The following is a 57,671-nucleotide window of genomic DNA, read 5'->3' as shown; positions in this document are numbered from 1 at the left end:
GGTACGCAGCATTTTACGATGGGTGCCGCACTTGGTTCATAGATGCTCAAACTGGAAAAGGTTTCAATCTTTATGATGAACACGATGACCCTCAACGCATGCCTACAGTAGATACTAACAGATTCAAAAAAGGAAAAGATAACGAATATAGTAGATTCGGATCAACACTTACGTTTATTAGTTTCTCTAATGAGCAACTCGTTGAGTTTCTAAATAAAAACCCTAGGTTGGCTCAGCTATACTCACCACAAGTTCAACCAATTAAACCAGGTGTAAATAGTACTAGGCCTCTGTCATTTGAAGAATACGTTGATAGACAAAATAGACAAAACCCTAGAAATGCAGACTATAGCTATAGGTATCAATATGGGAAGCCAAAAGATGATTTTGCTATTTTTAATAAGCCAATAAGCGCAACATTTAAAAGTGACCGTGCCCCTATTATGAGAAAAAGTAAAAAAGGTACCCCTATCATGAGAAAAAGTAAAGATGATTACTTCGACTATTAATACCTATAACAAAATAATCATTAAAACAAGCTTACTAATCTTTACTGCATCGCGTAAATTTTGTAGAAGAATGTAGACATATTATCTTATTTAATACACTTAAAGTTATTAATTTGATACTTTAAGACCTTATTCTTTTGCTTTAACTTTGATATTATTTTAGTAAAGTTCTTTTTATTAAATTATATAAATGTCATACCAAGCACTAGCACGCAAATATAGACCCAAATCTTTTTCAGAAGTAGCTGGACAACAGCATGCTCTTAATAGCTTAATACATGCTCTTGAAACTCAAAAAGTGCACCACGCTTACCTATTTACAGGCACCAGAGGAGTCGGTAAAACTACCCTTGGTAGGCTACTTGCCAAATGCCTAAATTGCAAAACAGGTGTAACAGCTGAGCCATGTAATGATTGTGAAAACTGCTTAGCAATAAATAATAACAGCTTTATCGATTTAATCGAAATTGATGCTGCCTCACGCACTGGAGTAGAGGAAACAAAAGAGATTTTAGATAATATTCAATATATGCCTTCACAAGGTAGATACAAAGTATATTTAATCGATGAGATCCATATGTTGTCTAAACAAAGTTTTAACGCTCTATTAAAAACTCTCGAAGAGCCCCCTGAGTACGTAAAATTCATCTTAGCAACAACTGATTACCATAAAATACCAGTAACCATACTTTCTAGATGCATACAATTACATCTTAAACACATATCTCAGCTAGATATCAAATCCCAGCTTAAAGAGGTTTTATCTAAAGAAAATATCTGCTCAGATGAGCAATCTTTAGACTACATAGCATACTATGCTAAAGGCAGCCTTAGAGATGCTTTAAGTCTACTTGATCAAGCAATTAGCTTTTGTAATGGCAAGATAGAGCAACTCAAAGTAAAGCAAATGCTTGGTATTGTCGATAATGAAGAAATATATAATATAATAAACGCTATCATAGACGACAGTCCAAATGCCATATTACCTACTATCAAAAACCTTTCTCTTTCTGAGAATAATGCTGAAGCTATACTAGATAAAATAGCTGAAATCTGGTTTAGCTGTTGTGTATATAGTCTAACTAAAAGCCTTGATGCAACCAATAATATTAGTGTAGATATAATTAACAAAGTACTTAATAAAATATCTACTGAGCAAGCTCATTTTTTATATCAACTAACAATTTCTGCAAAAAAAGATATTTCTCTAGCGCCTAGCTTTGAAACTGGTATAACCATGGCTATACTTAGACTAATAGCGTTCCAAAAAAAAAACTTAAATAATTCTAGATCTGACTATTCAGAAACAACTATAAATACTACTAAAAAAAACTTCTCTGAATTAAAGCAACAACTTTCAAATCCTGACTTAAAAAGTAGTGACCAAAAACCTATTAATAAAGAATATACTAAAGACTCTCTTGATAAGCTATGGTTTGAATTATTAAATAAAATGTACCTTAAAGGTTTTACAAAAACACTGGCTTTCAACAGCAACTTACTAAAAATTAATGGGGATTCTTATGATATCCAACTTAATGAAGATGCTAAAAAAATCTTAGAACTTGATCCTCAAAGTATAGCGAAACTACAAGCAAATATTAGTAAGCACTTGAACAACTCCAGCTTTGAACTAAATATTAAAAATCTACCTGATAGTAATATTGTAACAAGTCAGAAATCACCAGCTGAGATAAAAAAAGATAATGCTATAGAAAAAATTCATAGTAACCAAAATGTAAAACTTATAAAAGAAAAGTTACAAATCAATATAAAAGATGAAAATATAATTTTGACCGATTAAGGGGCTGTTGCAAGCTGGAATTAGATGGTAACAAGGCAAAAATATTCGAAAAAGCGCAGTTTACATGTAATAAATGAGCATTTTGAGAATATTTTTAACACAGTTAGAAACATATAATTTTAGTTTGCAACACTCCCATTAAATATATTCCCATGCATCTTTATCAGCAAAGATAGCATGTAAAAGTTTATTATTAAGAGTATGTCCAGACTTATAGCAATTAAAATGCCCTAGTATATAGCCTCCAACATAAAAATCACCAATTGCATCCAATAGCTTATGTCTTACAAATTCATCTGCATATCGTAACCCACCTTCATTCAAAACTCCTTCATTTGTAATACCAACGGCATTATCTAAAGAAGCACCCTTTGCAAGATTATTTTGATGCAAATAAGCAAGTTGCTCATAAAAACCAAAAGTTCTAGCTTTTGAAATCATCTTAATATATTCATCAAGGTTATATTCAAAAACTATATGATCACTAGTAGCTGCAATTACAGGGTGGTCCCATTTAATCTTAAACTCATACTTAAGACTATCGCTTGGTAATACCTCTGCGAATTTATCCTCATCCTCGACTCTTACTGGCTTTAAAATTTTGATACCTTTTCTAGCTGCATTTTGCTCAAGTATGCCGACTTGTTTTAATAAATTAACAAAATCATGAGAACTACCGTCCATAACTGGTAATTCTGGAGCATTGACTTCTATCAAAACGTTATCTATTTCAAACATCGCAAAAGCAGACATCAAATGCTCAATTGTAGAGATAGATAAACTTTGATCACCATCTTTAGTTAAAAGAGTACACATAATAGCCTCTTTAATATTTGATGGGGCAACCTTAATATCTATTACTGGTTGTAAGTCAGCTCTACGAAAAACTATACCTGTATCAACAGCTGCAGGTTTAACTATCATAGAAACGTTAACTCCAGAATGCAAGCCTATTCCTGTTACAGAAAACTCATTTGCTAAGGTTTTTTGTTTCATAAGCATCTTCTCTCTTTATAGCCTTATTTAACTAATCTTGTGGCTACTTTCTTCTTAAGAAACTAGGTATATCTGATTTATTAGCATCATCAGATCCAGAACCAGGAGTGATACTAGTAGCAACTTCTGCTTCCCTTCTTAGGAAAGAAGCAGCTGGTGCTGCTCTTTCAGAAGAAATTTCTCTTTGAGAGTGGTGAGCACCTTTTTCTAGACCAAAACCTTTCTTCATAGATACTTTTTCTATACCAGTAACAACAACTGTCACTTTCATAGAATCAGTTATATCAGGATCAATAACTGTACCTGCTATAACAATAGCATCATCAGAAATGAAAGATCTAATAACCTCTCCAACTTCCTCAAACTCCCCTATAGACATATCCATACCGGCTGTAATATTCACTATTACACCTTTAGCACCATCTAGATTAATATCTTCTAAAAGAGGGCTTGAAATCGCAGCTTCTGCTGCCTCTCTTGCTCTATTTTCACCAGATGCCTCACCCATACCCATCATAGCTAGACCCATATTAGTCATAACAGCCCTAACATCAGCAAAGTCAACGTTTATCAAACCTGGTCTAGTTATTAACTCAGAAACTCCTTTAACAGCATTTCCTAAAACATCATTAGCCGCATTAAAAGCATCTATTAAACTAGCTTCTTTTCCTAAAACACTAAGTAGCTTTTCATTTGGGACTGTGATTATTGAATCCACATGTTTAGTTAATTCTTCAATTCCTAACTCAGCTGCTTTCATTCTTCTAGGTCCTTCAAATGGGAAAGGCTTAGTAACTACAGCAACTGTAAGTACACCCATATCTTTTGCAACCTCTGCAACAACTGGGGCGCCACCCGTACCAGTACCACCTCCCATACCAGCAGTAATAAAAACCATATCAGCACCTTCTAATAGTTGCTCTATCTTAGCTCTATCTTCTGTAGCTGCTCTCTTACCGATTTCTGGATTTGCACCAGCTCCCAGCCCCTTAGTCAAATTTGTACCTATTTGTAGTACATTTTGAACTTTTGACTTTGACAAAGCTTGACCATCAGTATTTAAAGCAAAAAATTCAACATCTGTAACCTCATCACACATATGCTGAACAGCGTTACCGCCACCACCGCCAACGCCGATTACTTTAATTACAGCATTTGAAATCATTGAATCATTAAAGTCAAACATATTTACACTCCTTCATTTATATATTTACCTATATCACTATCTTAAAAATTATTAGAAAACCACCCTTTTACTGAAGAAACAATTTTTTTCTTAGGCTTATTTTCTTTTGTTGTTTCTTCTTCTACTTTTGACTCAACTAATTTACAGTGGTCATGCTCACTAGCATATTTAAGCAAGCCTACGACTGTAGCATATGACGGGTTATGGACAACCTCATTTGCTCCAGAAACCTCTATAGGCCCCCCAACTCTTGCTGCAGGTAACTTAAACATATCTAAAGCAAGCCTAGCCAATCCCTTTAGTTTAGCGCCACCACCTGTGAAAACTATCCCTGATGGCATAAGTTCAAGCAAACCATTAACTTCTAATTCATCATACAAAGATCTAAATATTTCTTCTACCCGGGCTTCTATAACTAATGATAAATCTTGTAAAGATATTCTTTTTTTAGCATTTCCCAAAGAGTTTGGAATATCTATCTTCTCATCTGGATTTTTTAAATACTTACTTGCTGCATATCCGTATTGTAACTTTAAGCTCTCTGCTGCTTCTATTGGAAGTTTAAATACTTTAGATATATCAGATGAAATGTTGTTTCCACCAGCTGGGACAGTCGATGTGTAGCAAATACCGTTGTCTGAAAAAACTGAAAAACTTGTTGTATCAGCGCCGATGTTTACTAAACAAACACCCATTTCTTTTTCACTATCTGTAAGAATAGCCTCACTTGAAGCCAGCTGCTCTACAACTATATTGTTTATCTTATAGCCACAGTTTGAAATACATTTTCTAACATTTTGTAATAAACGAGATGAGATAACTACTATATGTACATTTGATTCTAACCTTACAGCAAACATGCCTATTGGTTCTGTGACCCCTGACTGGCCGTCTACTACATAATCCCTTTGCAAAACATGAAGCATTTCTGTATCTGCTGACATAGGTACAGCTTTAGCAGTCTTAATTGCCATGGCCAAATCTTCAATAGCAACCTCTCCATTTTCTACTGCTGCCAAACCATAAGAGTTAAAACCCTTGATACTAGGCGCACTCAGACCTAAGGTGATATCTTTAGTATCAACTCCAGCTATGCTTTTTGCTTCATCTAAAGCTTCGCTAAGAGTTTCCATAGCCATTTCAAGGTTTATTACTGAGCCTTGTTTTATACCCTTTGATTTTTTTTGGCTGACCCCTAGTATTTTAATGGTATCGTTTTCAACCATCTGACCTATAGCTACTGTGATCTTGTGAGAACCTAAATCAACTGCACAAAAATTACTACTTCCGAAGCCCATTATACTTACCTTAGTTATTAAAATAGATTTGTATTTCTAGTTTTTTAATGCGTACCTAGACTACATTATAAGCTTATTTATTATAGAAAACCAACAAAATGGGAATTTTATTTTTATTTATACTTTATGGCAAAACCATTAGCATATCGCATATCAAAATATTCTACAGATTCATAATCTTTAACTCTTTTGTAGTTCCTAAAATACTCCTTTAGACGAAGATTAAGGTTCCTTGATCCAAGGATTACAACCTGATCATTTAAAAGTTGTAATTTAAACTGGTTACCTTGGTAAAAAATTTCAATAATCTCTGAAGAATTTGCTTTTGCAATATCATTTAACTTTTGATAAGTTTCGTAAATATAGTGTCTATTGTTTTCATCATTACTTTGTATATACGGAAGCTCTTGATCATAATTAAATATGGCAGGTTTGATGATATTCATATTATCAAGCAAAATCTTATTGTTACCCCAATAGGCTACAGGCTTTCTATTATATAAGTATATAACTAACGTTGAAGGCCACACCTTTTTGACCAAAATATAATCTACACCCTGCATTCTGTACAAGTGTTTTTCTATATCTTCAATATTAAGATCAAACCATTGCTTGTTATTCAAATTTGTTATCTTGTTTATTAATTCCTGCCTAGAAACGTATACCAAACCGTCATTAGAAACGACATCTACCTTTGAAATACTTCTGTCTGTTTGTAGCATCAAATAAACTACTATCCCAAATAACGTAACAAGTATTAACAAAGGTATTATCAATCGTCTAAAAGCTTTCATCACCGTGCTTGTTCTATAATTATTTTTACAAAATTATCAAAATCGATACCTTCTGCTGCTGCAGATTTTGGAGATAAACTATGCTCTGTCATACCTGGAGAGGAGTTAATTTCCATTAGGTAAAACTTATCTTGGTCATATATAAGGTCAACCCTGGCATGCCCCTTACATTCCAAAATATCATAAGCTTTTTTTGCTAGCTGCCTTGCCTCAAGCTCTTTTTGTTTACACAGCCCACTAGGGCTATGATAAATTGATTTACCACTATATTTTGACTCATAATCATAAAAATCATTTAATGGCTCAATCCACACAGACGAATAAACTTCATTATTAACAATAGCTACTGTGATCTCCTTGCCAGTTACCCACTGCTCAACCATCACATCGCCATATTTAGAAGCTTCACTATAAGCTGCTTTTAGCTCTGAAACTGAATTAACCTTAAATGTAGCGATACTTGAACCACCACTACATGGCTTAACAGCAACTGGAAAGCTAATTTCATCTTCGTTAATCAACCTAGCTGTAAGAATCTTAGCCATAGGAGTAGGCATTTTGTGATGCATCCATATTTCTTTAGAAAGCATCTTATCCATAGTTATTACACTAGACTTCATATCAGAAGAAGTATGTTTTATCTTCAACATTTCCAATACTGCTGATACTTTACCATTTTCTCCATCTTCACCATGTAACGCAATAAAGCACTTATCAGGGTTTAACTCAAGTAATCCTTTTACAAGTTCTTTTGAGCTAGCATCCAATCCCACAGCATCATAGCCCTGTTTTTGCAAAGATTCTAGTACAGCTTTACCAGACTTTAATGAAACTTCCCTTTCAGGCGAATCTCCACCGTACAAAACCACTATTTTTTCTTTTTTCATCTTTTTCCCAAAAAAAATTCTTTTAGAAGGCTGCCACACTTATCTGCCATCACGCCTTCTGTTACTTTTAGATTATGGTTTAAGTTCTTGTTAAGGTGGTACTTTTCATGAGAAAAAGCACCGACCCGTTTATCTTTACATGCATATATTACTTCTGTCACTCTAGCTTGGACTAAAGCGCCCAAACACATTATACATGGCTCCAGGGTTACATACAATTTTGTATTGACTAATCGATGGTTTGTTAACAAGTTAGCTGCCATTTGAATAGTTAATATTTCTGCATGGGCAGTCGGGTTAATATCTACTATAGTTCTATTATAACTCTTAGCAAGAATTTGCCCCTCTTTGACTAAAATAGCTCCTATAGGAACCTCTCCCAAATTGTATGCTATTAAAGCTTGCTCATAAGCTTGTTGCATAAAAAAATTATGCTCTTGTAACTGTTTTGACACCTGAAAATACTTTTTAACTTGAAGTATTAGATTCTCTTATATAATATTATACATTAACAAAATTGTTTGCTACGTGTTTTTTGTATTTCCAGTGGGACACAAGCAAACTATGTTTAACTAACCACACTGGAATGGAAATAATAAAATGTCAGAAAATTTCAAAGAACTATTTGAACAATCTCTGAAACAAACAGAGATGAGAGTCGGTAAAATCATAGAAGCAACGGTTGTAAGCATTGATAAAGAATATGCTATGATTGATGCTGGTCTTAAGTCAGAGTCATTTATACCTGTTTCTTCACTAAAAAATAGCAGTGGTGAAATAGAAGTTGCTCCAGGAGACAAGATAAATGTTGTACTTGAAGCACTAGATAATAGCTGTGGCGAAACTAGATTATCACGTGACAAAGCTAAGAAAATCGAGCTTTGGGACAGAATTGAAAAAGCTTTTGAAAACAATGAAACAGTTCTTGGTAGAATAACTAATCACGTACGCGGTGGTTACACTATGGACGTTGAAGGCCTAAGAGCTTTCTTACCAGGATCATTGGTAGATACAAGACCTATCAAAGATGTTGCTCACTTAGAAGATAAAGATATTGAACTAAAAGTAGTCAAGATTGACACAAAGAGAAACAATATTGTTGTTTCTAGAAAAGCTGTTATTGAAGAGAGCAACTCTGGTGATAGAGATGCTATGCTAGAGAAAATCTCTGAAGGTAGCGTTCTTAAAGGTATCGTTAAAAACATTACTGACTTTGGTGCATTTATCGATCTTGGTGGCGTTGATGGATTACTACACATCACAGATATCTCTTGGAGCAGAATTAGTCACCCAACAGACGTACTATCTATTGGTCAAGAGATAGATGTTAAAGTAATTAAGTTTGACAAAGAAAAACAAAGAATATCTTTAGGTATTAAACAGCTTGGTGAAGATCCTTGGTTAAATATTGCAAAAGAGCTACCTGTAGGTGCTAAACTAGCAGGAAGCGTTACTAATATTACAGATTACGGCTGTTTTGTTAAGCTTAAAGAAGGAATCGAAGGTTTAGTACATACTTCTGAAATGGATTGGACAAACAAAAATATTAACCCACATAAAGCTGTATCTATTGGTCAAGAAGTTGAGGTTATAGTACTCGAGTTAGATGCCGATAATCATAGAATCTCTCTAGGTATCAAACAGTGCAAACCAAATCCTTGGAGCGAATTTGAGAAAAATTACAAACCTGGCGATAAGGTTATAGGTAAGATCAGATCTATAACAGAATTTGGTGTATTTATTGGTCTAGATGGTGGTATTGATGGACTTGTGCATATCTCTGATGTTGCATGGGATAATCCAGCAAAAGCTATTAAAGAACTTAAAAAAGGTGACGAAGTTGAAGCTGTATTAGTTTCTGTAAACACTGACCTTGAAAGAATAGCTCTTAGCATGAAGCAACTTTCCGAAGATCCATTCAAAAACTTTGTTAACTTACACCCTAAAGGTACTTTAGTTAAAGGTAAAGTTACCAAAGTACAAGAAAACGGTGCTGTAGTAATGCTTGATGAAGATAATAACATAGATGGTTTCATCAGAATTGCTGAAGTCTCTGTAGATCATACTAAAGATGTACGTGATGAGTTAAGCGAAGGTCAAGAAGTTGAAGCTAGGATTATCAACATCGACGCTAAGAAAAGAAGTATTGCTCTTTCCATCAAAGCCGTTGAGGAAGAGGCTTCTTCTACCAATAAGACTAACTACAAAGTTGAACAAATGACTCCAACAACCTTAGGTGATCTAATAAAAGAGCAATTAAACAAAAAATAATAGCCTCTTACATCATCTATCTATTGTTTAAATAAGGCCTACAAGCTAAATTATAGTTTGTAGGTTTTTTTATTTACAATACAAGTATAAAATATCATCTAGTGCAAATAATGTAATATGAAATATGCTAACTAAAGATATAGATAAGATTATAGCCTGCTTAATAGCTCAAGAAATAGTTAGTATTCCTACAGATACTGTATATGGCCTAAGCTGTATTATAGAGCCTAAAGTTGTTAACAAACTAATTAAGCTAAAACAACGTAGCTCTAGTAAGGGCTTTATTATAATTTCCCATAGTTTTGAACATCTCTTACAATATATAGATAAAGATTCACTATCAGAAGAACAATTTAAAAAAATATCTACTATCCAAGAAACTCCTACCACATGGCTTGTTCCAGCAAAACAAAGTATAAGTTGGCTTACTGGAGGAAAACCGACAATTGCTATTCGCTTAGTAAGAATAAAAACAATTAAAGACATCTGTAGTAAGCTTAAGCGAGCTATTATTTCAACTAGTGCAAACATATCCGGTGAGCATCCTATTGATGATGTCAATTTAATTGATAAAACCTTTGAAGGTATAACCGTACTTATAGCACCAAATAAAAGCTTTACAGCTCCATCTAAAATAATAGATATTATAAATAACGAACAAATTAGATAGCCTAGAGTGATAAAAATTTGATAAATAATATAAAATATAATAGCATTAGATTTGCACCTTCGATTTATAAATATAAAGACATAGGAAAAAAATGGAAAAGATTAGCCAAAAAGATATACAAAATAAGCTATGGAGTAATGAGGATGAAAGTAATTTCTCCAATGAACAATATAATGCGCTACTAATTGAACAATACCGCATCTATGTTGAATTAACTGATAGGACAAGCTATAGAAGAATTGTAATAAATCTTTTTTTCCTAGTTATAAACTTACTTTTAGTAGGCATCGTAGCACTAGCCATTAGTAATAACATAAATATTGATAATCCTCCTTCACCTGTTTTAGTCGTTATTCCATATTTTGCTGGACTAGTTTTTTGCTACGCTTGGTGGAAAATTATTAGATTCTTCAGGCATCATATTCAAATTAAAAGTAGTATCGTACCCTCCTTGGAACGACGTCTGCCATCAAGAGTGTGGCTTACTGAAGAGCACATAGCAGAAGAAAAAGGTTCATTTAAACCTATTAGAGTCCTTGAAATATACATGCCTTTCATTTTTATGGGGATATATTCAGCTTTATTTTTATTTGTTGAGCTTTCTTGGATACCTAAAGTTCTATAAAAAATTATTTAAACCTCTAATTAGATTATGGGAATATTGGAAGTTATCTACTAACTTCTTGTTGCCTAGTGATATATTTATCATTCTGAAACCATAGACTATTTAACCAGTCTTGAAAAGCTTGTTTGTCCTCATTATTGTTAAAATAGTCTCCTATAGGTATTTCTGACAGAGGTATAAAATCTACTTTTACTTTTATTCTTTCAGTTTTACGGATCATGAAATCCCAGAGAGTCTGATTAGGATTATCATATACAATGGTAGTGTTTAGGACCCCTTTAACCCTATCTGACAAACTCTTAAGGATTACAGCCATTCCGCCTGCTTTAGGGTTTAGAAGGTGTGTATAATTACTATTGATTGCTTTCTCAATGGTAAACCTTGTACCCTCCACAAAATTTACTATGGTTGTTGGCCTGTGAGATAATTTTTTACAATACTCTTTTGTTTTAGCAATATCTTGACCCTTTTTCTCTGGATGCTTTTCAAGATATTGTTTTGAATATCTTCTCATAGCAGGAAACTCTAAAGCCCAGCATACAAGACCTATTACAGGGACAAAAAACATTTGAAATTTCATAAAAAATTTTGGAAAAGCTATTTTTTTATGAAAAGCTAACATTAAAACAAAAGTGTCTAACCAACTTCTATGATTACTAATTATCAGATAAGAATCTTTGCTATTTAACCCCTTACTTTGTTCTAGCTCAATCTTCGTTGGAGAAAAAAGTTTTGTAACAATGATAGCAAAACTTACCCAAAAACTTGCTAAAGACTGTATTATAGTTGTACAGTAGTATTTTACCTTTTTGATTGGTGTTACCAGCTTAAGTAAAGAAAAGAAAATCAAAGGCAAAAAGACTATACCTGTACTGATTAATAAACAAAAAATTGAAAATAAGGCATAGTAACTATATTTTATAGCTTTAAACATTATGTAATATAAAAACTTATTTGACTATTACCATATTATCATTTATTTAGTTTTTTTTTAACCAAGCTGTGAAAATATACTTAGTACATGGTAAAAAATTGCAAACTAAAACCCAATTTGTAGCGAAAACATCTATTAGATGATGAGAGTCTTTGAATGGTAATATTCAAATTGGTTGTAATTGACTATAACCTACTATAAAAACTATCATAAGATGTTAATTATAGAATGTGGCTATCAAAATTTATGGTTTTAATATATATACAAATGTTATAAATTTATACAGTACATTAACAAACTGTAGAACAATAAAGATGTATAAAAAAATATTAATCGCATTATGCTTGTCTATATTAAACTGTAATTTATTTGCAGTAAACCTTCCCTTTTATGTAGGCACCTATAATGCTTCTTGGGGAGTACCGAATAATGATGGAATATTTTATGGGGAACTCTCTACTGAGAGTAAAACTGTATCTGAACTAACACTAGCTGCTGAGGCAGCAAATCCATCTTATATCCTAATTGATGGTAATATGGTATTTGCAGTAAATGAAATAGAGCCAGGAAAAGTTACCTCATTTGAAAAAGATGGTAAAATACTTAAAGAAGTTTCTAATATATCGTCTAATGGTAATAATGCTGTACATATTACAAAATCTGGTAATGAAATATTTATAGCAAACTATGGCGACTCTGCTGGGGCAAGTAGTGGTATATCAATATTTAGTAATAATAATGGGATATTTACTTATGAAGACTCCAAAATATATGGACAAATGCAAGCAAGATCACACGCTCATTCAATTTATCCAATCACTATTAATGACAAAAAATACGTCTACTCTACTGATTTAGGTACTGATCTAATACATGTGTATGAAAACAACAATGGCATTTTGAACGAAATACAGTCTTTGCAATTACAAAAAGGGGCTGGGCCTAGACACATGACTATCTCAACAAAAAATAATAAAATTTACGTTGCTAATGAATTAGATTCAACAATTTCCATATTAGAAATAAATCCAGATAATGGTGAATTGAGCATTATTAAATCTATCCCAAGCTATGTAGGTAAATTAAATGTAGAAAGAAATTACCCTTCTGAGATTATGCTAGCTAAGCAAGGTAAAAACTTATACGTAACCAATAGAGGTATGAATGATATAACGTTGTTTGATGTAAACCAGGATGGATTACTTAAATATAATAGCTCGTATTCTACTCATGGTAATTGGCCAAGAGACATGGATATAAGTGAAGATGAGGATTATATGGCAGTTGCAAACCAAAACAGTAATGACGTTACTTTCTTTAGTATAAATGACAATGGTGGGTTAAGTTACCTTACTAGTGTTAAGATAAACAATCCTGTTAGCATTAAGTTTGATTCAAACAAATTAATTTATTCTATATCATAGGAGTTAAGAATATGAGCGTTCAAAAATGTCAAAGTTGTGGATTTATGTGGCATTCACTTTCTCAGTTTGGTAACTCTAGAAAAGATCAATGCTTTAGGTGTGGATCAACTCACCTATCTACCCGGGAAATGCCTTTCCAATACAACAACATTATGCAAAAACAGCAATCAGAAAAACGTAATATGGACAACATTTTTAATAAAATAATAAGGTATGGTGATAAGCACTATATTAAAATGCATAAAACATATAAAACCCACTTAATTGTAGAACCAGGCTCTGAGAAAACATCAGGTTGCGCTGTTCTTATACCTGACATTGATTCTTCTGGCATAACTACTATATCTACTTATGATTTGACTGGTTGCCAATGTATCGCTATTTATGGGAAGTCTCTATATGGAACCTTCGATATTTTCTTCGCTCATTCTCGGCTTTATGATAAATATGATGATGAAATAATTAATAAGGCCCGGGAGTTTATAAAGGCACATCACCAAAACCAAATATATTGGGGCACTGATTTTAGTGCAATGATAAAAGATGTTGATAAATTGCATGATTTTATATGTAAGACTCAAGAAATATTAAGCATAAACCTTGGTTGCTGGGTTAGGTACTCGCATCGTATAGCAGCAGGAGAGATCACTTTTTTTCCAACATTGGGTTTTGCTACACCAGGAAATCGTGAAAAGACAATGGAAAAACTAAGTAAAGGGTGGTTGAATAGCGACATTATAGAATCACAGCTACACACTATTGAATCATTTAAACCAGCTTCAGAAATAAGTGAAGAAACCCAACAGTATTTAAATAAATTAGAAGAGAAAAATAAACGATTTATTCGCCGATGGTGGCACGATGACCGCAGGAAAGATAAGATTGAGAAAATAAATAAACTCTTGTCTTCATATCGCTGTGGGAACTTGGGCGTGTTAGTGGACATGCAAAAAAATACAGAAGACATTAGCGTTCAAGGTTGGAAAGGCATAAAAGCTAAACAATTAGCGATTAAAGCTGCGAAAGATGCTGTTACTCGTACACGGGCATTTGATCCAAATTATAATTGCGGGATAAAAGAGGATGGCACCGAAATTCTATGTAATTCTTTTGACCCACCTAAATTAGATGCCAAACTTCAAAAAAAAGTGGATATGATATTGCAGAGCAATAAAAAATAAAAAATTATTTCCTAAGAATGACTCCGTATTCAAACTGCCATATTGGCTATAGGTAATTTGACTAAAAAATGGTCTATGCCTTACTTCATTATCCATTTCGACGATAGGCTGTAGGCGTAATTGTAAAACTATTTACACAGTTTAATGAGGCTCGAACTAAAGTGAGAAATAAATCTGAACTGACAGTAAATCCCCAGATTCTAAAGCGGTAACTGTCACATCAAGTCTAGACTTCTACATCTTATCCTTGCTCTTCAACCGCGTCTATCTCTTGAACCTCATCGCTAGCTGAATTATTATTGCTTTTTAACTTCTCAGATTTTGGGATTATTTTTTTATCTAGAAATATTTCGAAATCTTTAATCAGAATCTCTCTAATTTCCTCTATATTGATTTCCCCTCCATCAACCTCACCGGATTTAACAAAGCCTACAAGCTCATCAAAAATTTCTAGTGTTGAATTAGATATTTTCTCTTCCATTTTTGGAAGAATAACTCCTAGTTGTATTTTAAAAGCAATATTATCCATGTTTTTTCCTCGCTCTATTGTTCCAATTATTTTATTTAAATTTCTCACAATTTAATGGTATTGTAAACCCTTTTTTCTTTTTTAATAACCTAAATAACTTAAGTTTTCCGAAAAAGGAATATTTTAGTGTATATATTTTCTAATTAATCTACTTGAGTAAATATCATCTGCTCTAAGTATGAAACAATATATTTATCATTTGTGCTATATGCGATATTTTTTAATAAAAGAAAATTACCTTTTTGTTGGGGGTTTAATACAGTCGTTAAATCCTTAAAACAATTCAATATCAAACCTTGATAAAATTTATTTAAAATAAGTTGATTAAAAATAGAAATAAGTGAGTTAAAAAATTCATCATCTCCGCTAACAGTAAGTTTTGATATCATTTTCACATGGTTTATATCAATTTTGTCTACTTTTGATAAGACATCAATTATATTGAGCTTGAATTCTAGTAATAATTTAAGCAAAACATCTCCTTCACGCGGAAGGAAGTGTTGATTTTTTAGATAGTGTTTTTTATATATTTCATAAGGTACTGATTCTATTAATCCTTCAAAATGCTCATTAAAATAAGCAATTTTATTATCAAATTTGTTGTAAGAACCATCACATTCACTGTATTCAATATTAAAGGTAAGGTCATTATTTTGTATAGTGGAAATATTATTACTGTCTATTATTGTTTTTGAACAAAATCCAACTGTGTATATTTTTCTAAAACCAGCATTATCTAACTCCTTTATTAATTCACTGGCAAATCTAACTGAATGACAGGCAACCACATATATACCTAACCCTGATCTAACCTGTGTTGATTTGAATAAAACTTCTGTAATATCTTTAGCTGAAATTCTGTTATGTGCGTAATAAGCAGTTTGTTGACTATTTATAGCCAATATTCTTTGTGTTAAAAAATCGTCTTCCAAAGACCCATGAGCCTCGAGATAAATCCTTGATTTTTCATTGATTTCTATTTTTCTGAGTTGATTAATTAGTAACTCTTTATTTTTTTCCTCCATCCCACCTATAGGATTAAATTTAATAAATGGACCCGTGAATGAAGCCGAAGAATGATTTTGTATTTTAAATTCACTTACAAATACATTATCCTTTACATTCATTCCCTTATTAATAAAAGGAAAAGTGTGTGTAGAAGTATTAACACTTATAGTAGGTTTTAAGTCGCCATTAAAACTTATAAATATATCGCTCATTTCGTTACACCTCATTTATTAAGCAATATATAGGCAATATTTCTCTGAATAAAAACACGTAAAAGTACACTCCCTAAACCACTCTATGAATCATAAGCCTAAGAGGATACCTCCTAAAACCATATTATAATAACTGAGTAGATTTTAACCTAATATACCCTAAACTACCAAATGAATTCTCTCATCGTAACTATGACTTCACATAAGTACGAGTATGACATTTACTGCAAAAAACAACTTTTTTATTTTGATGCAAAGGAATGTATTGGTTACAGTTTTTATTGCTACATTCAACTGAAGTTGTTAAGTAATATTGAACTTTTTTAAAGTCTTCTACCTTTACACGCCAACTTTTAAAGTAATTTTTTAATATTTGGTATTTTTGTTTTTCTAAGTATTTATTAAGTGATGGTTGGCTTTGAAAACCAAATTTATTAAAAGACTGTGGACTGGTAATATAATTCTCGTTATATTTTTTCACAAGGTTTATGTAATATTTAGTATCCATGTAATGTTCAATAATATGTAACCTAGGATTACTATTAACTAGCTTACCTACTTTCTTACTATAATAGTCTTGTGAAGGAATAATTTTATCCTTTGGTATAATAAATTTTAAATTATTAACTTTTATAAGCCCATAAGGAATAAATTGATTGTAATAACCCAAATTAGCGTCTATAAAGTATATATCCTTATCTAAATATGAAGAATATAATGATATCGCAGTAAGCATACAACTTCCAATTAGATAAAATTTATTTCTTAATAGATGCAGTCCTTTTATATTTTTAACAGAGTTTATAGTAGCCAAATCTTTTAATTCTACAGAGCTTATTCCACAAGAAATTTGCGCAAAACCAATAACTATAGTCGGATCTTGATTTAAAATAGCATAAATGCATACTTCTTTACCTATATCTTCAAAGTTATGTTTCTTTTCATAGCTTTCTAATAAACTACCATAAAATTCTTTAGTAACATCTATTTTATTTCCATGAGCTGAAAAAGTTTTGTACTCCAGTTTACGATTGCTAGTAATATTTTTAGAATTAGTGATAAAGATTTGTATATTTTTACTGATTAATAGATTCCTATACCACTCAGGGATAGCAACTTTATTTACTTTTAGGAAATTAATATATTCAACATTAAAAAATACCATACAATAAATTAATTTATAAAGAAACATATAGTATCAAAAAATTAGAAATATATAAAGAATTAATAATACAGTATATTTGTAAATACAATCTAAGAGATTTAAGTTATGCCTTTTATAAATGGAAAGGCTTTTTTATACTATAAAGAACAATAATTATTTTTTTTGATTAGTTTTATTTGCTAAAAATAAGACTATCCGCCTCTACACCAACTATTATCTTCTCACCTGCTTTAAACTCACTATTTAGCAATTTAAGAGCTAGTGGGTTTTCTAAGTTATTTTGGATAGCTCTTTTAAGTGGTCTTGCTCCAAATACAGGGTCAAATCCAGCTTCTGCAAGCTTATCCATAGCCTCAGGTGTAACTTCTAGACCAATCTCTAGATCTACCAAACGTTTTTCCAATCGCTTAATTTGAAGTTTAGCTATTTCTGCTATCATCTCTTTATCTAAAGGCTCAAAGACGATAGCGTCATCAACTCTATTTACAAACTCTGGTCTAAAGTGAGTTAAAACCATCTCCATAACAGCTGATTTTACAGTTTCATAGTCTTGTCCTTGCATCTCTTGGATTCTATGTGAACCAAGGTTAGAAGTCATAACTATTACGGTGTTTTTAAAATCTACTGTTCTACCTTGACCGTCTGTTAAGCGACCGTCATCTAGAACTTGCAGCAATATATTAAAAACATCTGCATGAGCTTTTTCTACTTCATCAAGTAATATTACAGAATAAGGTCTTCTTCTAACGTGTTCTGTTAAGTAACCACCTTGCTCATATCCAACATATCCAGGAGGCGCACCTATTAATCTTGCAACAGTATGTTTTTCCATAAATTCAGACATATCTACTCTAAGCATTGCATCCTCATCATCAAACAAGAATTCAGCTAAAGCTTTCGTTAATTCTGTTTTACCTACCCCAGTTGGGCCTAAAAACATAAATGAACCTATAGGTTTATTTGGATCAGATAAGCCAGATCTAGATCTTCTAACAGCATTCGAGACAGCTTTTATTGCTTGGTCTTGACCTATAACTCTTTTATGTAGAAACTCTTCCATATTTAGAAGTTTCTCTTTTTCTCCTTCCATCATCTTAGAAACAGGTATACCAGTAGCTTTAGAAATTACATCTGCTATTTCATTTTCTGTTACAGAAGTCCTAACAAGTTTATTTTCTGTAGATCCTGCTTCTGTTTGCTCTATTTGCTTAATCTGAGCTTCTAACTCAGGTATTTTGCCATATTGAAGCTCTGCCATTTTACTCAAATCACCAGCTCTTTGACATTTTTCTAGCTCAAATTTAGCTTTTTCAAGTTTTTCTTTAAGCTGACTAGCTCCTTGCATTTTAAGCTTTTCAGATTTCCAGATTTCTTCTAACCCTTTATATTCAAATTCCAAACCTTTTATTTCTTCTTTAAGGATTTCTAATCTTTTCTTAGTAGCTTCATCTTTTTCTTTTTTAAGCTGCTCACGTTGCATCTTTAATTGAAGAATTCTTCTATAAAGCTGCTCCATCTTTTCTGGCTTAGAATCAATCTCCATACGGATTTGGCTCCCTGCCTCATCTACTAAATCTATAGCTTTATCAGGTAGTTGTCTATCTGTTATATATCTATGGGATAAAGTAGCTGCAGCAACTATAGCCGAATCTGTAATGTTAACACGATGATGCAATTCATATCTTTCTTTCAAACCACGAAGTATAGCTATAGTATCTTCAACTGTAGGTTCCTCTACTAAAACTTTTTGGAATCTTCTTTCTAGAGCTGGATCTTTCTCAACATACTCACGATACTCATCTAAAGTTGTCGCACCCACACACTTTAATTCACCACGAGCTAAAGCAGGTTTAAGCATATTACCAGCATCCATAGAGCCTTCGGCTTTACCAGCACCAACCATAGTGTGTAATTCATCTATAAATAAAATTATATTACCTTCTTGTTTGGATAAATCTTTTAAAACAGCTTTTAGACGCTCTTCAAAATCTCCCCTAAATTTTGCTCCAGCTAGTAAAGCACCCATATCTAAAGATAAAACTTTTTTACCCTTAACTCCTTCAGGGACTTCATTATTTACTATACGCTGAGCTAAACCTTCTACAATAGCTGTTTTACCAACCCCAGGCTCACCTATAAGTACTGGATTATTTTTTGTACGGCGTTGTAATACTTGTATAGCCCTACGAATTTCACTATCCCTACCAATGATAGGGTCTATCTTGCCTTTTTTTGCAAGTTCCGTTAAATCCACAGTATATTTGTCTAATGCGCTTTTCATGTCTTCTTGGTTTTGACTACTCACTTTTTCTCCTCCACGATATTCACTTATCGCCTTAGTAATTTTATTTTTTGTTATCCCAAATTTATTGTATAAACTTGTTAAGCCTCTATCTTCTAGAGAAGCTAACAAAAATAATTCACTCGAGATAAACTCATCTTTATTTTCATTTGCCAGTGTTTGCATCTTGTGCAATGTAGTAATTAAATCTCTGGATGGTTTTACTTGTGGATTACCATCACCTTTTAATATAGCTACCGCGTCTACCATTTCATTTACAGCTTTTTTAAAAGCTTGTATATCCAACTCACACACACCCAAAATAGCTGCTATTACACTATCATTTTGCTCTAAGAATGCTTTTAACAAATGTACTGACGCAAATTCAGTAGCTTTTTGTTGAGTAGCATAAGATTGAGCTTCCGCTATAGCTTCCTGAAGCTTTATGGTGAACTTATTTATATCCATAATCCTCCTTACAATATAATTTCTTGTTTATGCATCTTATTCATATAAGGTCATACGACCATTTTTCAATATATAAAGCGTATATGGAAAATTTATAAACGCTCTCTACATGTAGTTAAATATGAGTTCCTAAAGCTAAATAATTACATATAGTATAAAAGAAATACTATATATCCGGATCACTTTGGTCAACTCTTTTATGTTTTTTACATAAACAAAAAAACTTACATAAAAAACTCTTATAAAATGCTTAGGTAGCCTATAAAGACTATTTCTATACGTTAAAAATAGAAATTTGAGGATCACAAGACTATTAAAAAACTTTTAGTAACTATACCTTGTTTAGCGCGTTTTATTGTATATATTATTTTGCCCTGGTAAAATGTAACCATAATATAACATCTGATTGGAGGTCATATGTCTATCATAAAGGGTAAAGAAAAGAGTGTCGAAAAAGAAAATAAAGTAGCTCTAAACTTCGAAATTGACGAATGTGTGGCTACTGAAATTTTAGAGTATTTAAAATGGGCAAATATAAAAGATAAAAATTACTTTTTAGAACAAGCCTGCAAGCATCTATTTCAAGCGGATAAAGACTGGAATAGCTTTAAAAAGGAACATTTTGAAGCTACAGGAGCAGAGCTCATTGAGAAAAAAGAAACAGATGTCGATATAAAAAACCTAATGGTTGGTGAAGATGAAGGTATGCTTAATTTAGAAGAAGAGAAAAACTTAGGAAGAAAACTCCAGAAAAAGAAAACGTAGTTGGTAATTTGACCTACACCTCTACACCTTACCACAGTTTGATTTTACCTCGTGGATCCTCTTGCTTTAACGGGTCTTCTGCTGGCTTATGAACTGAAAAAAATAATTTATAAAATCCTAAAATCTTTTTCTGCTTGCAAATAACACAATTGGAAAGCGTACGGTTGTTAAGGATGTTGTTAACGATTTTTATTACATTATCATTAACTTGCTCACCTTCAGATAAAATTAGAACTGGATGTCTTAAAATATTATCTTTAACATCAAAATGGCCACAAACAATATCCCCACTTTTAAAGTGTGTTAAAAATAAAGGGTCTCTTTCTTCAAAGAAGAATAAACATTGGCTAAGACCTAAGTACAGAATCTTATACTGAATAGACTGGACATTTTGTGAAAGATTTAAAATACCATCTTTTCGTAAACTTAAGGTTTCTTCACCTATAACTTTGCAACCGATATCATCTTCACTAATCGAGTATCCATCATAATAACTTTTCTGAATTAGTTTTTGCTTACAAGATTTAAAATCATGTTTAATATATTTTGGTAATTTTATCTTACAGTAAGGGCATTTCATCTTAAAGGTGCTTTTTTCTGCTAATTTGCTATATTTTACTTAATTTTTTTTTAAAAACAAACTTAAAACTTTATATTTTAATTAATTTAAGTGTTATTTTAAAAATGTGGTTGTTTAAATATATATGTTTAATTAATTTAATCAACTACGCAATAAGTTAATAGATTTTTTTGTAGCTTTTTTCATTTGTTTAATAAAAATACTCAATTCTCTAAGCATTTTTTCTTTATTACCCAAATTTTCTTGAATTATTTTAACAGTAGCCGAGCCAGATATTGCACCAGCTGCACCAGCTTGTATAGCTTGAGAAACTTGTTCTGGCTTAGAAATACCAAAACCTAATATTGGCTTAGGGGCATTAAATTGCTTTAACTTAGCAAGGACTTTTTCTACAGGCATATTGGCTGCTGTTTCCGTGCCTGTCACACCCACTCTAGACAATAAATAAGTATAGCTACTACCTATTTCAGATATTTGCTGCAGTAAATCATTATCAGCGTCTGGCGGTGCTATAAATATTTGGGAAATACCAACTTTTTTAGCGGTATCTAAAAACTCTTTAGATTCATGAGCTGGTACATCGGCAACTAGTATAGAATCAACTCCTGAATCTAGACATTTTTTGTAAAAATTCTCTATACCATTTGCATAAACCAGATTAGCATATAAAAGCAATCCCATAGGTATATCAGAATACTTTTGTCTAATTTTAGCTAAAATATCAAAACAAACAGCTGGTGTCATACCACTGTCTAAGGCTCTAATATTTGCCTCTTGGATAGTTGGACCATCTGCTAAAGGATCTGAAAATGGTATCCCTAACTCTAAAGCATCTGCCCCAGCGTTAACTAATGTATCTATAATTTCTAAAGATAACTCTTTATTGGGGTCTCCTATAGTTACGAAAGGAATAAAAGCACCTTGTTTTTTAGCTTCTAAAGCTTGGAATAACTGTGTGTATCTATCCATAACTATATTTCTCCTTTTTGCTTTAATACATCATGCACTGTAAAAATATCTTTATCTCCACGACCAGATAAATTAACTACTAGTACTTGCTCTTTTTCCGGGTTCTCAAAAGCAAGCTTAAGTGCATAAGCCAAAGCATGAGACGACTCTAAAGCAGGAATAATACCTTCTTTCCTAGATAGCAATTTAAAAGCTTCTAAAGCTTCGTCATCTGTAATAGATACATACTCAGCTCTACCTATAGACTGTAAATATGCATGTTGTGGTCCAACAGAAGGAAAATCTAAACCTGCAGAAATAGAATAAGATTCTTGTATCTGTCCATTTTCATCTTGCATGAGCGGTGCTTTCATTCCAAAAAAAATTCCCAGCTTACCATGCCTTAATGGCGCCCCATGCTCACCTGTATCAATACCTTTGCCCGCAGGCTCAACGCCTATGAGTTTGACTTCTTTTTCATCTATAAAATCAGTAAACATACCTATTGCATTTGAACCGCCCCCAACACAAGCAATCACAGCGTCAGGAAGCTTATTTTCCTTTTCTAAAATTTGCTGTTTAGTTTCTTGACCAATCATTTTTTGAAACTCTCTTACAATAGTTGGAAAAGGGTGAGGCCCCGCTGCAGTACCTAATAAATAATGTGCTTTTTGATAATTAGCTGACCAATCTCTTAAAGCTTCATTACAAGCATCTTTTAAAGTAGCCGAACCACTATGTACAGGTATAACTTCCGCGCCCATTAGTTTCATTCTAAAAACATTTGGGCTTTGACGCTCTACATCTTTTGCTCCCATGTACACACGACACTTTAAATCAAGTAAAGCACAAGCTAAAGCTGTTGCAACACCATGCTGACCTGCACCTGTTTCTGCAATTATTTCCTTTTTACCCATTCGCTTTGCTAATAAAGCTTGGCCTAAAACCTGATTAGTTTTATGAGCTCCACCGTGTAATAAATCTTCTCTTTTTAAATATAATTTTGTCTTTGTTTGTTTAACTATATTTCTAGTCAAGGTTAAAGCTGTAGGACGACCAGCATATTCTTTTAATAGCTCATTGAACTGCTGTTTAAAAGTTTCATCATTTTGAGCTTTTATAAACTCTTGTTCTAGTTGGTTTAGAGCTGGTACTAATATTTGCGGTACAAATTGCCCACCAAACTCACCAAAATAAGGATTTAGTTTTGACATTTAGATCTTTGTTTGCTCTTACATTGGAGTATATTATCGCTAATATTCACAGTAAAGACTAGACTAACTTATGTTATTTAAAAGTTAATCTTTATGATTACTAGATATTTTATCTTGGTAACCCATGCAATTTCTGCACTAATTGCAAGTCATAGTCTGATTTATATGAATGCGCGGTACAACACCCTACTAAAACAACTCCTCACATTTTAAGCAACGACGAGGCTGACTTGGATCAGCTAATGGATGAAACTCATGCCCACACATTATTATTAAATGCTTATATTTTTCTAATACAGGGTTTAAAAGTTTTCCTAGCTTGCTTGTAATAACGATCCCTCAACTCTCTTTCAACTATTTAGTAAACCTTGAGAATACGATCTAAGCATAATAATTATTAAATATGTAAAACTCCATATTTGTCATAAAGCCTAGAAAAATCATATCAACAAGCTCAAGTTGTAAAAAAATACCTTATCTGGAGAATAATCTTTTAATTTTTATTGACAAAAAAAAATAATATATGCAAAATACTTTAGCTATTAGATTATACATTGATGTTTCTTCGCGTCCCCTTAGGAGAAACCAAATTATATGAAGTTTAAAATTAAAAATTAATTGGAGAAATAAAGTTGGCTAATTCAAAACAAGCAAAAAAAAGAATTGTACAAGCTGAAAACAACCGCAAACACAATGTTGCTCGTCGTTCAGTAATGAGAACTTTTTTAAAGAAAACTGCTTATGCTATAGAAAAAGGTGATGTTGAAGCTGCAAAAGAAAACTTTGCAAAAGCTGTTCCTCTTCTAGATAAATATGCTACAAAAGGCTTAATTCACAAAAATAAGGCTGCTAGACACAAATCTCGTCTAAGTGTTAAAATTAAAGCTCTCGCTACAGCTGCTTAATTACTAATAACCATAAAATCAAATCTTATTCTTTAACAATTTCATTTGCTATGTAACATACATATACATTAAAATATGGATTTTGGTTTTACTAAAGCTCTCACTAAAGACTAGGTGACGACTATTAGTTTTTTTTAGCTACCCACTTTTGCTTTCTTAATAGTAAAATAAACAACGGTCTTTAGAACACAGGATCCTTAGTTGGTGGAGCATAGTTCCCAGATATCCCTACTAGTTTGTCCTGATTATCAAAAGTTAGTATAAGTCTAGATTCATCAAAGTTTTCGTCTTGCATATGTGCCTTATACGTATTAACGTATATAAACTGATTTGGGTTAAAAGTATCTATAATATCTGGAGAGCCTAATATGTATTTGACTTCAGCTTTGGTCATATTCGGTTTGATTTCAAAAAGCTTTTTATCTTTAATCACCTTTCCTTGCGGTACTGGCGCTGTATACGGTGTTATTATGCCACATCCTCCTAGCATAGTAGATAGCAACAAAATAACTATTACATATATTTTATAATACATCTTCTAATCTTCTAAACCAGCAAAAAGTCTTTGGTCAATAACATCACATAAGCAATGTATTATAAGAAGGTGGCTTTCATGAATGTTTGCTATATTTTCAGAAGGAACTCTCAGTTCAATATCATGCAAGTCATAAACACCTTGTAGTATTCCACCATTTGAACCTGTTAATGCTATTACTTGCATATCTAAATCATGTGCTTCTTCTATAGCCTTTAAAATATTTGCTGAACTACCACCTACCGAAATAGTCAGCAAAATATCTCCCTCATCACCTAAGGCAGCAATTTGTTTCGAGAAAATTTCGTCAAAACCATAAGTGCTTCCAATAGCTGTAATAGTTGAACTATCTGCAGTCAAAGCAATCACTGGTAAAGGTGGTCTTTCCAGCTCAAAATGACTTAATAATTTAGATGAAAAATGTTGAGCTATAGAGGCTGAGCCACCATTACCACAAACAAGTATCTTGCCACCATTTTCCAAACATGAAACCATAGCTTTTGCTGCTTGAGCAATTGCTGGTGGCAAAATATTAGCTGTTTCTATTTTTGCTTGAATACTATTTTCAAAATAATTATTTATTTTTTCTAAAGAAGTCATAAATAGATACAAAAGCAACTTAACTATGGGGAAAATTCTACTATATAAAGTTTTTGATAGCTAGGGTATATAAAACAATAATTATTTATCTAAAATAAAAAACTACATGTAATTAGTCTTTGAGTTTTACCAATGAAAGTAAAAATAAACATACTATTGGCAAAACTACACATGTTAATACAAATTTCCAGATATAGTCAAAAGGTAAATAACCCATTACAGATACAGCTATTACAGCTGTGCCCATATTAACAAAATTCATAGCACCTGATGCATTTGCTTTATCTTTAAGAGCATTTGACGCTATATGTGATGCTGTAGGATAAATAAAACTACAGGTAAAATACATAAGTGTTGCTATCACAAAAAATATAACTGGTGTTAGTAAATTTTCTAAATACATAAAACTTAAAAATCCTAGAAAACCAGCCATAGCAACCAAAGCCACACCCAATATAGCCAAATCATTGTATTTATTAATAACCCTTGCCACAGCTATAGATCCACCTATAATACCAACCATGGTTAATGAATTCCAAACCCCATATTCAGCACTACTAAATCCAAATAAATCATGCGTAATAAAAGGACCTGCGGCTGAGTAACAATAGCTAAATACAGACATCACTCCAATAACCAACGAAAATGCTATTAGTTTGAAATTACATAAGGCATTTATATATCCTCTAAGAATATTGTTTATATTCAATGCTTTTCTCTGTATTTCACTATCTGTATACATAAAGCTTAACCCAAACATAATCAAACCATGTACCAGTAAGACAAAAAAGCAATCTCTCCAATGTAGGTAACTATCGACCAAACCACCTATCAATATAGCTAAACTCAAAGCCAGAGCAAAGGATATGGTTGCGTATGATAGCGCTAATCTTGCTTTTGCTGGCTCAACTGAGTTGTTTAATATGATAAAAGTACATACTAAACCAGCTGATGAACCAAGAGCTGTTATAAATCGGCCAATTAGTAATACTTTCATTGAAAAGACATAACCTCCTGCCAAGCAAAGTAATATCCCTAGCAAATTCAAAACTAAGCCGAACCTTAGAGCTTTGACTTCGCCATATCTATTTGCTATTGGTCCATAAATAATTTGTCCTATAACATACCCAACTAGAAATATACTAACTAACCATTCAACTTGTCCAGTAGCTAATCCAAGCTCTTTAGAAATATGAGGCAAAGCTGGATTTATGATAACTGCAGAAGCACTAGCTATACTTATATAACTCAGCAAAACTATAATTTTATACTGTTTCATTAGTTTTCACTTTTTTATTGTTTTCATATGGTTTGTTATGGTAAACCAAAAAAAATATTTTACAATATAAAAAAAGTTAACTCTAGTTAAGGAAAACTTTACAATGGTAAAAAATAAGGATTTCTCTCTACCACACCTTGAATTATTTTATAAGCTTATACAATATGGCAGTTTCACTAATACTGCAAAGGTTTTAGGAGTCTCAAAAGCGGCCGTTAGCCACTCAATAAAAACTTTAGAAAACCAACTAAAAGTAACCTTAATCAATAGAACCACAAGAGCAATATCTTTAACTCATGAGGGGAAGTTGCTATACAGGCATTGTGTAGAATTGCATGACAAAGTAGAAAACATAAAGGAAACTATAAAATCTTTTCATAAGAAACCCTCTGGAACGCTACGTATAAGTTGTAATCCATTTTTTGCAAATCACTTACTTCCTATATTAAATATTTATACTAAAAAGTTTCCTAGCGTTAATATACAAGTAGATATTGAGGAAAGGCTGCCTAGCCTTAAAGATGAAACAGTTGACATAGTATTTGGAGTAAACTGGCAACCTCCTGAAGATATAGTTGCCAGGAAAATTGCTACTACAAGATATGTTTTATGTGCCAGCCCAAAATACATAAAGGAAAACGGCAAACCTCAAAAGATTGAAGACATTTTCAGTTATGACTATATACCGCATAAAGAAAGAACTTCACCCATAGTAGCCCTGAAACAAAAAGTAAACTTTGACAAAACAGTATCTAACTTATCGTCAAACAATATAGACTTTATCAAAAAATGTGTTTTACAAAGTTTAGGTATCGCACAGTTCCATGAATATATAGTTAAAGAAGATATTGAAAACGGAAACCTGGTAGAACTTTTACCAGAAGCTTTTACCAGTGAAGAAAAAATATATATGTATTACCAAAAAGAAAAGTTTGTTCAGCCTAAAATAAAAGAGTTCGTTACTATTGCACTAGCTAACTTTAAAGAATTTGATTCAACCCTTGGCTCTATCTCCAAATAAAGAGCTTCCAATTCTAACCTCTGTACTGCCATATGCTAATGCTATATCGTAGTCAGCGCTCATTCCCATTGATAGTTCAGATAATTTAACCTCAGTGGGTAAGTGTGAGTTTATCTTATCAAAAAGCAGTTGCATTTTAGCAAAGCTTTGTTTGGGATCCGTATATTTAGCTGACATACACATTAAACCTACTACCTTAATATTTTTTAGGTTTTTAGAATAATTTATACAATCTAAAACCTTGTCACTTTGACTTGAGCTAAAGCCAGCTTTGTTTGGGTCATTATCGATATTTATTTGTAAAAATATTTTTATTTGCTTATTTTGTTCAACTGCATTTAAACTTATCTTCTCAAGATGCTCTATTTTCTCAGCACTTTGGATAATGTTTGCATATTTTACTATCTTTTTTATCTTCTTTGATTGTAGCGATCCTATAAAATGCCAAATCAAATTTGGTAGCTCCAAAGCTTTTTGTTCTAGCTCTTGAATGTAGTTCTCACCAAAATCAGCTTGTCCAAGAGAGTTTAAAAACTTTATTTTTTCAATAGATTGATATTTACTTACTGCTAAAAGCTTAGCTTTGCCATTAAGTTGAGATAGAATTTTTTCATAAGACTTTTTGATAAATTCTTTGTCGAGCATAATTTATTTTCTCATAACAATTAAATTTCTTTTCGCATCTAGAAAAGGTACTTTTATTTCATGTTTTGACACTTTAAGTGGAAGTTTAAGCAGACTTTGCTCTTCACAATCAGCTCCTTTCATAGCTAACATTTGGTTATCATTAGTTAAGAAATGCTTACATAGTTCATAAAAACTCTTAACATCACTAAAAGCTCTAGAAATAATATTATCAAATATACCTGTTAAATCTTCAATTCTGGTATTTATTGGTTCTATATTTGCTAATCCTAAAGCTTTTTTTGCATTCCTTAAAAACATGATTTTTTTACCAACGCTGTCTACTAAAGTGAATTTATGCTCTGGGTATAAAATTGCCAAAACCGCTCCTGGCAAACCACCTCCTGTACCGACATCTACAGTTGTCGAGCCTTTTATATATTTAGCTACGGATAAGCTATCAAATAAGTGTTTTTCGAGCATGTCATCAAAATTTTTTATAGCGGTCATATTGTATACTTTATTCCACTTTTCAAGCAGCTTAAGATATTCAATCCAAAGATTAATTTGTTTATCATTAGCACTAAGGTTTAACTCTATTAGAGCTTGTTGAATTTTATCGTCTACCGTCATTTTTATGGAAATAAAGTTTTTAGATACGTTATAATGACTATATTATAAGCTTTTTTAACAAATATAGTTAGCGAGTGTAAGATATTACAAGCAAAACATAGGCTTACTGTGAATTTTATAAGCTAAAGCGATGCACTAAATAACCTTATAATCCCTAATGACTAATTAAAGATTTAAATATGATTTTATCTAGAAAATTTGGTGCCGCCATGATCATCTCTGGCACTTGTATTGGCGCTGGTATGTTAGCAATTCCAACAACTGTTGCAAGTTGTGGCTTTTTTATAGGTTCTATACTAATAATCTCTATCTGGGCTTTAATGACTTTTACCGCTATAGTTTTAGCAGAAGTTAACTTAAAGATGAAAGAAGGTGCAAATTTTATAGAAATGACACAGCAAACTCTTGGACCTGTAGGAGTGTGTATAGTATGGGTTTGCTATATACTTTTATTATATTCATTAGTTGCTGCCTACACTGTGGGTGGAGGCCTATTAATAACTGCTTCACTATCAAGTATTGGTATCATCTTGCAAGAGAAAACTACCAGCATAATATTTATTTTAGTTCTTGGACTATTTATTTATAAAAGCACTAGAATAGTAGATCATGTAAACAAAATAATGCTTACCGGCAAACTTTTAGCTTTTTTCCTACTAGTGATAGTTTTATTACCGCACATTTCTACGGAACAATTAGGATACTCGATAAAAAACCCTAACTTTATATGGGCTTGTTTTCCTATTTTACTAACTTCTTTTGGTTTTCATCACATAATCCCAACACTTAGGACATATGTAAAATCTGATAAAAAAGCTTTACGCCAAGCTATTATACTAGGAAGCACAGTACCTTTAGTAGTCTATCTACTATGGATATTTGCTACTCTTGGCTCTATACCTGTTGAAACAGCAGATGGTATATTAGGAAAACAAGCAGGGGAAATAACCTCTATAATAATAAGTCATTTTAGTAATCATTCAGGCTATATAGCATCAATCTCTTTTTTATTCGGTTTTTTTGCTTTAGCCACTTCTTTTCTTGGCGTTGCCCTTGGACTTTTTGACTTTAGTCGTAGTACTTATAAACTTTCTGCAAATTCACATAACCATAAGATATTGGCTTTTATTATTACTTTTCTACCAGCTTATATATATGCTATTGCCTACCCTGAAGGTTTCAAAGCAGCTTTAGGTTACGCTAGTATTTTTGTAGCTATACTCCAAGTAGCTCTACCTGTAGCAATGTTATGGGTCATTAACTATAAAAAACGTAAAACTATGTTTTATACCTCGATAATAACTAGTATAATTATCGCAATTGCTATTTTGATAATAACTTTACAAATTCTAAGCTCTCTAGATTTGCTACCTACCTTACCAACTACATAAACTTAGTAATTGACTAAACATGTCTTTTTCTATACAATGTCGAAACTATTTCTATGATATGTCAAGAATAAATTTTAAAATTATAAAGAGGATATTAAAATGAAAAGAACGTTCCAACCTTCAAACCTAAAAAGAAAAAGAACTCATGGCTTTCGTGCTCGTATGAAAACTCTAAGTGGTAGAAAAGCTATTAATAACAGAAGAGCTAAAGGTAGAGCTAAGCTTGCAGCATAAGTTTTGTTTATCAAAGCAAAATATACTTAATAAAAATGAGATCAAGCAAGCTTTTGATAGAGTACAAACAAAGTTACACTCTTTACACTTTACGTTTTTAATAAGTGAACGTAATTCTAATGAGCCTGGCTTATGTGTGATACTGGCTAAAAAAAATATCAAAAAAGCCACTAAAAGAAACCTCTGTAGGCGGCTTATTAAAGAGTACTTTCGTCAACACAAGGGACTTCTTGATAACAAAAGCTTGATTGTGTTAGGCAAAAAACAAGCATCAGAAGCTACTAAGGAAGATTTGTGGCGGTCTATAGAAAAATTTCATCAATTTTTAGAAAAATAGCTAAAGCTCCCTTTATAACTTTTATAAAGTTGTATCGCTATTTTATTAGCCCATTGATTCCTGCTAGATGTCGATACTATCCTACCTGCTCACAATATGCTCTAGAAGCTTTAGAAACTCATGGTATACTAAAAGGATTGTATTTAAGTATTTGTAGACTTGCTAGATGTCATCCACTATCTAAAAGAGAGTACTTCGATCCAGTTCCTAGCAAAATAGAAGGTTTAAAATCAAAATGAAATCTAATCATATAAGAATACTGTTATTAGTTACGATAGCAATAATGTTTGTTTCACTGATGGGTAAATGGGAGCAAACTTTCCCACCAAAAGATGATAGCTCACAAATAAGTGCAGTTGAAACAAAAACTAATCACTATGCTGAAACGACTGCAGAGTCAATAAATAGCAATACTTCTCAAGCTAGCATAAAAAATGCCTTATCTACAAAAACTAATTTTTCAGAATACGATGATGCTAAGAGCGTTACTATAAACACAAAAGTCTTTAAAGACCTAAAGGTTAGCCTACTTAATGGTGCAATAATCTCAGCTTCACTTAAAGACTACTCTATAAGCTTAGAGGATAAAACTCCAATGAGCTTACTTACTGAACAGAAAGGTTCTGAGTATATAGCTAAAAGTACAATTGTAGTTGATAAAAATCCATTATCAATAAACTTCGAAAGTAAGGGAGTTAAGAAGGAAGGTGATAAACAGATTCTTACCCTTTTTGCTAAAATTGATGGTTTAGAGATAACTAGAACCTATACTTTTGATGATGACAAATACAATATTTCTATCGACCAAAGTATCACAAATACATCTTCTAAAACTGTTAATGTAATAGCAGATAACTCCTTAGTTAGAGATTTTGACCCTTCTGGGGATAGCTTTAGTTTACTAAATGCTCATAGCTATACTTTTACAGGGGTAGCTTACTCAACTTCTCAAGATAAGTTTAAAAAAGAAACTTTTAAAGATATTGCAAAATCTAATGGTAAACCAACTTTAGTAAATAACGTTGGACAAGGCTGGGTTGGACTATTACAACATTACTTTGTAAGCGTGTGGATTCCACAATCTCAAAATTCGATAATATACTACAAAAACATTAATCAAAATGTTTTCGAAGCTGGCGAATATACTACTGTAACAATGCAGCCAAACCAAACGCGGAATATATCATCTATCCTCTATACTGGTCCTATCATAAAGGATAACTTAGTAAATTTAGCTCCCAACTTAGAGAAAACTCTTGATTATGGAATGCTATCCTTTTTCTCAGAAATAATATTTTGGGTAATGTTTCATATCCATTCTTTTGTGGGCAATTGGGGATTAGCAATTATCTTAGTTACCATACTTATTAAGGCCATATTTTATCCGCTTTCTGCAAAAAGCTATCGTTCTATGGCAAAAATGAGGATGCTTCAACCTAGAGTTAAGCGTCTTCAAGAAATGTACAAAGACGACCGTCAAAAGCTAGGCAAAAAAATGATGGAACTATACAAAGAGGAAAAAGTAAACCCTTTAAGTGGTTGCTTACCTATGCTTATACAGGTTCCTATCTTTATTGCTTTATACTGGGTGTTATTAGAGTCCGTAGAATTAAGGCAAGCTCCTTTTATATTATGGATACATGACCTGTCTACAAAAGACCCTTATTTTGTATTACCAATTTTAATGGGTCTGTCAATGTTCTTGCAACAAAAACTATCTCCTGCTCCAGCAGACCCTATGCAAGCTAAAATAATGATGTTTTTACCAGTGATATTTACTTTTTTATTTGCAGCATTCCCATCTGGATTGGTACTATACTGGTTAACAAACAATTTAATTAGTATTTTGCAACAATGGGTTATCACAAGACGTTATCAAGCAACGCATAAAAGATAAAAAAATGAATAAATCTTTACTTACCCCTAAATACTGGGGGCTGTGGATTATAATAGGGTTTTCTAAAGTTATTGTAAATATCTTACCTTACAAAGCTTTAATGCACTTAGCTGTTGGCGTAGGTTTTTTGGCAAAACCACTAGCTAAAAAAAGACAACAAATAGCTATTATAAACCTTAAAATAGCATTTCCAGAAAAATCAGATAAAGAGATAAAAAAGCTTGCTAATGATAGTTATAAATCAGCTTGCATGGCTGGATTTGAAAGCTTAATAGCTTGGTTTATGTCTGATAAAAAGTTTAAAAAAATAAAGTTTGAAATTATTGATGCCTCTTTATTTGAAAAAATACATTTTGATAAGAATAAGGTTGTGATTGTCCTTGGTTTTCATTTCCATTGTTTAGAGATAATCGGCAGATATATTGGCCAAACTTACGAGCCTTTTACAGTGATGTATCAAATACATAAAAACCCCTTAATGGAATATGTTATTACATCAGCAAGGAAAAAATATGTTCAAGAATGTTTCCAAAGAAAAAATATTGTCTCTGTGATTAAAAGTTTAAAAAGAAAAGTTTCACTATGGTACGCTCCAGACCAAGATTTTAGGGAACATATAGTGTTTGCACCGTTTTTTGGTAAACTATGCGCTACTCTTACAATTACTCCTTGGCTAGCTGAGAAAACTGGAGCTATTGTAATTCCTGCATACTACATAAGAAAAAATGACTTATCAGGATATACGATAGTTGCGGGCGAGCCTCTTAATTTCACAGGAAATGCTTACAAAGACGCCACAATGACGAACAAGTTTTTAGAAGAAGCTATAAGAAAGCATCCAGAACAATACTTGTGGCAACATAGGCGTTATAAAACCAGACCAAACGGGGAAGAAAAAATTTATTAAGACTTATTATTTTTTTAAGCTCTATGTTAAAATCTACAATAAAAACTTTTAAGTATAAGAGATAAATGTATAAAAACCTTATAAAGCCTAAAAACTGGAGAATATTTACTATACTAGGTATAATGAATATTGGTTCGAAACTCCCTTTATGGAGCCATAAATTTATAGTTTTAGCTCTAGGTTTTATCATTAAACCTTTCCTACGCAGCAGAAATATTATTGCGCAAGAAAACCTCAAAATAGCTTTCCCGGAAAAATCTCTAAAGAAATTAAATAAGCTTGTTAATAAGAGTTACTATTCTATGGTACTATCTGGGGCTGAGACTACAGCTGCTTGGTTTTTGTCTAAAAAAAGATTCAAGAAAATAAAGTTTGAATGGGAAGAAGGAGCTCTAGAAAGGTTCCAAAAGTATCATGATGATCCAAATCAAAAGCTTATAGTTCTTGGTTTTCATTTTCATTGTATAGAAATAATTGGTAGATATATGGGAGAACAGTTTCCTCCTTTTACTGTTATGTATCAAAAAAATGGTAACGACATAATAGAAGACTTGATAAAAACATATCGTGAGAAAAACCTTTATAAATGTCTTGATAGCAAAAATTTTATAGCTGTTATCAGAAGTTTAAAAAAAGGCTACACTATGTGGTATGCTCCAGACCAAGACTTTGGTTTAGAAAGTTCTGGTGTGGAAAACTCAGTATTTGCACCCTTTTTTGGTAAACCTTGTTCAACTCTCACTGTTACACCATGGTTAGCAGAAAAAACTGGGGCAGTTGTAATACCTGCATACTATGTTCGTGAAAAATGTCTAAAAAAATATAAAATATATACTGGTGAACCTTTTAAATTTACTGGTGATGCTTACAAAGATGCCGAAATGACGAATAAATTCTTAGAGGAAGCTATAAGAAAGCATCCAGAGCAATACTTATGGCAACATAGACGATATAGAACCAGACCAAATGGCGAACCACAGATTTATTAAAAGGAGAGAGATGTTAAAAAAACAAGGTTTTTCACTGGTGGAATTAATGGTAGTGATTGCTATAATAGCTATTTTAGCAGCTGTTGGTATACCTGCTTATAATAATTATGTTTTAAAAAGCCATCGTAGCGAGGCAACATCAGAGCTTCTATCAGCAGCCAATGCTGCTGATAACTTTGAAATTCGTAATGGAACTTTTCCTTCAGGTAGTGAGATAAACAGTTTTTGGCATACAAATACTCAAAATGGTTATTATTCTTTATCATATTGCTCCGGGGAGCAAGAATGTTCTAATGTAAGTTATGTTATTATAGCTAAAGCATCTGGTAGTCAAATGGGGGATACTCCCTGCACTACTATAGAACTTGAAGTTAATGGTGGCATTGTAAACAAAACTCCAATTGAATGTTGGAATTAATAAATTAATAAGATTTTTGAGGATTAAAGTAATGGCAAGTTATAGCACAAATGAGTTTAAAGGTGGATTAAAGGTTCTTATAGATGGTAACCCGATGGTAATTATTGAAAATGAATTTGTGAAACCTGGTAAGGGTCAAGCCTTTAACCGAGTTAAGTTAAAAAATTTACTTAACGATAGAGTAATCGAAAAAACTTTTAAATCAGGCGAATCTGTGGAGGCGGCTGACGTTGAGGAACTAACTGCCATATACTCATACTTTGACGGTGATAGCTACGTGTTTATGCACCCTGAAACGTTCGAACAATATATGGTCTCTGAGGAAAGTTTAGGAGATACAAAAAAATGGCTAAAAGATCAAGATGAATATCAAATTGTGCTTTTTAATGGTCAACCAATATCTGTTGTTGCCCCTAATTTTGTTAATCTTGAGATAGTAGAAACTGATCCGGGCCTAAAGGGTGATACAGCTGGTACTGGTGGTAAACCAGCAACTTTATCTACTGGTGCGGTAGTTAGAGTACCGTTATTCGTCCAAACTGGTGAAATTATCAAAGTTGATACTAGAACTTCAACTTATGTATCTAGAGTTAAAGAGTAAATAAATATGCAATCAACAGATAACCTAATTTGGTTAGATCTAGAAATGACAGGGCTTGATGTTGAGCAATGCCAAATTATAGAAATCGCAGTTATTATTACAAATAAAAACCTAGATATCATTGCTGAAGCAGAACCAATAGCTATATACCAACCTGATAGCATTTTAGAAAATATGAATGAATGGTGTATTAAAACCCATGCTGACACAGGGCTTACTCAACGTGTTAAAGAAAGTAAAGTAAGTTTAGAACAAGCAGAAGAAAAAATTTTAGAATTCATAAAAATGTATGTTCCTTACCAAAGCTCACCTTTATGTGGTAACTCTATTTGGCAAGACCGAAGATTTTTAGCTAAATACATGCCAAAAATTGATGACTACTGTCACTATCGTGTACTAGATGTGACTAGTATAAAACTACTAAATGAGTATTGGGGTAAACCTAAATGTTTTGTGAAAAAAAATACTCATAAGGCTCTAGATGATATCCAAGAGTCGATAGCTGAACTTAAGTTTTATAAAGAGGAATTATTTAATTAATAAGCTATACTAATTTAGTATAGTTTTGATATAATCTGCGCATATCCCTGTAATTTACCCGAGAATAAACCTATGAAATACGCTTTAGTCGGTAACCCTAATTGCGGAAAAACAACTATTTTTAATGCTCTTACGGGTCTTAATCAAAAAGTTGGAAATTGGTCTGGTGTAACTGTTGATAAAAAAACTGGTTTTTATGAAGTAGCTAATAGAAAAGTTGAAATTGTCGATATACCAGGAATTTACTCACTAGCGGTATCAGATGAAAGCTCTATCGATGAACAAATAGCATATTCCTTTATAGTCAATGAAAAACCTAATGCTATCATAAATGTAGTTGATGCTTCTAACTTAAATAGAAGCCTTTATTTAACTACTCAACTTATGGAACTAGGGTTACCTATTATACTAGCTGTTAATATGGTAGACGTCGCTAGTAAAAAAGGGCTTGTAATCCACTATGATAAATTAGAAAAGACCTTAGGTTGTAAAGTTTTACCTATAGTGGGTTCAAAAAATATTGGTATAAAAGATTTAAAAGAATTACTTGCTAAAGAACAACCACAACCACACTTTGATTTAAAGAAGTATTACCCTCAACCAGTCTTTGAACTTGAGCAAAAAATCAGCTCATTAAGAGAAAATAAACTTGGAAATTTATGGTTAGCAACTGAGTTATTTGACAACAGGTCAATTCAACTTTCTCAAGAAATTAATGATGAACAAGTCAAACTTCTAGAAGATTTTGTAGAAGATAACTTACTTATAGATAATGATTTAGCTAAAGCTAGATATAAAGCTGTAGCTGATATTATTGAAAAAGCAGTAGAAACTAAAAAAATCTCTCGATTTAACGTCACTAAAATCCTAGATGCTATCTGTATGAATAAGTATCTTGGTGTGCCGATATTCCTTTTTATGATGTATTTGATGTTTTTATTTTCAATCACACTAGGTGGTGCGATCCAACCAATGTTTGATGATCTATCACATGCTGTTTTCGTTGATGGATTAGCATATTATGCAAATATGGTTGGTTTACCGTTACCTTTGACAGGAATTTTAGCCAATGGTTTAGGAACTGGTATAAATACTGTGCTTGGCTTTATCCCTCAGATAGGTTTCTTATTTATATTCTTATCTATATTAGAAGATTCTGGATACATGTCTCGAGCAGCTTTTGTAATGGATAGATTTATGCAGTCTATTGGTTTATCTGGTAAAGCTTTTGTTCCATTAATAGTAGGTTTTGGTTGTAATGTTGCTTCTATTATGGCTGCTAGAACTCTTGAGACTCGCAAAGATCGTTTAATGACTATTATGATGTCTCCATTTATGTCTTGTGGCGCAAGATTAGCAATATTTTCTGTATTTGCTACAGCATTTTTTCCTAATAATGGCGCTACTATTATATTTTTATTGTACTTAGCCGGTATAATCGGGGCTATCATTACAGGATATATTATCAAGTTTACATTTTTAAAAGGAGATACAGCTCCATTTATTCTAGATATACCTAATTACCATACTCCTTCTTTTAAAACTGTAATGCTATATAGCTGGAGTAGACTAAAATCTTTTCTAATTCGCGCTGGTAAAGTGATTGTCCCTGTAGCAATTATTGTTGGAAGTTTAAATAGTATTACTATAAATAATAAAACTACAGCGTTAGAATATGTTAGCAAAAAAATCACACCTCTTTTAAACCCAATGGGTGTTAACGACGATAATTGGCCAGCTACAGTTGGTTTGATAACCGGAACCTTAGCTAAAGAAGTTGTAGTAGGAACATTAAACACCATTTACACACAAGATAACAGCTCAGGGATCCCAGAAGAATTTAGCTTTATGGAAAGTTTAAAAGAGTCATGGGATGCAACCATAGATAATATCAAAGGTATAAATCTAGCTACTTTGCTAAACCCAATTGAGGCAAGTAAAGCTGATGCAAGTATGGATAAAGGTGCTATGGGAAATATGGTCGCTAAGTTTGGTTCTTTGTCGGCTGCCTTTGCCTATTTACTATTTGTACTATTATATATCCCTTGTATATCTGTAGTTGGTGCTATGGTTAGAGAATCCACACGTGGGTGGGCCATTTTATCTGTATTTTGGAGCGCTTCAATCGCTTACGTTGCAGCAATAATCGTTTATCAACTTATAAATATAACAACGCATCCTATTAGCTCTATAATATACCTTGGACTAGCTACGCTTTACACTTTAATAGTAATATTCCTAATGAAATACCTTTCTACCAAAATAAAGTTTGTCGCAAATTTAACAGGTTGTTCTAGTTGTAACACTAAATGCTCTTAACTGTATTTTTCATAAAAATTTCTTTTCTAAATTGTATTTAAATATGTTACGATGACAATTAAGGGGCTGTTGCAAGCTGGAATTAGATGGGTGGTAACAAGGCAAGAATATTCGAAAAAGCGCAGTTTACACGTAGTAAATGAGCATTTTGAGAATATTTTTAACACAGTTAGAAACATATAATTTTAGTTTGCAACAGTCCCATTAAGCGTACATGAGTGTACGTCTTTAATATATATTCAAATAAAAACTTGAGAGGAGTTTTATGTCAAAATTTGTCTATGCCTTTAGCGAAGGTAATAAGTCTATGCGTGATTTACTAGGTGGAAAAGGTGCAAATCTTAGCGAAATGCTAAACAGTGGTTTACCAGTGCCAGATGGCTTTACAGTAACAACAGAGGCTTGCCTTAAGTATTACGATGACCGTCAGAAGTTAAGCGATATAGTAAAAAAACAGATATTTCAACACATCGCCGACTTGGAGAAAAGAACAGGTAAAACTTTTGGAAGCGGTAAAAACCCACTGCTAGTTTCTGTACGTTCTGGTGCAAGAGTTTCAATGCCTGGTATGATGGATACAGTATTAAACCTAGGCTTAAATGATGATGTTGCTAACGCTATGACAGCTAAGACAAATAATGAACAATTTGTTTATGACAGCTATAGAAGATTTATCATGATGTTTGCAGATGTAGTTATGGACTGCGAGAAAAAACATTTTGACAAAATTTTAGAAGAAAAAAAAGAAAAAAGAAAAGTTAAAAATGATTGCGATTTAAGTGCTGAAGATTACAAAGAAATAGTTCTAGAATATAAAAATATATATAAATCCCTGGTTGGTAAAGATTTTCCTTGTGATCCTATGGAGCAATTATTAGCTGCTGTTGAGGCTGTATTTAAATCTTGGAATGCTGAAAGAGCTATTATTTATAGAGAAATCAACAATATCTCCAACAATTGGGGAACAGCTGTTAATGTCCAAGAGATGGTATATGGTAACTCTGGTAATAACTCTGGTACTGGTGTTGCTTTCACAAGAAACCCTTCTACAGGTGAAAATGAGTTATTTGGCGAATATCTAATTAACGCTCAAGGTGAAGATGTAGTAGCGGGTGTAAGAACTCCTTCTCATATATCTACCCTAAAAGATAAAATGCCTGAAGTTTTTAATGACTTTGTAAAAATAGCTAAAAATTTAGAAGCTGTATACAAAGATATGCAAGATATGGAGTTTACTATCGAGGATGGTAAGCTCTTTATGCTTCAAACAAGAAATGGTAAAAGAACTGCAAAAGCAGCTATCAAAATTGCTGTAGACATGGCTAAAGAAGGTTTAATAACTAACCAAGAAGCTGTAATGATGGTTGAACCCCACCTATTAGAGCAACTTCTACATCCTAAATTTGATGAAAAAGCTTTAGCTTCAAAGCGTCCTTTAGGTTCAGCTTTAGGTGCTTCACCAGGGGCCGCTAGTGGTAGGATTTACTTTGACGTTGAGTCTCTACTTGCAGCAAAAGCTCGTGGTGAAGAAAAAACTATCCTTGTGAGAATAGAAACCTCTCCTGAAGATATTGCTGGTATGAACGCTTGTAATGGTATTTTAACCCTTCGTGGTGGTATGACATCTCATGCTGCTGTAGTTGCTCGTGGTATGGGTAAATGTTGTGTATCAGGACTAGAGTCAGCAAAGATAAATGAAGAGCAACGTACTATCACTTTTGAGAGAGGTCAAGTTTTTGGTGAAGGGGACTATCTATCTCTAGATGGTACAAAAGGTGACGTATACAGAGGCATTATAAAAACTGTCGATCCTGAGGTTACACCTGATTTTGAAGAATTTATGAAGTTTGTAGATAGTGTTCGCAAACTTCGTGTTAGATGCAATGCTGATACAAGACATGATGCTGAAATTGCTAGGATGTATGGTGCCGAGGGAATAGGTCTGTGTCGTACTGAGCATATGTTTTTTGAAGAAGATCGCATCTCTTACGTAAGGCAGATGATTTTAGCTAAAGATAAAAAAGAAAGACAAAAAGCTTTAGATAAACTACTTCCTGTGCAGCAACAAGATTTTGAAGAATTATTTGAAGCTATGGACGGGTTAGCTGTAACTATTAGATTTATAGACCCTCCTTTGCATGAGTTTTTACCAAGAGAGGTAGAAGAAATAGAAGCTTTAGCTAGAGAGTTTAAAATTAGTTATGATGAGCTAGAAGCACGCATAGAGGCTCTTAGTGAAATGAATCCTATGATGGGGCATCGTGGCTGTAGACTAGCAGTTACATACCCGGAAATTATAGAAATGCAAACTAAAGCTATTATTTACGCTGCTATATCTGCCAAACGTATGGGAATAGAAGTCAAACCAGAGCTGATGATTCCATTAATCAGTACACTTGGTGAATTTAAACTTTTAAGTGGTATTATTCACGAGGTAGCTAATACAATTTTGAAGCGTGAAAAAATAGATATCGACTACAAAGTAGGTGTAATGCTTGAAACTCCACGTGGTGCAATAGGAGCTGGTATGCTTGCCCAAGCTGGTAGTGAGTTTTTCTCGTTTGGTACAAATGATTTAACTCAGATGACTTTTGGCTTTAGTAGAGATGATGCTAATAAGTTTATTAGAGAATATCTTGAAAGAGGTATCCTAAGCTTTGATCCTTTTGCAAGATTGGATCCAAAAGGTGTTGGTAAGCTAATGGAAATAGCTAAAGAAGGAGTAAAAGCTGTTAATCCAAATGCTAAGATGGGAATTTGTGGAGAGCATGGTGGAGAGCCTTATTCTGTAGCATTTTGTCATGACTTAGGTCTTGACTATGTATCTTGTTCTCCATTTAGAGTACCTGTAGCTAGACTATCAGCAGCTCAAGCTAAAATATATGCTGATAGAAAGTCTTTTTTATAACTATGAATATGTCTAAGCTAATCAAACCATATCATCCTTCAAGGAGATGCTAGATCTTCAATAAGAAAAATCTTTTATCAAATCGCGATAGTGATTAGAAAATTGAGCTGCATCATCAACTCTTAAAATATTTATCATTGCAAAAGGTGAATGACCATTTTTATGTGGTAATTTAAATAAATCACCATAATTATTTTTATCCAAAATATGTCTTATATTTTCCCATTTGTCATTTGACAATCCGGCTAGGGCATTTTCAACTCCCATCTTAAGACCAGTTTCTGAAGGTATTTGTTGCCCACACCATGCCAAATGTTTGACTAAAGCTCTTGGCTTAGAATAAGGATTGATTTGACTTATATTAGTTGAGAGTTTTTGAATATGCCATTCTGAATTATGAAGTTTATTTTCCTTGTCTTCGATCGTATCACAAGAAATTAGTGATGGCATTTCTGCACATGTAAAATGAATATTAAGATCTAATCTTTCTCTAGATTTTATATTATTAGGGCATTTGGACATATTGTAACCCTTTCTAATGTATAAAGGATTAGGCTTTAGTTTTGATGGATGGTCTATCAAGAATTTAGTGGTTCTATGCTTATCTTGATAAATCTCAGGCATATCTTGAGGTCGTGAAAGAGCCCAGATAATCCGTGTATACCCAGATTCAATCTCATTATTACTGAAGTTACTGTATAAAGAATCATCATTTATAGGTATTAATCCAGCAAATAATTCACTTAATCTTGGTCCATTAATATTATTGTTTGAATTCCAGTGTATACCTGGTATTTTTATACCTATTCGGCAATTATATAATTTTGTACCATTAATACCATCTAAGGCGGCTTGTATCATTCTTTGACCATGTAATATTAACTCATTGTTATACCAGGTTAGATATTTTTTTACTAAATGATTATTTGTATCTCTATAATTTTGTTTTATATATGTTGAATTAATGATTTGTTGATTACACTCACTATAATTTTGTTGAAATCTCTCAATAGCTGTATGACTCTTAGCTTGAGTATGCCCATATTCAGGATATTGATAATTATCATGACTATTATATGAAGGATACCTAAGTTCTCCAGCAGGACCACAACTCACATTAATCTCTACTATTGATGGTGCGACACATATTTTTTTAAAAAATACAGAATAATAACTATCAGAATACCGTTTACAGAATGTTTTTATAAAAGAAGTATAATACGGTAACATATCATTGTCATGCCAAAAACTTACATACTCCTGACATTTATTCCCATTGTCACTGATAAACTCTCTATTTGTAATTGCCCATTTTGGTATTTTTATATAAATATTATCCCCTACATTACCTCCACACTGGTGGAATGACATAATAGGCGCCCAATTTATTTCTGGTAGGTCTGGTCTTTCATCAGAAATACATTTTAGAGTATATGATAATCTATCATAATACGACCAGTCATATTTTTCTGGATGCTCTTCTTGGACTAACCCCCACCAGACATCAGTTGAAACTGTCAAGTATTGAGAAACACCTTTTAAAGATGTTCGTACAGTATTAATATTATTGCAAAAATATTTCCATTCATCATCATTTGTTATTTTAAGTGGAGCCATTACACAAGCTTGCATATTTATTACTCTCAGATTGTAGTATCAATGTTTACAAAAAGTTGAAAGAGGGTTTCAAGAATCAAACAACACTACTCTTCTTTCTTAATAGCAATACCAAGCTCATTAAGCTGCTCTAAAGTTACTACTGACGGTGCTTCTGTCATCAGACAGCTTGCCGTTTGAGTTTTAGGAAATGCTATTACATCACGGATATTTGAAGTATTTGTAAGTAGCATAATAAGTCTATCAACACCAAAAGCTATACCACCGTGAACTGGTGTACCGTAAGAAAGTGCATCAAGCATAAAACCAAACTTCTCACGAGCTTCTTCATTAGATATTCCAAGTAGATTAAATACTTTAGCTTGGATATCTTGCTTATGAATACGAATTGACCCACCCCCAACTTCATAGCCATTTATGACCATATCATATGCTCTTGAAAGAAGGTTTTCAGGATTTTTATCCAGTTCATCAATACTATCTATTTGTGGAGCTGTAAATGGATGATGCATCGCATATAGTCTATTATCATCTTTTTCAAACATTGGGAAATCAATAACCCATAGTGGTGCCCAATCTTTTGTAAATATTTCAAAATCTTCACCGATTTTAGCTCTTAAAGCACCCATTGAATCGTTAACAACTTTTGCTTTACCAGCACCAAAGAATAGTAAATCACCTTCTTTAGCACCTGTTTTTTCAATTATGTTAAATAATGTTTCTTCAGAAATATTTTTAACTATTGGCGACTGTAGTCCATCTTTCCCTTGAGATAATGAATTAATTTTAATATACGCAAGTCCTCTAGCTCCATATATGCCTACAAATTTAGTATATTCTTCGATATTTTTACGCGTTAGCTTTTCATTGCCTTCTGGAATTTTCATAGCAATTACTCTAGCTTCTGGATCATTAGCAGGACCTGAGAATACTTTAAACTCTTCATTTTTCATATCTTCTTTGATATTTACAAACTCAAGAGGGATTCTTAGATCTGGTTTGTCAGAACCATATTTATCTATGGCCTCAGCAAAACTCATAACTTGGAACGGTGTTTCAAACTTAACACCAATAGTAGACTCAAATAACCCTGCTATCATTTTCTCCATAGTAGACATAATAAAAGCTTCATCAATAAATGAAGCTTCTATATCTATTTGAGTAAATTCTGGCTGTCTATCTGCTCTTAGATCTTCATCACGGAAACATTTAACTATTTGATAATATCTATCAAAGCCAGAAACCATCAAAAGCTGCTTAAAAAGCTGTGGTGACTGAGGAAGAGCATAAAACTTACCGTTAAAATTACGACTTGGCACTAAATAGTCTCTAGCACCTTCTGGTGTTGCCTTTGTTAGAAATGGGGTTTCAATATCTAAAAAGCCATTGTCATCTAGAAAGCTCCTAACATAACGGATTGCTTTTGAACGAGTCATTAGCTTTTTCTGCATTTCTGGTCTACGCAGATCTATATAGCGATACTTAAGCTTTACATCTTCACCTGTTGACTGGTAATCATCTAATTGAAATGGTATGGTTTTTGATTTATTTATAATTTCTAATTTTTCACCAATAATTTCAACTTTACCACTAGCTAAATTAGGATTTTCCTGTCCTGCTGGCCTTAAGCTGACTAAACCTTGTGCTTTTATTACAAACTCGGATCTCAAACTATCTGCAACCTTGAAATTTTCATTATCAGGATTAAAAACTAACTGGACTAAGCCAGTTCTATCTCTTATATCCAAAAAGATAACTCCGCCATGGTCTCTACGACGATGCACCCATCCGCAAATTGTAACTTTTTGGTTTTCTAATTTTTCATTTATATCTGAACTATAGTGTGTTCTCATATCCAAAATAATCCTTTAAAAGTTTTATAAAATAAATAGATAAATTTAACCATAATATTATAACAAGAAAAAATGATAAGACTAAAAGAAATTAGATATGTGTCGCACTTCGGGTTAGAATGTGGGTTTTGTATACAATATCTACCTGAAAGATTTAAGTGTCTATGTGCCATTTCTAGTTCCTTTCCGTTTATAGAACTGTTGATATCTATATCTCTAATAATTTATCATGAAATTTTTTTAATTCTTTATCCTGACTCGCGGAAATAAATACTGTTTCTTTTTCCTTCAGAAATAAATATATTTTTTCTTGTGTTCCTAAATCTAAATTTGATGTCGCTTCATCCAATAAAACTAAATCGTATTTTTTAGTAAAAAGTCTGCAAAAAGCTAATTTTTGCTGCTCTCCTTCTGAAAGTACATTGTTCCAGTTATAACTCTTACCAATAAATTTTTGCAAATAAAGCAAATCTAACTCTTTAAGTATATGTATAAAGTCTTTATCACTAGGTATATTCGTCATTAATGGTGAAAACATTGCTCGTTTAAAATCATCTTTAGGAAAATATGGTTTAGATGTCAATAGCAAAATCTGAGGGTTAGTGTTATAACAAATTTTTCCTTCAAAATTCTTATACGCTCCTTTAATTACCTTAAGTAACGTAGTTTTTCCCACCCCTGTTTTGCCTTGTACCAACAAGCTTTGTCTATTTTTTAGCGAAATGTTTAAATCTGTAAATAAAACCTTTTGAGGATTAGATACTGTTAAACTCTCTATTTTAAAAAGCTCTTTTTGTGAAGTATCTATAGTGTATAGTTTTTTATCATTAGAATTATCTATTTGCTTTTTTAACTCAATTAATCTTTTGACATTTGTTTTTAATTCTGTGACTTGTTCATAACTATATACGAAAAACAATAATGGAGAAACAACCTTTAAAAAAGCCATATTAATCTGCATAATTTGTCCGAAACTTAAAGCCCTAGCAAAATATCTAGGTAATGACAAAAATATTCCTATTACTCCATAAACTTGTGAGAATAAGCTTGTTACTAGGCTTATTTTAATTTCTCTAAAGGTTAAAGCATAAAAATTATCTACTACATACTTAAAATTAGCTTTTGACTTTAAAAACTTAACTTTCTCAAAATTACTGTCATGTATATGGTGTTTATGATTTCTAATTGTAGCTAACCCAAATCTAAATTCTGCTTCATATTTTTGCCTATCATATACAAGTTTTCTAAGTGGTTTGCCAACTTTTATAACCATTAATATGTTTATAGCAGCTAGTAATAACGCAAGCCAAAATAGATACCCATGGATGGTTAATTTATATCCATATATGTTAAATGCAAAACTTCCTGAAAGATGCCATAAAATCCAAGAGAATAAAACAAAAGTTAAAACACTACCAACAAAACCCAAGAATAAATATTTAAGAAGATTTACTAACTCTTTTATATCATAACTTATACGCTCATCAGGGTTATCATACTCTCCCAAATCTGATACATAAGTCTTAGAATATAGCCAATATTTTGTATAAAAATTTGTCAGATACTCTCGCATTCTTATAACAAAAATCTGACTAATAACGTATAATGCAAAACTATTAGCTAACATAAAAAAGATTATGAAAATAAATTTCATTAATTGATACACCAGCAACTGGTAGTTATATTGTTGCAAAGAGTTATAAAAATCAACGTTCCAATAGTTTAAATAAACACTTAAACTAACGCTTATAAATTCTAGTAGGATACAGCATAATAAAGCTAGAAGGGTTCTAAAATTTAAATTATTTACCCAAAAAGGCTTGGTTACTAACCAAACACCTTTAATTAAAACCATTTATTCTGCCTTATATGGGACAGATATTACAACTCTAGTTGCAGTTTTCTCATCTCTTTTATCCATGGCCGCTATAGCTAACTTTAATATTCTAGAATTTTGGTTATGTAATAAAAAATGCCACCATTTAGTGTTAACAACCTCTGGGATAACCACTATTGAGTAGCCTCTATCAGGGTCTCTAAGGTCATTTTTGCGTAATATTTGTAGTATTGGTGTAATAAATGAATTGTAAACAGGTCTTAATATTAAAAGCCGCTCTTCAAAAGCTAAGCTCTTCCATTGCGCTTTCATTTTATTAATTTTATCTTCATCAGCTGATACAAAAACGGGTGTGATGTCATCAGACAAATTTCTTGATAATTGAAGTGCTTCTATTGTACCGCGATGAATACGAGAAACTAAAAGCACAATTTTTGGCTTTAATTTTTCATGCACACAAGCATTCACTATTGCCTCATCTACACTAAGTGTAAGGTTTTCTTCCCGCCTATTATAATGATTTTTTATCCTAAATAAGCCATACATTATGATCGCGATTGCTATTATAACGATCCAAACACCTTCAAAAAATTTACTTTCAACTGTAGTTATTAACACTATAAAAGTCGCCACACAGCCAAATGCGTTTATAAAAGCTCTTATACTCCAGCTCTTGTATAAACGTTTATTCTTGTACCAAAACTTAACTAAACCTGCTTGACAAAGGGTAAATGCTATAAATACTCCAAAGGCATATAGTGGTATAAGTTTACTAACTTTCGCCTCAAAAATGATAACTAAAGTAGCTGAAAGTAATGTCAGCATTACGATACCATTCCTAAAAGCTAATCTATCTCCTACACGCTGGAGCTGCTCAGGTAAGTAACCATCTTTACTCATGATAGAAGCTAAAGTTGGAAAGCCTGTAAAACATGTATTTGCTGCCATCAATAGAATTAAACAAGTTGATGCTTGTAAAAAGTAATAACTAACCCCATTTCCTAAAACTTGGTGAGCTATTTGGGATAATACACTCTCCGAAAAACCTGGTAGAATTTTAGTTTGAGTAGCTATGAAAGTTACACCAGCAAACATCACCATAGAAAATAACGTCATAAAAATAAGCCCAACTAGAGCTCTAGTAAGCATTGGTGATTTGTAGGTAGAGACTCCATTGGCATAAGATTCAATACCAGTCAAAGCTGTACTACCTGATGAAAAAGCTCTTAATATAAGGGTTATAGTCAGTAATCCTGTTGAGTTTTGGATATTTTTTACATAAGAATCACTGTAAACGAACTCTGTCAAAGTGCCAGCATAATATTTGTATAAACCAACCACTATCAAAAACATTATTGAAATAACAAACATATAAGTTGGCCAAGCAAATATTCTTGCTGTAGAACGGACCCCTCGAAGGTTTATCATCATAAGCAATATAAGCAAAGCTAAAGAGATTTCTACAGTATACTTACCAACTACTGGAAATGCTGATCCAATAGCTACAGATGCAGTAGAAACAGATACTGCTACTGTAAGAATATAGTCTATAATCAAAGATGCTGCTGTCAGTAAAAGTAGTTTTTCATTAAAATTATTTTTAACAATTGAGTAAGAGCCTCCTCCTTCAGGGTGCGCTTTAATAACTTGGGCATATGAAAAACCCATTAGAAGTATCAATAACACTATCATTATTGATACCAACATAGAGTATTGTGTTACTGCTATTGTCCCTGCTACTGCCAGAATTATAAAAACTTCACCAGTAGCATATGACACTGAAGATAAAGCATTTGAGGATAAAATTGCAAACCCAGAAAGTATTCCTATTTTTTGCTCTTGTTGTTTAGCTGTAGGAATAGGCGAACCAAATATCAGATTTTTTAGTTTCATTGATTATTAATCCTGCTTTTTTAGAAACTCATTTAAGCTTTTTATTAACTCTTCTGTTTTTTCTCTCATTATAGCTGATATCTTATAATACTTCCCGCTATATCCTATTTGCTTAACAAACTCTTCACATTTAGAATCAACCTCATCTGCTAAAAGATCTATTTTATTGATCACTAAAAACCTTGGTTTATCATATAGTTCTTTGCTATATTTTTTGAGCTCTTTTTCAACCGCAAAATAGTTCTCTACCGGATTAGAGTTATCAAACGGATAAATGTCCACCACATGTAATACGCACCTAGCACGTGTAAGATGCTTTAAAAATCTCAAACCTAAACCAGCACCTTCAGCAGCACCTTCAATCACACCTGGGATATCTGCCATTACAAAGCTGTCTATGCCTACTTGAACAACTCCCAAATGTGGATACATCGTTGTAAAAGGATAATCAGCCACTTTTGGAGTTGCTTGAGATACAGAACGAATTAAAGTAGATTTACCTGCATTTGGTAAACCCAAAAGTGCAACATCTGCTAACAAATTTAATTCTAATCGGACTTCTTTATACTCTCCTTCCTCTCCCAAAGTGAATTTTCTTGGAGCTTGGTTTGTGCTACTTTTAAAATGGGTATTTCCTATACCTCTTTTGCCGCCTGATGCTAATTTTAAAGTTTCCCCATGGCTTAGTACTTCACCGATTTTTTCATCTGTTTCAACGTCAAATACGCTTGTACCAACAGGAACGACCAAGTATAAATCTTCTCCAGCCTTTCCATAACAATTTCTGCCCTCTCCAGGCTTACCATTTTCTGCTTGATGCTCACGTCTATAGCGATAGTCAATTAAAGTATTTGCATTCTCGTCAGCCTTTAGATAAATGCTACCACCATGACCTCCATCCCCTCCATCAGGGCCACCCCTAGGTACATATTTTTCTCTCCGAAAGCTTACACAACCGTTACCACCTTTACCAGCTTGAACCTTAATGGTTACTTCATCTACAAATCTCATATTTCCAAAATTATAATTAAAATTCCTGACCTTATATTATATACCTTCAGCAGCAAATTATCATTTCTAATTTAGAAACTTTAAAAAGGGTTAATATCAAAATACAAATTAACTATTTGACATATAATTACAGCACTACCTAGCACTATAGCGTAAAAATTTAAAGACATCATTTTTGAATCTATGCTTCTACTAAGGAATATCGGAGTGTAAACAAATATTATTACTGCAAATATAGCTGCATACTGCAAAGCTAGTATAAAACCTTTAGGATAAAAAACTGTAAATATAAGAGGTGGAACAAAACAAATTAAATTTAAAACCAGATTATTTATGTTTTTCCCATTTTTTATAAATAAATCTTTCATATAGTGTATTAGTGAAATACCCACACCAATAAAAGAAGTAATAATTGCAATATGAATAAATATATTTAAACCTAGCTCTAACAAGTTTGAGTTTGAAATTGTTTTAATTTCTTCTATAAAGCCACTTGGTGTATTGTTCCCTGAAGAAAATAATGTTTGGTAACTATGTAAACTTTGTTGAGGAATCAATGCCAAAGCTAAAAGCAACCAAACTATATAGATCACTAACACACTTATACTTCCAACAAATATACTTTTACGGATACTCTTTATATCTGCCTGCTGATATTCATAAAGAACTGGTATCACGTTGTGAAATCCAAATGATGGTAGCAATGTAGGCCATGCAAAAACTATTGCTAATAAAGATAAAGGCATACTCTTCAAATAAACTGGATTTATATATAGCAACATAATAGCTATAGCCAAAATAAAGAAGATAAATTTTAGGAAAACAAAAAACCTATTTGTATAATCTGAGATCCTATAACTATACATAAATGAACTAAAAATCAGAATAAAAATTAAAGCAGGTAAAAATACATTATTTTTTGTAGGTGCTATAGCAATATAAGCATAATTAACCAACTCAGCACCTTGCGTGGTATAGGCTGACATCAAAGAATACAATAAAAGCAAATATATTACACTGAAAGATATTTGATATACTTTAGGCGCTTTTGATTGCATCATGGTTGTGAAATTTACACCTAACGGATATTTTGCACAAATGTTCAATAATCTTATAGCTGTGATATACATCACACTCCATGACATAACTAGCAAAATAATAGCTACTATAAACCCACATGATGCTACAACCAAAGGCAAAGAAAGCATGCCCGCGCCAATAGTGGTGCCTATTATCAATAAAGCACTACCGAAAGATCTAGAAAACATTAATAACCAAGATTTAAATTAAATTAGTAAAAATAATATAGTATAAATAGAATTGAAGCAAAACTTTACCGACAAAACCTAATAAACTACACCCATGGTTCCTTTCAATTATTTAGTAACCTCTCAGACTACAATCTAACAACCATTAAATATAGATGTAATACCATTATAAGGAAAATACTAAAATTTAAATTCTTTAGTGAAATATAACTTTTACTTACGCTGTTATTTAATAATAATTTGATGTCATAAAGTTTTAAAGTATATGAAAAAATTTTTTGTTTTTGTTTATTTTTCTTCAAGGTGAGGGCTGTTTAGTTATCTTCATCCTCACTGTCAGGGAATAATAAATTGAGTTTTAAGTCCGGAATTGCTTTTCTATATATAAGCTTCAGTATGTGGAATGGATAATTTTTTATGTTGAGCTATTAATTGTAATAAATAGCTTTTCTTATATTTCCCTATCATAACATCATTCTGCTGCTGCTGAGGGATAATAGCATTTCTCTGAGGTATTGGGCTTAAACTACGATTAGTTTCGTTATAAAAACCTCTTTGCGTATTAATAAATCCTTTCTGTTGCTGCTGTTGAGGCATAAAAGCATTCCTATGCGGTGGACTTAAACTACGCTCCTTTTGAAACATTTGCTGCTGTTGCTGAGGTATAAAAGCATTCCTATGCGGTGGACTTAAGCTACGATCCTTTTGATACATTTGTTGCTGTTGCTGAGGCATAAAAGCATCAAAATCTTCTGTGTATGAACCTTCTTTACCTTCAAGGTTTTTCATAGGAATAGAACTTCTATAAATTTGTTCCGCTGAGATGTCGTTGTTAATGTTAAGGTCAGTATCTACCAATGCTTGCATCTGTCTAATGTTATTAAGTAGTTTATTAAATGTTTCTCGTTGAGTAGCTTTTTGATCTCCAATAATTTTAATATTTTTGTTAAATTTATCTAAAGAAACGTTCTTGACATTGTAGCTTTGATGGATACGTTCCATATTATTACCAAAACTTTCTTCATCTTCTGGTGCATGAATATTAGTATCTTGCAATTGTAATGCCTGCATAATAGAATACCCTTCATTGTTTTTATTACACCATATAACTCTCTTGTAGCCACCATCCCGATCACCATTTTCAAGACCACGACAGCTAAATAACTCTACCCTACGCGGCAACTTATACTTAGCGATAAAATCTAAAACGTTAGACACCTTAAACTTTGTAGAACTAAAATAGGTAAATTCGTTGAGATGTATAAGACCCAAACCTACAGCACGAGATGCTGATTCGAAAGCAGAAATATACTCTTGTCTTTTTTGGTCTTCTGTTAGGACAGGCGAAATCCATGGACTTATAGATATATCCATAATCTTATCATCATGCGAGGCAGTTCCAGTTACGAGCTTTTGGAGGTTTTTTTGAACCTTATCACCAATATAAGTAATTTGTCCGTTATCACGTAAGTTAGCAAGATTAAGCTCTCTATTGGCCCCCATATACATGACACAGGAGTTTTTTCCTTTACCATCACGAGACCATTTACCGAAAACTCGCATATATAGGCGTTCATAAAAAGAAGGAAAACTAGCTGTTAAAATACTACCATATGGTTGGTTGTAGTATATATCCCATGGACCTTTAGGCGGAGAAAAAGGATCTAAGTGATATCCTTTGTCTTCTACTTGTGTTCCATGAGCAAAGCTAGAACAACCTTTTAGTTTAGAAAAATCAATGAATTTATTAGTCTCAAATTCTTTTTCCCATTTAAATATTAGTTGAATGGCACCATACGTAAATACGCCCACACTTACTACTACGTTTTTATATGGTTTTTTATGATCTCCCCAATATTGATCTTGAAGCCCCCAATAATGCTTTACTGAACGAATTTGCTTACCACCTTGTCTTTTACAAGAAAATTCACGACATTTAAAACTACGAGAATTAGCGACTTTATATACAGAATATTTGTTATGCTAACATTCCCAAGCAAGTGCGACAATGTGTTCAAGTATGTTAGATGGACTAATAAAACATCATAGTTTTTCCAGGATGTTAAAGGTTGGTAGCTATGAGAATAAAAATATCTGGTTAAAAGGTAAAGGCATTTTAAAAACTTACAAAGATAAGTCAAAAGTATTATCTATAGACAATACAATAAGTCCTAAATCTGATAGTAAGGTCAATGAGGTAGTAAACTGGTTTTATGATCATTCTGTAGGCAGAGCAGTTAAAGGCATAAAACTTATTAGTGCTTTAATCCATGTTGGAGATGCTAATATTCCTGTAGGCTTTGAAGTACAAACTAAGGAAAACTTTGTAGTAGAAAAAGATAAAGCGGGTAGAGAACGTCTAAAGCGTAAAGCATGCTATACAATTAATGAACTGGCAAGAAAACTGGTATTGAAATTAGGAGCCTCTCCATTAAACTGTGTAAATAGTTTTACAGATAAACCTGCAATCTATCTTCAAAGTGAATAATGAAATAAGGCATAGCTTCATTCGGGACTTTCCAAATAAATGTGTAAATTCTTAATTAACCTGCTAGATTATATCTAGCAAAATATTAAGGATAGAAACGATGTCTAAGAATAAGAAGTCAGAAGATATTTACTCAGTTATTGCAGATCAAATAATAGATTCAGGTGTTGATGTTAATCAAATGTTTGAGAAAGATGGTTTGCTAAAGCAACTAACAAAACGATTATTAGAAAAAGCACTAGATACAGAAATGAATAGTCATCTTGGCTACTCAAAGCATCAACGCAGTAACTCTTCAAATGCTAGAAATGGCTATAGTAATAAAAGTTTATCTACGGATACTGGTAATATAGATATATCAATTCCTAGAGATAGAGATAGTAACTTTGAGCCTCAAATAGTTCCCAAAAGAGTAACAAAGATAAATGGATTAGACCAAAAAATAATATCTTTGTATGCTAAAGGTATGAGTACTACAGATATCCAACAACAGTTATTTGAGTTATATGATACAAAGATAAGTACAAGCTTTATAAGTGATGTTACAGAAGCTATTATTGATGATGTTAAAGCATGGCAAAATAGACCTTTAGAGTCAGTTTATCCAATAGTGTTTTTTGACTGTATAGTCGTTAAAGTTAGAGAAGACAAGCATATTATTAATAAAGCTGTGTATGTGGCTCTTGGCATATCGTTAACTGGTCATAAGGATGTATTAGGTCTTTGGATCAGTCAAAATGAAGGTGCTAAATATTGGCTAGGAGTATTTACTGAATTAAAGAATAGAGGCTTACAGGATATATTTATAGCATGTACTGATAATTTAAAAGGTATGTCTGATGCTATACAAGCTATATACCCTGAGACAAAGCATCAGCTTTGTATGGTTCATCAAATTCGTAATAGTCTTAAGTATGTGCCATATAAAGACAAAAAAGAGGTAGCTAGAGAGTTAAAGAAAATATATGATGCTGATACCATTGAAATAGCTCAATCTGAACTTGATAACTTTGCAAATAAGTATGACGCTAAATATCCTTTAATTTCAAAATCATGGACAAATAACTGGGATAATTTAACCGTATTCTTGCAATACCCACCAAAAATTCGTAAAGTTATTTATACTACTAATGCGATAGAATCGCTTAATAGTCAGTTTAGGAAAGTTATTAAAAATAAAAAGCTGTTTCCTAAGGATGACTCTGTTTTCAAATCTTTGTACTTGGCTATAGATTATTTGACTAAAAAATGGTCTATGCCTGTCAGATATTGGAATGAGGCTATGCCTTATTTCGCTATTGAGTTTGAGGATAGAATCCAGAGATTCATGTAACTGAATTTACACAGTTAAGTGGAAAGGCTCGAAGTTTAAATCAAAATATTATAAGCAAAAGACACAAATAAAGCTATTTTAATCAATTATCCCTATTAAAATATCGATCTATTATGGAAAAGTATAAGAAATATTTCCAGTATAGTTCTCAGAATTAACAGAGAAATTTATTTCTGCATTCAAAGTAAGCCCATCACAGACCCCACCATTATTTGTAAAATATAAAATTTCTGAACCATAAGTGCTACCGTCAAAAGAACCATCTGAATAGGTAATAAAAGATATTTCTCCATTTGTTAAAGGTGTATCTATACCAGTTATAGATTGTTTATCAATTGTTGTCAAACAATCTACACTATCAGCTGCAGTCCCACTTAAAATCATATGTATAGGAGTTGGTTCGCTATCGTTTGTATTCTCAAAACCAACAATTTGATTTGCATCTAACAAAAAAGAGCTATTATTTGAATTTAAATACAAAAGACTAGATATATTGGTAGTGCCTACTATTTCATTAACCCATCCAGTAGCGATGCTAGTCAAAACCACTAAACTTAAGGCTTTTTTATCATAAAAAATATATATTTTTAATAAAAAAATAAATGTAATTATAACTTATAACTCACCTTACGCATTTTAGTTATGAATTTCTAATTTCATATAACTCCTTAAGAGCAATAGCGTTAGATCTAACTAATAGCTTATATTTCAGAGCGAAGTGGTTTAGTGAAGTTTTTATCTTAAGCATTTCTAGTTTACAAAAAGCTACTAATGAGCAAAAAATATGATTTCTTTGAGTTTTCTCAACTTTAGTTGGTGAGGCTGATAAAGAAGTATTTTGCTTAATTGATTTATGATAAACCTCTATTTGCCATCTTTTTTGATAGTCATGGTATAACTGATTAGAATCTATTTCTAAATCATTTGTTACAAGATATAAAATTCCTTTTGTACCGTTCTCGTTTATGAAAATCTTTTTTGTTAAAAGCACAGGGAAATTCATATCTTTAAGCCATATCTTTAAAGATTCTCCATCAGCAATATCAAGTTCAGAGAGCTTAATAAAATCCTTACTCTTTCTAGCATAATCACTCAAGGCAACAACTCTATTTGACTTCATACCAAGTATAAATTTCTTCGATAATCTATGATGTATGAAATTCATATTATCTTTAGAGCAAAACCAGCTATCTGCCAAAATATATTTAAACTTAACATGATTAATAACTGCTCGATTTATCATGTTTTGAAACATTTGGTTTTTAGTAACTTTAGATCTTCTTTTATACCGCTTATCTTTTTCATCATAATATCGCTCATCCTTTTTCACTATCTCATAGTCTATAGGAATAGATAAGTTTGATGTACTAAGCATACATGAGACTATATTAATACCCTTTACATGAACACTTTTAGCATGAGAGTGATGCCAACAGACTATATCATTTTCATCTGTGCTTGGCTTTTCACTAATTGTATCATCCAAACAAAGAACATCGTATTCGCTGTTATGTTTTCTAACTAAAGGCTTTATATATTTCCAAAATTCTAAGCTTGTTAAATCTGACTTGTTTAAAAACCTTGTTATTTTGTCATGTGATACTTCTTGATCTAATATATCTGATAATTTTGTGGCTGTAGCATACTTAGTTTGGCTTATAACTCACCTTACGCATTTTAGTTATGAATTTCTAATTTCATATAACTCCTTAAGAGCAATAGCGTTAGATCTAACTAATAGCTTATATTTCAGAGCGAAGTGGTTTAGTGAAGTTTTTATCTTAAGCATTTCTAGTTTACAAAAAGCTACTAATGAGCAAAAAATATGATTTCTTTGAGTTTTCTCAACTTTAGTTGGTGAGGCTGATAAAGAAGTATTTTGCTTAATTGATTTATGATAAACCTCTATTTGCCATCTTTTTTGATAGTCATGGTATAACTGATTAGAATCTATTTCTAAATCATTTGTTACAAGATATAAAATTCCTTTTGTACCGTTCTCGTTTATGAAAATCTTTTTTGTTAAAAGCACAGGGAAATTCATATCTTTAAGCCATATCTTTAAAGATTCTCCATCAGCAATATCAAGTTCAGAGAGCTTAATAAAATCCTTACTCTTTCTAGCATAATCACTCAAGGCAACAACTCTATTTGACTTCATACCAAGTATAAATTTCTTCGATAATCTATGATGTATGAAATTCATATTATCTTTAGAGCAAAACCAGCTATCTGCCAAAATATATTTAAACTTAACATGATTAATAACTGCTCGATTTATCATGTTTTGAAACATTTGGTTTTTAGTAACTTTAGATCTTCTTTTATACCGCTTATCTTTTTCATCATAATATCGCTCATCCTTTTTCACTATCTCATAGTCTATAGGAATAGATAAGTTTGATGTACTAAGCATACATGAGACTATATTAATACCCTTTACATGAACACTTTTAGCATGAGAGTGATGCCAACAGACTATAT

Annotated in this window: 52 protein-coding genes and 1 pseudogene (2 of these 53 cut by a window edge); 24 read left to right on the top strand and 29 right to left on the bottom strand. The window is 32.4% G+C overall.

The window, feature by feature from the left end:
• Together E4K63_RS00530 and dnaX are read left to right on the top strand one after the other, a co-directional pair.
• Positions 1-509 carry the 3' portion of a hypothetical protein gene (locus E4K63_RS00530; protein WP_341770265.1) on the top strand. Its footprint begins 457 nt before the window's first position, so 509 of the gene's 966 nt are visible here — the last part of the coding sequence; its start codon lies off the left edge, out of view; its stop codon occupies positions 507-509.
• A 190-nt stretch (positions 510-699) separates the two neighbouring features.
• The gene (gene dnaX, locus E4K63_RS00525) at positions 700-2,313 is read left to right on the top strand and encodes a DNA polymerase III subunit gamma/tau (RefSeq protein WP_133942102.1); all 1,614 of its coding nucleotides are present in this window, start codon (positions 700-702) and stop codon (positions 2,311-2,313) included.
• A gap of 138 nt (positions 2,314-2,451) precedes the next feature.
• Here dnaX and lpxC read toward each other — a convergent pair whose 3' ends face one another.
• The 6 genes from lpxC to E4K63_RS00495 all read right to left on the bottom strand — a co-directional run bounded on the left by lpxC (position 2,452) and on the right by E4K63_RS00495 (position 7,929).
• On the bottom strand, positions 2,452-3,309 hold the full coding sequence (lpxC, locus tag E4K63_RS00520) for a UDP-3-O-acyl-N-acetylglucosamine deacetylase (protein ID WP_133942103.1): 858 nt from the start codon (positions 3,307-3,309) through the stop codon (positions 2,452-2,454).
• A 43-nt stretch (positions 3,310-3,352) separates the two neighbouring features.
• A complete protein-coding gene (gene ftsZ, locus E4K63_RS00515) occupies positions 3,353-4,495 on the bottom strand; it encodes a cell division protein FtsZ (RefSeq protein WP_133942104.1) in 1,143 nt (380 codons plus the stop codon).
• 41 nt (positions 4,496-4,536) lie between these two features.
• Complete coding sequence (gene ftsA, locus E4K63_RS00510) at positions 4,537-5,793, bottom strand: cell division protein FtsA (protein WP_133942105.1); 1,257 nt, start codon at positions 5,791-5,793, stop codon at positions 4,537-4,539.
• Between the two features lie 113 nt (positions 5,794-5,906).
• Positions 5,907-6,590 (bottom strand): cell division protein FtsQ/DivIB, encoded by a 684-nt coding sequence (locus E4K63_RS00505; protein WP_133942106.1) that lies wholly within the window; start codon positions 6,588-6,590, stop codon positions 5,907-5,909.
• Positions 6,587-7,474 (bottom strand): D-alanine--D-alanine ligase, encoded by an 888-nt coding sequence (locus E4K63_RS00500; RefSeq protein ID WP_133942107.1) that lies wholly within the window; start codon positions 7,472-7,474, stop codon positions 6,587-6,589. Before E4K63_RS00500 ends, E4K63_RS00505 begins: the two co-directional genes overlap by 4 nt.
• A complete protein-coding gene (locus tag E4K63_RS00495; RefSeq protein ID WP_243830496.1) occupies positions 7,471-7,929 on the bottom strand; it encodes a nucleoside deaminase in 459 nt (152 codons plus the stop codon). Before E4K63_RS00495 ends, E4K63_RS00500 begins: the two co-directional genes overlap by 4 nt.
• Before the next feature lie 145 nt (positions 7,930-8,074).
• Between E4K63_RS00495 and rpsA the strand changes: the two genes are divergently transcribed.
• The 3 genes from rpsA (at position 8,075) to E4K63_RS00480 (ending at position 11,040) form a co-directional block, all read left to right on the top strand.
• Positions 8,075-9,745 carry a 30S ribosomal protein S1 gene (gene rpsA / locus E4K63_RS00490; protein WP_133942108.1) on the top strand — a complete coding sequence of 557 codons (1,671 nt, stop codon included), beginning with the start codon at positions 8,075-8,077 and terminating at the stop codon, positions 9,743-9,745.
• Positions 9,746-9,869: 124 nt separating this feature from the next.
• On the top strand, positions 9,870-10,415 hold the full coding sequence (locus E4K63_RS00485; RefSeq protein WP_133942109.1) for an L-threonylcarbamoyladenylate synthase: 546 nt from the start codon (positions 9,870-9,872) through the stop codon (positions 10,413-10,415).
• Between the two features lie 91 nt (positions 10,416-10,506).
• Entirely contained in the window at positions 10,507-11,040 is a 534-nt protein-coding gene (locus E4K63_RS00480; RefSeq protein ID WP_133942110.1) for an intracellular proliferation membrane protein RipA, read from the top strand.
• Positions 11,041-11,083: 43 nt separating this feature from the next.
• Here the strand turns inward: E4K63_RS00480 and E4K63_RS00475 are convergent, their stop codons facing one another.
• The gene (locus E4K63_RS00475; protein ID WP_133942111.1) at positions 11,084-11,974 is read right to left on the bottom strand and encodes an acetyltransferase; all 891 of its coding nucleotides are present in this window, start codon (positions 11,972-11,974) and stop codon (positions 11,084-11,086) included.
• 314 nt (positions 11,975-12,288) lie between these two features.
• On the opposite strand from E4K63_RS00475, the gene E4K63_RS00470 reads away from it, so the two are divergent.
• Together E4K63_RS00470 and E4K63_RS00465 are read left to right on the top strand one after the other, a co-directional pair.
• Positions 12,289-13,398, top strand: a complete 1,110-nt coding sequence (locus E4K63_RS00470; RefSeq protein ID WP_133942112.1) for a lactonase family protein — start codon at positions 12,289-12,291, stop codon at positions 13,396-13,398.
• A gap of 11 nt (positions 13,399-13,409) precedes the next feature.
• Positions 13,410-14,579, top strand: a complete 1,170-nt coding sequence (locus E4K63_RS00465) for a hypothetical protein (RefSeq protein ID WP_133942113.1) — start codon at positions 13,410-13,412, stop codon at positions 14,577-14,579.
• Positions 14,580-14,820: 241 nt separating this feature from the next.
• On the opposite strand, the gene E4K63_RS00460 is transcribed toward E4K63_RS00465, so the two are convergent.
• From E4K63_RS00460 to clpB, 4 genes are all read right to left on the bottom strand, one after another.
• Positions 14,821-15,108 carry a hypothetical protein gene (locus E4K63_RS00460; RefSeq protein WP_133942114.1) on the bottom strand — a complete coding sequence of 96 codons (288 nt, stop codon included), beginning with the start codon at positions 15,106-15,108 and terminating at the stop codon, positions 14,821-14,823.
• A 143-nt stretch (positions 15,109-15,251) separates the two neighbouring features.
• Positions 15,252-16,328, bottom strand: a complete 1,077-nt coding sequence (locus E4K63_RS00455; RefSeq protein ID WP_133942115.1) for a hypothetical protein — start codon at positions 16,326-16,328, stop codon at positions 15,252-15,254.
• 190 nt (positions 16,329-16,518) lie between these two features.
• Positions 16,519-17,493 (bottom strand): hypothetical protein, encoded by a 975-nt coding sequence (locus E4K63_RS00450; RefSeq protein ID WP_133942116.1) that lies wholly within the window; start codon positions 17,491-17,493, stop codon positions 16,519-16,521.
• 172 nt (positions 17,494-17,665) lie between these two features.
• Entirely contained in the window at positions 17,666-20,242 is a 2,577-nt protein-coding gene (gene clpB, locus E4K63_RS00445) for an ATP-dependent chaperone ClpB (protein ID WP_133942117.1), read from the bottom strand.
• Positions 20,243-20,659: 417 nt separating this feature from the next.
• Here clpB and E4K63_RS00440 point away from each other — a divergent pair, with 417 nt between their 5' ends.
• Positions 20,660-21,007, top strand: a complete 348-nt coding sequence (locus E4K63_RS00440) for a hypothetical protein (protein WP_133942118.1) — start codon at positions 20,660-20,662, stop codon at positions 21,005-21,007.
• A 28-nt stretch (positions 21,008-21,035) separates the two neighbouring features.
• On the opposite strand, the gene E4K63_RS00435 is transcribed toward E4K63_RS00440, so the two are convergent.
• The 3 genes from E4K63_RS00435 to trpB all read right to left on the bottom strand — a co-directional run bounded on the left by E4K63_RS00435 (position 21,036) and on the right by trpB (position 23,749).
• Positions 21,036-21,587, bottom strand: coding sequence for a hypothetical protein (locus tag E4K63_RS00435; RefSeq protein WP_133942119.1), 552 nt, complete (start codon positions 21,585-21,587; stop codon positions 21,036-21,038).
• A gap of 141 nt (positions 21,588-21,728) precedes the next feature.
• The gene (trpA, locus tag E4K63_RS00430) at positions 21,729-22,556 is read right to left on the bottom strand and encodes a tryptophan synthase subunit alpha (RefSeq protein ID WP_133942120.1); all 828 of its coding nucleotides are present in this window, start codon (positions 22,554-22,556) and stop codon (positions 21,729-21,731) included.
• Between the two features lie 2 nt (positions 22,557-22,558).
• Positions 22,559-23,749, bottom strand: a complete 1,191-nt coding sequence (gene trpB / locus E4K63_RS00425) for a tryptophan synthase subunit beta (RefSeq protein WP_133942121.1) — start codon at positions 23,747-23,749, stop codon at positions 22,559-22,561.
• A gap of 632 nt (positions 23,750-24,381) precedes the next feature.
• Between trpB and rpsT the strand changes: the two genes are divergently transcribed.
• Positions 24,382-24,654: a 30S ribosomal protein S20 gene (gene rpsT, locus E4K63_RS00420; protein ID WP_133942122.1), complete on the top strand. Its 273-nt coding sequence runs from the start codon at positions 24,382-24,384 to the stop codon at positions 24,652-24,654.
• A gap of 181 nt (positions 24,655-24,835) precedes the next feature.
• Here rpsT and E4K63_RS00415 read toward each other — a convergent pair whose 3' ends face one another.
• From E4K63_RS00415 to E4K63_RS00405, 3 genes are all read right to left on the bottom strand, one after another.
• Entirely contained in the window at positions 24,836-25,189 is a 354-nt protein-coding gene (locus tag E4K63_RS00415; protein ID WP_133942123.1) for an outer membrane protein assembly factor BamE, read from the bottom strand.
• Between the two features lie 3 nt (positions 25,190-25,192).
• A complete protein-coding gene (locus E4K63_RS00410; protein WP_133942124.1) occupies positions 25,193-25,789 on the bottom strand; it encodes a D-sedoheptulose-7-phosphate isomerase in 597 nt (198 codons plus the stop codon).
• Between the two features lie 112 nt (positions 25,790-25,901).
• Positions 25,902-27,068, bottom strand: a complete 1,167-nt coding sequence (locus tag E4K63_RS00405) for an MFS transporter (RefSeq protein ID WP_133942125.1) — start codon at positions 27,066-27,068, stop codon at positions 25,902-25,904.
• A 103-nt stretch (positions 27,069-27,171) separates the two neighbouring features.
• Here E4K63_RS00405 and E4K63_RS00400 point away from each other — a divergent pair, with 103 nt between their 5' ends.
• Positions 27,172-28,089, top strand: a complete 918-nt coding sequence (locus tag E4K63_RS00400) for a LysR family transcriptional regulator (protein WP_133942126.1) — start codon at positions 27,172-27,174, stop codon at positions 28,087-28,089.
• Here E4K63_RS00400 and E4K63_RS00395 read toward each other — a convergent pair.
• Positions 28,063-28,734, bottom strand: a complete 672-nt coding sequence (locus E4K63_RS00395) for a YggS family pyridoxal phosphate-dependent enzyme (protein ID WP_133942127.1) — start codon at positions 28,732-28,734, stop codon at positions 28,063-28,065. The two genes, E4K63_RS00400 and E4K63_RS00395, sit on opposite strands and share 27 nt — an antisense overlap.
• Positions 28,735-28,737: 3 nt before the next feature.
• On the bottom strand, positions 28,738-29,346 hold the full coding sequence (gene rsmG, locus E4K63_RS00390; RefSeq protein ID WP_133942128.1) for a 16S rRNA (guanine(527)-N(7))-methyltransferase RsmG: 609 nt from the start codon (positions 29,344-29,346) through the stop codon (positions 28,738-28,740).
• Positions 29,347-29,525: 179 nt separating this feature from the next.
• Here rsmG and E4K63_RS00385 point away from each other — a divergent pair, with 179 nt between their 5' ends.
• The 12 genes from E4K63_RS00385 (at position 29,526) to ppdK (ending at position 41,887) form a co-directional block, all read left to right on the top strand.
• The gene (locus tag E4K63_RS00385; protein ID WP_133942129.1) at positions 29,526-30,737 is read left to right on the top strand and encodes an amino acid permease; all 1,212 of its coding nucleotides are present in this window, start codon (positions 29,526-29,528) and stop codon (positions 30,735-30,737) included.
• Positions 30,738-30,836: 99 nt separating this feature from the next.
• Positions 30,837-30,971, top strand: coding sequence for a 50S ribosomal protein L34 (rpmH, locus tag E4K63_RS00380; protein WP_035720651.1), 135 nt, complete (start codon positions 30,837-30,839; stop codon positions 30,969-30,971).
• On the top strand, positions 30,961-31,308 hold the full coding sequence (gene rnpA / locus E4K63_RS00375) for a ribonuclease P protein component (RefSeq protein WP_133942130.1): 348 nt from the start codon (positions 30,961-30,963) through the stop codon (positions 31,306-31,308). Before rpmH ends, rnpA begins: the two co-directional genes overlap by 11 nt.
• Complete coding sequence (gene yidD, locus E4K63_RS00370; RefSeq protein WP_035720648.1) at positions 31,266-31,547, top strand: membrane protein insertion efficiency factor YidD; 282 nt, start codon at positions 31,266-31,268, stop codon at positions 31,545-31,547. Before rnpA ends, yidD begins: the two co-directional genes overlap by 43 nt.
• Entirely contained in the window at positions 31,544-33,205 is a 1,662-nt protein-coding gene (yidC, locus tag E4K63_RS00365; RefSeq protein WP_133942131.1) for a membrane protein insertase YidC, read from the top strand. The genes yidD and yidC overlap by 4 nt, the downstream gene beginning before the upstream one ends.
• 4 nt (positions 33,206-33,209) lie before the next feature.
• Positions 33,210-34,112, top strand: coding sequence for an LpxL/LpxP family acyltransferase (locus E4K63_RS00360; protein WP_133942132.1), 903 nt, complete (start codon positions 33,210-33,212; stop codon positions 34,110-34,112).
• A gap of 65 nt (positions 34,113-34,177) precedes the next feature.
• Positions 34,178-35,101: a lysophospholipid acyltransferase family protein gene (locus E4K63_RS00355; protein WP_133942133.1), complete on the top strand. Its 924-nt coding sequence runs from the start codon at positions 34,178-34,180 to the stop codon at positions 35,099-35,101.
• Positions 35,102-35,111: 10 nt separating this feature from the next.
• Positions 35,112-35,519, top strand: a complete 408-nt coding sequence (locus tag E4K63_RS00350) for a type IV pilin protein (protein WP_133942134.1) — start codon at positions 35,112-35,114, stop codon at positions 35,517-35,519.
• Positions 35,520-35,550: 31 nt separating this feature from the next.
• Complete coding sequence (gene efp / locus E4K63_RS00345; RefSeq protein WP_133942135.1) at positions 35,551-36,120, top strand: elongation factor P; 570 nt, start codon at positions 35,551-35,553, stop codon at positions 36,118-36,120.
• 6 nt (positions 36,121-36,126) lie between these two features.
• Positions 36,127-36,660: an oligoribonuclease gene (gene orn, locus E4K63_RS00340; RefSeq protein ID WP_133942136.1), complete on the top strand. Its 534-nt coding sequence runs from the start codon at positions 36,127-36,129 to the stop codon at positions 36,658-36,660.
• Positions 36,661-36,732: 72 nt separating this feature from the next.
• Positions 36,733-38,979 carry a Fe(2+) transporter permease subunit FeoB gene (gene feoB / locus E4K63_RS00335; RefSeq protein ID WP_133942137.1) on the top strand — a complete coding sequence of 749 codons (2,247 nt, stop codon included), beginning with the start codon at positions 36,733-36,735 and terminating at the stop codon, positions 38,977-38,979.
• A 265-nt stretch (positions 38,980-39,244) separates the two neighbouring features.
• On the top strand, positions 39,245-41,887 hold the full coding sequence (gene ppdK / locus E4K63_RS00330) for a pyruvate, phosphate dikinase (protein ID WP_133942138.1): 2,643 nt from the start codon (positions 39,245-39,247) through the stop codon (positions 41,885-41,887).
• 57 nt (positions 41,888-41,944) lie between these two features.
• Here ppdK and E4K63_RS00325 read toward each other — a convergent pair whose 3' ends face one another.
• The 7 genes from E4K63_RS00325 to E4K63_RS00295 form a co-directional block, all read right to left on the bottom strand.
• Positions 41,945-43,519: a family 14 glycosylhydrolase gene (locus E4K63_RS00325; protein ID WP_133942139.1), complete on the bottom strand. Its 1,575-nt coding sequence runs from the start codon at positions 43,517-43,519 to the stop codon at positions 41,945-41,947.
• Between the two features lie 71 nt (positions 43,520-43,590).
• Entirely contained in the window at positions 43,591-45,357 is a 1,767-nt protein-coding gene (gene aspS, locus E4K63_RS00320; protein WP_133942140.1) for an aspartate--tRNA ligase, read from the bottom strand.
• A gap of 208 nt (positions 45,358-45,565) precedes the next feature.
• Entirely contained in the window at positions 45,566-47,212 is a 1,647-nt protein-coding gene (locus E4K63_RS00315; protein WP_133942141.1) for an ABC transporter ATP-binding protein/permease, read from the bottom strand.
• Complete coding sequence (locus E4K63_RS00310) at positions 47,213-49,087, bottom strand: APC family permease (protein ID WP_133942142.1); 1,875 nt, start codon at positions 49,085-49,087, stop codon at positions 47,213-47,215.
• A gap of 6 nt (positions 49,088-49,093) precedes the next feature.
• Positions 49,094-50,098, bottom strand: a complete 1,005-nt coding sequence (gene cgtA, locus E4K63_RS00305) for an Obg family GTPase CgtA (RefSeq protein ID WP_133942143.1) — start codon at positions 50,096-50,098, stop codon at positions 49,094-49,096.
• Between the two features lie 80 nt (positions 50,099-50,178).
• Complete coding sequence (locus E4K63_RS00300; RefSeq protein WP_133942144.1) at positions 50,179-51,366, bottom strand: amino acid permease; 1,188 nt, start codon at positions 51,364-51,366, stop codon at positions 50,179-50,181.
• A 378-nt stretch (positions 51,367-51,744) separates the two neighbouring features.
• Positions 51,745-53,178: a hypothetical protein gene (locus E4K63_RS00295; RefSeq protein ID WP_133942145.1), complete on the bottom strand. Its 1,434-nt coding sequence runs from the start codon at positions 53,176-53,178 to the stop codon at positions 51,745-51,747.
• Positions 53,179-53,260: 82 nt separating this feature from the next.
• Between E4K63_RS00295 and E4K63_RS00290 the strand changes: the two are divergent.
• Together E4K63_RS00290 and E4K63_RS00285 are read left to right on the top strand one after the other, a co-directional pair.
• Positions 53,261-53,785, top strand: a pseudogene (locus E4K63_RS00290) (IS701 family transposase); the annotation flags it as partial.
• A gap of 169 nt (positions 53,786-53,954) precedes the next feature.
• A complete protein-coding gene (locus tag E4K63_RS00285; protein WP_179965676.1) occupies positions 53,955-55,187 on the top strand; it encodes an IS256 family transposase in 1,233 nt (410 codons plus the stop codon).
• Between the two features lie 111 nt (positions 55,188-55,298).
• On the opposite strand, the gene E4K63_RS00280 is transcribed toward E4K63_RS00285, so the two are convergent.
• From E4K63_RS00280 to E4K63_RS00270, 3 genes are all read right to left on the bottom strand, one after another.
• Positions 55,299-55,730: a hypothetical protein gene (locus E4K63_RS00280; RefSeq protein ID WP_179965675.1), complete on the bottom strand. Its 432-nt coding sequence runs from the start codon at positions 55,728-55,730 to the stop codon at positions 55,299-55,301.
• Between the two features lie 97 nt (positions 55,731-55,827).
• Complete coding sequence (locus tag E4K63_RS00275) at positions 55,828-56,847, bottom strand: IS701 family transposase (protein WP_179965705.1); 1,020 nt, start codon at positions 56,845-56,847, stop codon at positions 55,828-55,830.
• A gap of 21 nt (positions 56,848-56,868) precedes the next feature.
• On the bottom strand, positions 56,869-57,671 hold the 3' portion of the coding sequence (locus tag E4K63_RS00270) for an IS701 family transposase (RefSeq protein ID WP_179965674.1). 256 nt of this gene lie beyond the right edge of the window; 803 of the gene's 1,059 nt are visible here — the last part of the coding sequence; its start codon lies off the right edge, out of view; it ends in the stop codon at positions 56,869-56,871.

It is taken from the genome of Allofrancisella inopinata (assembly GCF_012222965.1).
GTDB classification, from domain to species: Bacteria; Pseudomonadota; Gammaproteobacteria; order Francisellales; family Francisellaceae; genus Francisella; species Francisella inopinata.
Note: the sequence above shows the minus strand (reverse complement) of the source record. Positions and strands in the feature narration are given on the sequence as shown.

Bases quoted from the DNA above. Each gene is read 5' to 3' on its own strand.
- E4K63_RS00355 (WP_133942133.1), top strand. From the start codon at position 34,178: ATGTATAAAAACCTTATAAAGCCTAAAAACTGGAGAATATTTACTATA.
- E4K63_RS00455 (WP_133942115.1), bottom strand. From the start codon at position 16,328: ATGAGCGATATATTTATAAGTTTTAATGGCGACTTAAAACCTACTATA.
- E4K63_RS00450 (WP_133942116.1), bottom strand. From the start codon at position 17,493: ATGGTATTTTTTAATGTTGAATATATTAATTTCCTAAAAGTAAATAAA.
- yidC (WP_133942131.1), top strand. From the start codon at position 31,544: ATGAAATCTAATCATATAAGAATACTGTTATTAGTTACGATAGCAATA.
- aspS (WP_133942140.1), bottom strand. From the start codon at position 45,357: ATGAGAACACACTATAGTTCAGATATAAATGAAAAATTAGAAAACCAA.
- E4K63_RS00395 (WP_133942127.1), bottom strand. From the start codon at position 28,734: ATGCTCGACAAAGAATTTATCAAAAAGTCTTATGAAAAAATTCTATCT.
- ftsA (WP_133942105.1), bottom strand. From the start codon at position 5,793: ATGGGCTTCGGAAGTAGTAATTTTTGTGCAGTTGATTTAGGTTCTCAC.
- dnaX (WP_133942102.1), top strand. From the start codon at position 700: ATGTCATACCAAGCACTAGCACGCAAATATAGACCCAAATCTTTTTCA.
- E4K63_RS00300 (WP_133942144.1), bottom strand. From the start codon at position 51,366: ATGTTTTCTAGATCTTTCGGTAGTGCTTTATTGATAATAGGCACCACT.
- E4K63_RS00415 (WP_133942123.1), bottom strand. From the start codon at position 25,189: ATGTATTATAAAATATATGTAATAGTTATTTTGTTGCTATCTACTATG.
- feoB (WP_133942137.1), top strand. From the start codon at position 36,733: ATGAAATACGCTTTAGTCGGTAACCCTAATTGCGGAAAAACAACTATT.
- E4K63_RS00485 (WP_133942109.1), top strand. From the start codon at position 9,870: ATGCTAACTAAAGATATAGATAAGATTATAGCCTGCTTAATAGCTCAA.
- E4K63_RS00410 (WP_133942124.1), bottom strand. From the start codon at position 25,789: ATGACTTCTTTAGAAAAAATAAATAATTATTTTGAAAATAGTATTCAA.
- E4K63_RS00285 (WP_179965676.1), top strand. From the start codon at position 53,955: ATGTCTAAGAATAAGAAGTCAGAAGATATTTACTCAGTTATTGCAGAT.
- E4K63_RS00325 (WP_133942139.1), bottom strand. From the start codon at position 43,519: ATGCAAGCTTGTGTAATGGCTCCACTTAAAATAACAAATGATGATGAA.
- trpB (WP_133942121.1), bottom strand. From the start codon at position 23,749: ATGTCAAAACTAAATCCTTATTTTGGTGAGTTTGGTGGGCAATTTGTA.
- ppdK (WP_133942138.1), top strand. From the start codon at position 39,245: ATGTCAAAATTTGTCTATGCCTTTAGCGAAGGTAATAAGTCTATGCGT.
- rpmH (WP_035720651.1), top strand. From the start codon at position 30,837: ATGAAAAGAACGTTCCAACCTTCAAACCTAAAAAGAAAAAGAACTCAT.
- orn (WP_133942136.1), top strand. From the start codon at position 36,127: ATGCAATCAACAGATAACCTAATTTGGTTAGATCTAGAAATGACAGGG.
- clpB (WP_133942117.1), bottom strand. From the start codon at position 20,242: ATGGATATAAATAAGTTCACCATAAAGCTTCAGGAAGCTATAGCGGAA.
- lpxC (WP_133942103.1), bottom strand. From the start codon at position 3,309: ATGAAACAAAAAACCTTAGCAAATGAGTTTTCTGTAACAGGAATAGGC.
- trpA (WP_133942120.1), bottom strand. From the start codon at position 22,556: ATGGATAGATACACACAGTTATTCCAAGCTTTAGAAGCTAAAAAACAA.
- efp (WP_133942135.1), top strand. From the start codon at position 35,551: ATGGCAAGTTATAGCACAAATGAGTTTAAAGGTGGATTAAAGGTTCTT.
- ftsZ (WP_133942104.1), bottom strand. From the start codon at position 4,495: ATGTTTGACTTTAATGATTCAATGATTTCAAATGCTGTAATTAAAGTA.
- E4K63_RS00500 (WP_133942107.1), bottom strand. From the start codon at position 7,474: ATGAAAAAAGAAAAAATAGTGGTTTTGTACGGTGGAGATTCGCCTGAA.
- E4K63_RS00460 (WP_133942114.1), bottom strand. From the start codon at position 15,108: ATGGATAATATTGCTTTTAAAATACAACTAGGAGTTATTCTTCCAAAA.
- E4K63_RS00360 (WP_133942132.1), top strand. From the start codon at position 33,210: ATGAATAAATCTTTACTTACCCCTAAATACTGGGGGCTGTGGATTATA.
- E4K63_RS00400 (WP_133942126.1), top strand. From the start codon at position 27,172: ATGGTAAAAAATAAGGATTTCTCTCTACCACACCTTGAATTATTTTAT.
- E4K63_RS00475 (WP_133942111.1), bottom strand. From the start codon at position 11,974: ATGTTTAAAGCTATAAAATATAGTTACTATGCCTTATTTTCAATTTTT.
- E4K63_RS00480 (WP_133942110.1), top strand. From the start codon at position 10,507: ATGGAAAAGATTAGCCAAAAAGATATACAAAATAAGCTATGGAGTAAT.
- E4K63_RS00350 (WP_133942134.1), top strand. From the start codon at position 35,112: ATGTTAAAAAAACAAGGTTTTTCACTGGTGGAATTAATGGTAGTGATT.
- E4K63_RS00440 (WP_133942118.1), top strand. From the start codon at position 20,660: ATGTCTATCATAAAGGGTAAAGAAAAGAGTGTCGAAAAAGAAAATAAA.
- E4K63_RS00385 (WP_133942129.1), top strand. From the start codon at position 29,526: ATGATTTTATCTAGAAAATTTGGTGCCGCCATGATCATCTCTGGCACT.
- E4K63_RS00435 (WP_133942119.1), bottom strand. From the start codon at position 21,587: ATGAAATGCCCTTACTGTAAGATAAAATTACCAAAATATATTAAACAT.
- E4K63_RS00310 (WP_133942142.1), bottom strand. From the start codon at position 49,087: ATGAAACTAAAAAATCTGATATTTGGTTCGCCTATTCCTACAGCTAAA.
- E4K63_RS00465 (WP_133942113.1), top strand. From the start codon at position 13,410: ATGAGCGTTCAAAAATGTCAAAGTTGTGGATTTATGTGGCATTCACTT.
- E4K63_RS00315 (WP_133942141.1), bottom strand. From the start codon at position 47,212: ATGGTTTTAATTAAAGGTGTTTGGTTAGTAACCAAGCCTTTTTGGGTA.
- E4K63_RS00470 (WP_133942112.1), top strand. From the start codon at position 12,289: ATGTATAAAAAAATATTAATCGCATTATGCTTGTCTATATTAAACTGT.
- rsmG (WP_133942128.1), bottom strand. From the start codon at position 29,346: ATGACGGTAGACGATAAAATTCAACAAGCTCTAATAGAGTTAAACCTT.
- cgtA (WP_133942143.1), bottom strand. From the start codon at position 50,098: ATGAGATTTGTAGATGAAGTAACCATTAAGGTTCAAGCTGGTAAAGGT.
- rpsA (WP_133942108.1), top strand. From the start codon at position 8,075: ATGTCAGAAAATTTCAAAGAACTATTTGAACAATCTCTGAAACAAACA.
- E4K63_RS00405 (WP_133942125.1), bottom strand. From the start codon at position 27,068: ATGAAACAGTATAAAATTATAGTTTTGCTGAGTTATATAAGTATAGCT.